Here is a 56,294-nt window from a genome sequence, read left to right on the forward strand (position 1 = left end):
TCTGGCTTGCCAGTTGGTCGGATGCTGCCGTGGCGGCGGCCGATGCCGTCTTTGGCCCCGTCCAGCGCGGATCGTTGGGAGCCAGCGCTGGTATCTCGGCTTCCGCAGCGGCAACCGCCGGGGAAACCGCATCTGCCTTGCCCGTCGTCCGCGGCGCCGCAGCGACCTTGGCAGGCATGATCTTCGTCGTCTTGACCGGGATGGTCGGAACGATCTGCTCAGGACTTGCGGCCGCTTGTCGCTCATTTGCCGGCAATGCCAGCCACAGTGCCACCGCGGCAACGCCGAGCAGTGCGGCCGTGCCAAGCGCGGCGATTACCAGATGCGCGTTCGACCGGACCCCATGCCAGAACGTCGGCCGCATATCGTAACCGAATTGCATCGCAAGGCGCCGTCGTTCCGGCGCGCCGAAACTGAAGGGCTCTTTCACTCTTGCCACCTCCATTTGCGGGCCGATGTTCTTACGACCCCTTGCCGGAGAGCCGGCATTTCGATCGGCATCGGTCCCAAACCAAAAGCGGGCAAGCCCGCAAAATTCCCCGTTCAGCTGCCCACGAGCATCATCTTTCGCCCGCGATTGTGGCATCACTGCGCCCTTGGCGGGAATTCTGCGCCCAGGTTAAGGATTCTGCAACGTCTGGTTAAATCCTGTCCCGCAACGCGTACCAGTTGAGCGCAAGAAAGAGCAGTGGCGCGCGCAAACGCCGGCCGCCGGGGAAGGGTGGAATTTTCAGGTCCTCGATCAGCTTCAGCCGGTCGCGGTTGCCGGTGACCGTCTCCGCATAAAGCTTGCCGAAAAAGTTCGACAGCATGACGCCATGGCCGGAATAACCGCCGATCGAGATCACATTGGGCATCACTTCGCGCACGAACGGCTTTCTCGGCACGGTGATGCCGACATAGCCGCCCCAGCCATGGGTGATCTCGACGTCCTTCAATGAGGGATAGATCTCGGCGATCTGCCGGCGGATGTGGATGTGGATGTCCTTGGGATCGTTGACCGCGTAAATCTCGCGCCCGCCAAACAGCAGCCGCCCATCCTTCGATTTGCGGAAATAGCGCACGACGAAGCGCGAATCGTCGACCGCCTCGCCACCCGGCAACACTTTGGAATCGGCTCCCAGCGGCACCGTTGCACCGATGAAGGAGCCGATCGGCATGATATGCGCGGCACTCACGGGTTCGAGCGTGCCGCCATAGGCGTTGACTCCGATCAGGCATTTAGCGGCGGTGATCGTGCCCTTCGGCGTCACAACATTGACCTTGCCGTCGCCGGAGGTGATGCCGGTCGACGGCGTCTGCTCGAAAAGCTTTGCGCCGGCCTGTGTCGCGACTTTCGCGGTGCCGATCACCAGCTTCAGCGGATGGATGTGGCCGGTGCCGGTATCGCGGGTGCCACCGAAATAATGCGTCGAGCCGAGCCGCTCGGCAGTCTCCGCGGCATCCATGAATGAGATGTGCGGATAACCGAACCGGTTTGCCATGATCTCGGCATGAGCCTTGTAGTCGTCGACATAGCGCTTCTTGTGCGCCACCGACATTTGGCCGGGCATATAGTCGATCTCGATCTGGTTCACCGCGGCGAAGTCGAGCAGATGCGCCTTGGCCTCTTCGGCCAGGTCGAACAGCGCCTTGGCGCGGGAAAAGCCGTATTCCGCTTCCAGCTCCTCTGCCCAGGCCCGCTGTCCGGTGCCGAGCTGGCCACCATTGCGGCCCGATGCGCCATCACCGAAACGATGCGTTTCGATAAGCACGACATCCGCGCCTGTCTTGGCGAGGTGAGCCGCGGCCGACAGGCCGGTAAAGCCGCCGCCGACGATCACCACATCGCATGTCCGGTCGCCGTCGAGCGTCGGATATTCGGGCCTTGGCCCGGCGGTGTCTTCGTACCAGGAGCGGCCGGGGGAGATTGGGGATTGGTAGGGCATGATGCAGCCAAGACTCGGAGATTTTTGCAGAGGCGGAGAGAAATAGTGAGTAATGAGTAGTAGTTGGTGAATAGGAACGGACAGTAACGGTCTTGGTGCGGTCCAGCCCCGTTCACTACTCACTAATGACTACTCACTACTCACACATTCAGCAGTAAATACTCCCTCTCCCACGGGCTGATCACTTCCATGAAGGTCTCGAATTCCGCTCGCTTGATCGCCGCATAGGTCGCTGCGAAGGATTTGCCGAGCAGGGCGCAGAGTTCCTCGTCGGCCTCGAACAGGTCGACGGCTTCGAGCAGGCTGCGCGGCAGGTCGATCTGGTCCTCGTTGGCGGTCGTCAGAACCGGCGGCTCGGCCTGGATCTTGTTGGTCATGCCGATCAGCCCGCAGGCGAGCGATGCCGCCAGCGCCAGATAGGGGTTGGCGTCAGAGGAGGGAATGCGGTTTTCGACGCGCCGCGCCGCCGGGTCGGAGCGGGGCACGCGGAAGGCCGTGGTCCGGTTATCGTAGCCCCATTTGTTGTTGACCGGCGCCGAGGCCGACTGCGTCAGCCGCCGGTAGGAATTGACGTAGGGCGCAAACATCACCAGCGCGTTCGGCACATGTTTCTGCATGCCGCCGATGAAGTGGAAGAAGGCGTCGGTCTCCGAGCCGTCCTCCGCCGAAAAGACGTTCTTGCCGGTCTTCTTGTCGATGATCGACTGATGGATATGCATGGCGGAACCGGGCTGGCCCTGGATCGGCTTGGCCATGAAGGTGGCGTAGATTTCGTGCTTCAGCGCCGCCTCGCGGATTGTGCGCTTGAACATGAACACCTGGTCGGCGAGCTCGATCGGATCGCCGTGACGCAGATTGATTTCGAGCTGGCCGGCGCCCTCCTCGTGGATCAGCGTGTCGATCTCCAGCCCTTGGCTTTCGGAGAAATGATAGATGTCGTCGATCAGTTCGTCGAATTCGTTGACCCCGGCGATCGAATAGCCAGCGCCGCCGCCGATCGGCCGCCCGGAGCGCCCGACAGGCGGGGTGAGCGGGTAGTCCGGATCGGGGTTCTTGCGCACCAGGTAGAACTCGATCTCGGGCGCCACGACCGGTCTCAGCCCGCGTCTGTCATAAGCGGCGAGCACGCGCTTCAGCACGTTGCGCGGCGTGAACTCGACCGAGCGGCCGTCCTGGTGGACGAGGTCGCAGATAACCGCCGCCGTCGGGTCCTCCTCCCACGGCACCACGGTCAGCGTCGAGAGGTCAGGCATCAGCTTGAGGTCGCCATCGTCTTCCGGATAGTGGAAGCCATTGCCGTCCTCCGGATAGCCGCCGGAAATCGTCGTCATGAACACCGCCGAAGGCAGTGCCAGCGAGGTATTGGAGGTGAATTTCTTCGATGGCATCATCTTGCCGCGCGCAACCCCGGCCTGGTCGGGCGTGATGCATTCGATGTCTTCGATGCCGCGCCATTCCAGCCAGGCGCTGACTTCCTTCCAGTTCTTGACGCCACGTTGGTTTTTCACGAAGGCAGGCGTGCGGGCACGTCCTCCGCGGCTCGACGGACGGACTTCCTTTTTTGCAGGCGGCATCAATCACCAGATTTGTTGCAGATTGTGGAGTATAGCTGTTGCCGACGACGGAAGGGAAGGGGAGCCGGCTGGCATGCGCCTCGATAATCGGGGAAACACAACGACTTCCGGATAAAAGCCTCCTGGTCTAGGGTCGGCCTCCCGCAACGCTGCAATTAATGGGCCGCATGCAACACAGCCGCAAACTGACGACGATCGGCTTCGACGCCGATGACACGCTGTGGCAGAATGAACAGTTCTTCCGCATAACCGAGAAGCGCTTTGCCGCACTGCTCGCCGATCACGCCGAGGAGGACCGGATTTCAGCAAGGTTGTTGGAGGCCGAGAAGCGCAACCTCGCGGTCTACGGCTTCGGCATCAAGGGATTTACGCTGTCGATGATCGAGACGGCTATCGAGGTCACCGAGGGCCAGGTGCCGGCCTCAACGATCGCCGAAATTCTCGACGCGGGCCGCGAGATGCTCAGCCATCCGATCGAGCCGCTTCCGTATGCGCGCGAGACCGTGGAAAAGCTGGCCGGCGCCTACCGCCTGGTGCTGATCACCAAGGGCGACCTGTTCGACCAGGAACGCAAGCTGGCGCAATCCGGACTGGGAGCGCTGTTCCATGCGGTCGAAATCGTCAGCGACAAGAGCGCTGCCACCTATAGCCGCATCTTCAGCCGCCACGGCGATGGCCCGGAAAAGGGCATGATGGTCGGCAACTCGCTCAAATCGGACGTCGTGCCGGCCATCGAAGCCGGCAGTTGGGGCATCCACGTGCCGCATGAACTGACCTGGGTGCTGGAGCATGTCGAGCCGCCGGTCTCGGCACCGCGCTTTCGCCAGATAGCCAATCTCGGTGAACTGCCAGGCCTGATCGAGCGTATCGGCGAGATTGATTGATCCAGGTCTGCGGTCGGCGCGTCGCCGTAGAGGTCAGTTGCGGCCGACCCCGACCAGCCGGTCAATCACCGGCTGCAGCCGTTCGGTGGTGATCGGCTTGACGACCACCGCATCGACGACGCTCGACAGGCCCAGGCTCTCCGGAGTGCCGGTCTTGACTGAAAGCAGGATCACCGACGGAAGCGATCTGCCTGACGCCCTTCGCAGTGCATCGATACCCGACAGCAAGGCGTCGCAGTCCCCGTTGTGCGCGCCGCCGTCGAGAACGACAGTCCCCGGTATCAGCGCGTGCAAGGCCTTTGCCGCGGTTTCGGGAGTTTCCGAGATCGGTTTGAGGCCGGACCGCTCCACGATTTTTGAAACCACGACGCGGTTGATCGGTGATTTTCCGACCACCAGCACCCGCGAGAAATCCGGCAGCATCCGCGTCTCCATGTCCCGGCTAACGAAAGGCGGCTGTTTTGCAGGCTCGATATCGCGATTCGCTGGGCACATGGCGGGGCAGGCCGTTGTTCAACATTTCAATGCAGGGTTGAAACTCGGGAGTTAATTGGCGTGAAATCACTGCTCATGTCAAGCTCAAATGGCATATCAGGAGAATATCGCAAGAAACATTAAAATTAAAATTAAGTGCTTTCTTTGCCGCCGCCCGGAGGAGAAGTTGCCACCACAACGGGGCAGACTCCAGTGAACTTTAGCTTTGCAGCGCGAACGCACCAACTCGCAGCCGTAGCCGGGTTGACGAAAAATTGGATGAAGGCGAGGCAGGTCTGTCGCGAGCTTGTCGTATCGTCTCGGCGGACTACCCTTCCTCGTTGGCTAAGCACGTCTCTTTGATCGACGGGAGATGACAATGGAACTCGTGACTCACAAGAAATTCAAAAATGGCCGGTTGATGCCGTGGGGAAAGGGTACGGTCGTTACCGGCGCAAAGGGGTTTGTCTACCTTTCCGGAAACACCGCGACCGTCGAGGACTACGATCCGATCGGCAAAAGCGGCGGCGGCGCCGTCGGCGGTGCGGCCGCGCAGTGGCGCGAAATTCTCACCAACATCAAATCAGACCTGGAAGAGCTTGGCACTGCGCTGGACCATCTCATCAGACTGACCTTCTTTGTTAAGGGGCCATTTCCCGATGGCGGCGTTCTGAGCTCTCCCAATTTTCGCCTGGACGTCCTGGACGAATTCTTTGCCGAGCACTGCCCGAAGCACTGCAGCTACAACAACCCGCCGCCCTCGGAAGTTATCGGCGTTGCAGCACTTGCAGCCTGATCTTGTCATTGAAATCGTTGCACTAGCGGCTCTGCCGGACTAGGCAGAGCCGCGGCGTGCGGGGTGCGATAACATGCGCTCAAAAAAGGCGCGGTGCGGTAGAATTCATCAGTCGTGGCTCCGTTGCGTGACGATGACCGGGATCAGCAGGTCGCCCCAGTTGCCGTCGCCGCCATGGTGCCGTGCCGAGCGCACCAGTTCGACCGAGACGCCGGCCTCGACCGCCTTCATTACCGACTGATTGAGCCTGTGCAGATCGTTCGCCAGCATTCGGATGGTCGCCTGCTGGTCGACATTCATGCTGGTGGCCTGCTCTTCGGCCCGTTCCTTGACGCGGCTTATCGATGCCATTGGTCTTCTCCCTGTGTTGCCATGCCTGTTGTGTTGCCATGCCGTTTGGGCGTTCCTCTGTTTGTCTGCTATTCCGCCGCCGGCCTGAATTGGGCGTGCTCGGTCGATCCATGCATGGCCGTGGTCGAAGACTGGCCACCGGTGATCGCCATCGAGACGGCGTCGAAATAGCCGGTGCCGACCTCACGCTGGTGCTTGGTGGCGGTGTAGCCATTGGCTTCCGCGGCGAATTCCGCCTCCTGCAGTTCCGAATAGGCTGCCATCTGCCGCTCCTTGTAGCCGCGGGCGAGCTCGAACATGCCGAAATTGAGCTGGTGGAAACCGGCCAGCGTAATGAACTGGAACTTGTAACCCATGGCGCCGAGTTCCTTCTGGAACTTCGCAATCGTCGCGTCATCGAGATTCTTCTTCCAGTTGAAAGACGGCGAGCAATTATAGGCAAGCAGCTTGCCTGGATGATGCTTGCGCACGCCCTCGGCAAACGTCCTGGCCTGCCCCAGATCGGGCCTGGAGGTCTCGCACCAGATCAGGTCCGCATAGGGCGCATAGGCGACGGCACGGGCGATGCAGGGCTCGATGCCGTTGCTGACATGGTAGAAGCCCTCCGCCGTACGGCCGGCGCCATAATCGACGAAGGGCCGGTCGCGTTCGTCGATGTCGGAGGTCAGGAGCTTTGCCGCTTCCGCGTCGGTGCGCGCCACGACCAGTGTCGGCGTGCCCATGACGTCGGCGGCAAGGCGCGCCGCGTTGAGATTGCGGATGTGTGCGGCGGTTGGGATCAGCACCTTGCCGCCGAGATGGCCGCATTTCTTCTCCGAAGCCAGCTGGTCCTCGTAATGGACGCCGGCCGCACCCGCCTCGATGAATGCCTTCATGATCTCGAAGGCATTGAGCGGCCCGCCGAAGCCGGCTTCCGCATCGGCGACGATCGGCGCGAACCAGGTGTCGACCGATAGCCCCTTGCCTTCGCAAGTCTCGATCTGGTCGGCGCGCTGCAGGGTGCGGTTGATGCGCTTGACCAGTTCGGGCGCCGCATTGGCGGGATAGAGCGACTGGTCCGGGTACATGGCGGAAGCGGTGTTGGCATCTGCGGCGACCTGCCATCCCGACAGATAGATCGCCTTCAGCCCGGCCCGCACCTGCTGCATCGCCTGGTTGCCGGACATGGCACCCAGCGCGTTGACGAAATCCTCTTCATGGATGAGCCGCCACAGCCGGTTTGCCCCCATTTCGGCGAGGCTCTGCCGGATCTGCACCGAGCCGCGCAGCCGCTTCACTTCCTCCGGCGAATAGGGCCGTTCGATGCCATCAAAGCGGCCTTGCGGCGCCGACGGGACAAGGTTGTAAAAGTCGGTCATTGGTCACTCCAGGCGGGTTTGATGCCGGTTTTCGGATGGCGTCGCAGAGGGAAAAATGTGTGCGCCATGTGTGACATCATTTACACGCCGGCACGACGCAAGCGAGGTAAACCTCCAGATTAGCCAGAAAATAAGGGAAAACCTGTGTTGTGTTTGACTAATGAGAGCTGTAAATCTGTCATGATTGTAAAGGCCGCCATACCATCGGCGGATGTAAATTTCTGTCAAGGGCAGTCGATTGGCCGACCATAAAATCTTCGCCGGGCCGCGCATTCGTCGCATCCGCAACGCCAAGGGGCTAACCCAGACGGCGATGGCCGAAGGGCTCGGCATCTCGCCGTCCTATCTCAATCTCATCGAGCGCAACCAGCGGCCGCTGACGGTGCAACTGATCCTGAGGCTGGCATCCGTCTACAAGGTCGACCCGCACGAACTGCAAGGCGAGGCGCGGGGATCGGTCGCCGATTTGAAGGAAGTGTTTTCAGATCCGTTGCTGGCCGGCGAACTGCCGGGCGACCAGGAACTCATCGAGCTTGCCGAGGCGGCGCCCAACGCGTCCGCCGCTGTGATAAAACTGTTTCGCGCCTATCGCGAGCAGGCCAAGCGATTATCGGATCTCAACGAGCTGCTCGCGCGTGAGGGCAAGGCCACCGCACTCTCCGGTGCCCGGCTGCCGATCGACGAGGTGCATGAGATTTTCGAACGCCGGCCGAATCATTTTGCCGCGCTCGAAGAGGAAGCCGAGGCATTCACGTCGGTGCTCGATCCCGGCGACGATCTGTTCAGTGCGTTGAAGGCTTGGCTGCGGCGTGAATTCGGCATCGTCGTCAAGGTACTGCCGGTCGCCACCATGCCCAACTGGCGCCGTCGCTATGACCGTCACTCGCAACGCCTGTTCCTGTCCGAGCGCCTGTCGCCATTCGATCAGTTGCGCGAGCTGGCTATGGAGGCCTGCCTGATCCGCATGAGCGTCGCTGTCGCCGCCGAGATCCAGGCGCTGAAGCTGACCACGGACGAAGCCCGCCGGCTGGCGCGTTTCGAGCTCGGCCGCTATGCCGCGCACGCTCTGATGATGCCCTATCAGCCTTTTCACGCCGCTGCGGTCCGCACCCGCTACGACATAGACATGTTGCGGTCGCGCTTCGGCGTTTCCTTCGAGCAGGCGGCGAACCGGCTGGCCGCGCTGCAGCGGCCGGGTGCGTCAGGTGTGCCGTTCTTCATGCTCGAGGTCGACAGTGCCGGCAATCGGTTCCGCAAGGCGGGCAGCCACGGCTTTCCGCAAAGCCGCTTCGGCGGCGGCTGTCCGAGGCTGCCGGTCCATGCCGCCTTCGCCCAGCCCGGCCAGATCCTGGTCGAGGCGGTGGAAATGCCGGACGGCGCAGCGTTTCTCTGCATTGCCCGCACGCTCGAGGGGCCGCAGGGCTCGTTTGCCGAGCGGCCGCGCCGCACCGCGCTGCTGCTCGGCTGCGACATCGATTTTAGCGACGAGGTCGTCTATGGAGCGGCGTTGCCGAGGCCAGCTGCCATCGGCAAGACCGGACAGAGCGCCACGCCGACGGCGACGCCGGTCGGCCCTGCCTGCCGGCTGTGCGAGCGCATCGGTTGCCTCGCCCGCGCCGAGCCACCCGTTACACGCCCGCTCGGCCTCGATGAGATGGTGACGGGGCTGTCGGCATTCGATTTTCAGTGATTCGGCTCCAGCAATATTGCGGCTGAATCTTCGACCGAAGAACCTCATCTGTTCCTGCGGCGGCAACCAGTAAGCTGGTTCGCAGCTGCCGGCCAAAATATTGGTTCAGCCAAAATATTGATTCAGCCGAATATTGATTCAGCATTGACAGTACGGTATCAAAAAAAGAACTGCGCAACGGTCGGGGGATCAATGATGGGCAGGACAATTTTTTGGCTTGGCTTGGCGCTCGCGTTTTCGGTGGCCGATCCCGCATTGGCTGAAAAGTCCTCGGATTTCTACAAGTCCTATCAACAGTATAATGATGCCGGCAAGGCGTTCCTGGACAAGATCGATCCGAAGACCGGCGCGATAAATCTTGCCGAAGGCATCCATCTCGATCTCAAGGACAAGTTCTATTTTCTGGACAAGAAGGACACGCTCTCCGTCCTCACCGAAGCCTGGGGCAATCCGCCCGACTCTGGTTCCGATGCCCTCGGCATGATCTTTCCAGTCTCCCATGATCCCATTGCCGATAACAATTTGGGGGATAGAGCTGCGCTGGGAAAAGATTGGTTACGTCGACGACAGTGACGCCGCGTCCATCGATTACAATGAACTGCTGCGCAACATGCAGTCAGACACTCTGTCCGGCAACGATCAGAGGGTAAAGGACGGCTACGCGCCCATTACGCTGATCGGCTGGGCGTCGCCGCCGGTTTATGACGCGGCCCACAAGCGCCTGCACTGGGCCAAGGAGCTGCAATTTGGAAACGATGCCGCCCATACGCTCAACTACGACGTCCGTTTCCTTGGCAGGGAGGGCGTCTTCGTGATGAGCTATATCGCGACGGTGGAACAATTGCCGGAGATAAGGCAAAGCCTGGATGAAGTGCTTGGCCTCGCGGACTTCAATACCGGCAAGACATACGCCGATTTCGTGCCGGGCGTCGATACCGTTGCGGCGATTGGCGTCGGTGGCCTGATTGCCGGAAAGCTGGCGGCGAAAGCAGGTTTTCTGGTCGTGGCGCTGATCGCGCTGAAAAAGTTTGGCCTGCTCCTGCTGGTTCCGCTGGCCGGTCTCTGGCGCTTTATCCGCGGCAACAGGGGCACGTCGTAAAGCGATCGTCGACAGGTCGCCTCGGATCATCGCCGGGCGAGGGCGAGGCGCCCTCATCAGTGCGCCAAACGGAACATTGAACTGGATCACGCCCGGCCTTCTGCTTTGCGTTACCCGAATGAGGCACGTCTCTGTCGTCCATTGCACGTCGTGCTGCTCCGAATTCGCCGACAGTCGCACCCATGACCGATACCGCATCATCTCCGGTTGCCGCCTCGCCGATCGTGTCGCCGCAAGGGGAACGCGTCGGTTTCCTGCTGGTATTCCTGTCGGCGCTGATGTGGAGTTTTGGCGGCACAATTGCGCGCTTCATCGACAACACTGACAGCTGGACGGTAGTGTTCTGGCGCTCGGTCTGGGCCGCTGCCTTCCTGCTCTGCTTCATGGTCTGGCGCGACGGCTGGCGTGGCACGCTGAAGCTGTTTCGTGGCATGGGCCTGGCCGGCCTTGCGGTGGCGTTCTGCTTCGCCACGGCGTCGACCTCTTTCGTCGTCGCGCTTGCCTATACCACCGTCGCCAACATCCTGTTGATGCAGGCCGGCGTGCCGCTTCTGGCGGCGCTGTTTGCCTGGGCGCTGTTTCGCGAACGGGTGGCGGTGGCGACCTGGTTGGCGATTGCCGCCGTCATTGCCGGCGTCGCCATCATGGTGTCGGAATCGCTCGATGGCGCGGTATCGCCGATCGGTGACGGGCTGGCGCTGCTCATCGCCGTCATGTTCTCGGTCGCCACCGTCATCACGCGCCGCTTTGCCCATGTGCGCATGACCCCGGCGACTTGCCTCGGCACGATGCTGGCGGCCGCCTTTGCGGCATCGCAAGCGTCGGCCCTCGGCGTCTCGAGCCACGATATGGGCTTTCTCTTTGTCTTTGGCGTGATCAATCTGGGACTCGGCCTCGCCTTCTTCGCCACCGGCGCCCGGCTTGTTCCGGCCGCCGTCGCGGCGCTGCTCGGCACGTTCGAACCGATCCTTGGCCCGATCTGGGTCTGGCTCATCCATTCCGAGGTGCCGTCGGCGCGCACCATCGTCGGCGGTGCGGTCGTCGTCACCGCGCTGCTCGTCCATATCGGGCTCGAATTCAAGCGTCAGACGCGGCCCGCGCGAGCGGGCGTCACCGGTGTGCCGTCGCCTAATTGATGCAGCGCACGCGTCAAAGCGAGATGAACCATTGACAATGTCGCGGCCGCGCGGGCAGGCTGCGATCACGGCAACAACAAGACAGGCGTATCTTGCCAAGTCTCCATGCCGGCCGCATCGAGGCCGGACAACATCGTCGTCTTCCTGCCCGCGCCGTAGCGAAAGCTTCCGACGGCGCCGGAACACCAGCAACGCCACGCCAAGTCTTCGCTGTCGCCTCGTCGCCGAACCATAATGGCGCCGGCAATTCGCGCTTGTCGCCTGCCTGCAAGCCCAATACCCTGAAGCAAATGCCCAGCCGCGCGGACGCCGCGACGAGCTGGCGACGGAACACTCATCAAAGGAGAATAGCATGACCCGCAAAGCGCTCTGGCTTTCGGCGACTTCGGCGTTTCTGGCAGTTTTCACCTTGGGCGCGCATGCCGAGGATCGCGTCGTCAACGTGTTCAACTGGTCGGACTATATCGACAGTTCGATCATCGACGACTTCACCAAGGAAACCGGCATCAAGGTCGTCTACGACACTTTCGATTCCAACGAGATCCTGGAAACGAAGCTGCTCGCCGGCGGCAGCGGCTACGATGTCGTCGTGCCGAGCGGCAATTTCCTTGCACGCCAGATCCAGGCGGGTGTGTTCCAGAAGCTCGACAAGTCGAAACTGCCGAACATTTCCAATATGTGGGACACGGTCATGGAACGGACCGCCAAATATGATCCCGGCAACGAATATTCGATCAACTACATGTGGGGTACTGTCGGCATCGGCTACAACATCAAGAAGGTGCAGGCAGCGCTCGGCACCGACAAGATCGACAGCTGGGATGTGTTCTTCAATCCCGAAAGCCTGGCCAAATTGAAGGACTGCGGCGTCTATGTGCTGGATTCGCCGGCCGACATCATACCGGCGGCATTGAAATATCTGGGCCTCGACCCGAACAGCACATCGCCCGATGAGATCGCCAAGGCCGAAGAAACATTGCTGAAGGTCCGGCCCTATATCCGCAAGTTCCACTCGTCCGAATACATCAACGCTCTTGCCAATGGCGACATCTGCCTGGCGGTTGGCTGGTCGGGTGACGTCTTCCAGGCCCGCAACCGCGCCGACGAAGCCAAGCAGGGCGTCGAGATCGGCTACTCCGTGCCGAAGGAAGGTGCGCAGATGTGGTTCGACCAGATGGCGATCCCGGCCGACGCGCAGCATGTCGCCGAAGCGCATGAGTTCCTGAACTACATGATGAAGCCCGAAGTGATCGCCAAATCGTCGAACTATGTGCTCTACGCCAACGGCAACAAGGCTTCGCAGCAGTTCATCGACAAGGCGATCCTGGAAGATCCGGCGATCTATCCAGACGCCGCCACCTTGCAGAAGCTCTACACCGTCTCGCCTTACGATCCCAAGACCCAGCGCATCATCACCCGCACCTGGACCAAGATCGTCACTGGCCAATAACAATCTGATCAGGTCCCGGCAGCCGGCTGCCGGGGCCGCTTTCTCATGGGGCAAGCAGCAGGACGGAGTGGGACATGAAATCGCTTGGCAGCATCCGCAGGGATTTCGCGCCATGGAACGATCCGAACGCCAAGCCATACATCCAGTTCGACAACGTCACCAAGAAATTCGGTGAGTTCACGGCGGTCAACAACCTGTCGCTGACCATCTTCGAACGCGAATTCTTTGCCTTGCTCGGCGCCTCAGGCTGCGGGAAATCGACGCTGCTCAGGATGCTTGCCGGCTTCGAGGAGCCGACCGCCGGCCGCATCCTGCTCGATGGCCAGGATCTGCGCGGCATTCCGCCCTACCGGCGGCCGGTCAACATGATGTTCCAGTCCTACGCCTTGTTTCCGCATATGACGGTCGAGAACAACATCGCGTTCGGCCTCAAGCAGGAAGGCATGGTCAAGGCCGATATCGAAAAGCGCGTCGCCGAGATGCTGAAGCTGGTCAAGCTCGAGCAGTTCGCCAAGCGCAAGCCGCACCAATTGTCGGGCGGCCAGCGCCAGCGCGTCGCGCTCGCGCGCTCGGTGGCAAAGCGCCCGAAAGTCTTGCTGCTCGACGAGCCGCTTGGCGCGCTGGACAAGAAGCTGCGCGAGGAAACCCAGTTTGAGCTGATGGACCTGCAGCAGAATCTCGGCCTCACCTTCGTCGTCGTCACCCATGACCAGGAAGAGGCGATGACGATGGCCGACCGCATCGCCATCATCGACAAGGGCGAGGTGATGCAGGTGGCGACACCGGCCGAGGTCTACGAAGCGCCGGGCTCGCGCTTCGTCGCCGGCTTCGTCGGCAACGTGAATATGTTCGACGGCAGGATCGCGGCTGGCGTGGCCGGCAGCGCAAGCATCGATGCCGGCAACGGCATCACCATCCGAACCGAAAACGCCGGCAGTGCCGCCGCCGGGACATCCGTCACCTTCGCCATCAGGCCGGAGAAGATCAAGGTGTCCTCGACGAAACCCGCCGGTGCCGTCAATGCCATCCAGGGCGAGGTCTACGATATCGCCTATCTCGGTGACATGACCGTCTATCACGTCAGGCTGGACGATGGTCAGGTGGTGCGGGCAAGCACCATGAACGCGGCACGCCTCACCGAGGATCCGCTGAGCTGGAACGACCGCGCCTGGATTTCCTTCCGCCCTGACGCCGGCCTCGTGCTGACACGGTAGGGATTGATCATGTCCGCTGTCACTGCCGCAACAAGCTCTCCGGCAAACGCTGCCGGCAAATCCGCCCCGGCCAGGCTGAGCGCGGCTTTCGTCGGCCGTCTCGTCATTATCGTCCCCTATCTCTGGCTGCTGTTCTTCTTTCTTGTCCCCTTCATCATCGTCTTCAAGATTTCGCTGTCGCAGACGGCGATCGCCATGCCGCCCTATACTCCGGTGCTCGATTTCCGCGGCGGCATTTCCGGGTTCATCTCGGGGCTTGGTGCGCTCAATTTCGACAACTACATCTTGCTGACGAAGGATGCGCTCTACTTCAACGCCTATGTGACGAGCGTCGTCGTCGCCGCCATCTCGACGGTCCTGACATTGCTTGTCGGCTATCCCATAGCCTATGGCATGGCGCGCGCTCCGGCGACGATCCGCCCGACCTTGCTTATGCTGGTGATCCTGCCGTTCTGGACCTCGTTCCTGATCCGTGTCTACGCCTGGATCGGCATCCTCAAGCCCGAGGGCCTGCTCAATGAGCTCCTGCTCGCCACCGGCATCGTCAGCCAGCCGCTGATCATCCTCAACACCTACACGGCGATCTTCATCGGTATCGTCTACTCCTATCTGCCGTTCATGGTGCTGCCGCTCTATTCGTCGTTGGAGAAGATGGACCATACGCTGATCGAGGCGGCGAAGGATCTCGGGTGCCCGCCGATCAGCGCCTTCTGGAAGATCACCTTTCCGTTGTCGCTGCCCGGCGTCATCGCCGGCTGCCTCCTGGTGTTCATTCCCGCCGTCGGTGAGTTCGTCATTCCCGACCTGCTCGGCGGCTCGCAGACGCTGATGATCGGCAGGACGCTGTGGAACGAGTTCTTCGCCAACCGTGACTGGCCGGTGTCGTCTGCCGTTGCCGTCATCCTGCTGCTGCTGCTGATCGTGCCGATCATGATTTTCCAGCGGGCCCAGGCGCGTGCTCAGGAGCAGGACCAATGAACGCCACCTGGAGCCGCTTCAACGTCATTTCGATCGTGCTCGGCTTTGCCTTTCTTTACCTGCCGATCGTCCTGCTCGTCGTGTTCTCTTTCAACGAGTCGAAGCTGGTCACCGTCTGGGGCGGCTTCTCGACGAAATGGTACGTCTCGCTGTTCCACAACCGGGGTCTGATGGACGCCACCTGGGTGACGGCCCGGGTCGGCGTCATCTCGGCAACCGTGGCGACCGTGCTCGGCACGCTGGCGGCGCTCACCTTGACACGCTACACGCGCTTTCGCGGCCGGCTTCTGTTTTCGGGCATGGTGTTTGCGCCGCTGGTCATGCCCGAAGTCATCACCGGACTGTCGCTGCTGCTGCTCTTCGTCGCCGTCGGCCTCGACCGCGGCTTTCTGACGGTGACGCTTGCCCACACCACGCTGACCATGTGCTTCGTCGCGGTGGTGGTGCAGTCGCGCCTGATCACCTTCGATCGTTCACTGGAAGAAGCCGCGATGGACCTCGGTGCACCGCCGGTAAGGACCTTCTTCCAGATCACGCTGCCGGTCATCATGCCGGCGATCGTCTCCGGCTGGATGCTGGCCTTCACGCTCTCGCTCGACGACCTGGTTATTGCCAGCTTCACCTCGGGTCCCGGCGCCACGACACTGCCGATGAAGATCTACAGCCAAGTTCGCCTCGGCGTGACGCCGGAAATCAACGCCGCCTGCACCATCCTGATCGCCGTTGTCGCCGTCGGTGTGATCATCGCTTCGCTTGTCAACAAGAGCCGCGAAGTGCAGCGCCAGCGCGACGAGCAGGCCGCGCAGCGCGGTTGAAGCTGCTGCTGCTTACTCTCCCGAAACGCCGCGGCTTATCGGCGAGATGAACGGCGTGCTCCACGTGCCGCCGACGAAGAACGACGACTGATTGGGTCCCTGGCCGTTCGTCTGCGTGGCAGCCTGGCTCGGCCGGACGATGCCGCCGGACAGTGCCAGCCCGCGTCCGGCATAGGATGCAATGCCGGAAAGCCAGATCTTGTATTGCGCGGAATTCACCTCGGCCTTGTCGATGCGCGCGACGCCGTTCGAAATGCTCGCCTTGAGCTCGGCCCCGTCAATCGGCAGCGTTCCGTCCGAGACGTCGTCCAGCGCGAAGAATCCGCCCTGTTCGGTGTGCTTGAGGAACGCCGGCAGGTTAAGCCGGCTCAGCGCACCCGCGCCGAACGTCGCGGACAGCGAGCCATTGGCGTTTTCGAAAATCGAGTCCCAGGTTCTGCCAGGCCCCTTGAGGATGACCGAAACGGTTCCAGTGCCGATCGGCACCAGCCGCTTCATCCCGGCCGCGGTGCCGAAAGCGCCGCCGTCGATATCGGAAGCAAGCAGCCGGATCTCGACTTCCGTGCCTGCGGGCTTGCGGTCGAAACGGACGCTGCTCTGGACGTTGCCGCCGAAGGCGGATGCATCCGATATGTCGAAGACGGCAAGGCCGTTCTTGACCTGGGCGGTGGCGGCGACGTCGGCAAGCTGGATGGCGCCGGCCGTGGCATGCGCCGCCGACAGCCTGAGATCGAGATTGATCCGGTCGGCGAAGCTCGTATCGATTTCGCCCGGATCGGTGCCGCCGGCGGATGGCACCGGGGCAAAGGCGGAGAGAAATGATCTGAGGTCGAGCGTATCGAAGGCAAGTGTGCCGGAGATCACCGGCAATGCCTCGCCGTAGGTGAAGTCCAGCGCGCCCATTCCGGGGTTGTTGTCGAGGGTCAGGGCGGTGTTTTCGAATTTGACGCGCCCGGCCGTCGCCGTGATCTTGCTTGAAACCGAGATCGAGCCGATTGCCGCACCGGGCGCGATGCCGGCCTGCGACCATTCGAGCACACGTCGGAGCGAAGGTGCAGCGAATTTTGCCTGGCCGTCGAAATAGCCGTTTTCCGACATGCTGGCGCGGCCGTCGAATGAAAAACTGGCCGGCGCCGCCTTGAAGGAAAACGTGACCGGTGCTGTGCCGCCACCAAACAACACAAGCGGGTTCGGCGATGCGGCGTCGATGGCAACACTTTCGCCGCGCCATATCCCGGTCGCCGACAGCGTCGCATTGCTGTTCATCGCGGCCCAGTTCGCCTGGCCGCTCAGGCTGCTCAATATCTCCTGGTCCTTGCCGCCGATGGCAGCCACCACGCGGCCGTCCCTGAACTCGACTGTGCCGAACGGATCTGTCGGCAGCTTGCCGAGATCCGGCTTGGCGGGATTTGTGTTGATCACCGCGCGGGCAGCATCGATCGAACGCGTAATGCGCCCGCCGCTGGGAATCGCAGGCAGGAAAAACCCGCTCGCGGTACGCTGAACCCGGATCGTCGGTCGTACCAGCCGCGCCGTCGAAAACACCACGTCGCCACGCAGCGCCGCCATCGCCGAAAGGTCGACCTCGACCCGTTCGGCTTCGACCACGGGCGGCGCATCCGTCTCTGTCCATTGCGACAGCGTCACGTCGCTCAGGATCGCCCGGAAATTCGGCCAGACCTCGATGCGCGGCGCGCCGTCGATGTTGACCCGGAAACCGCTCCAGGCGCTCATTTCCCACGCGATGCGGTCGCGCACGATGCGGGTCGAGGCGATCAGCGGCAAGGCTGCGACGACCAGCGCGATGACGATGACGGCTGCGCCGATCGCCCATATTCCGCGTCGGATCAAAGGTGATGGCATATCGCCCTGTATGCTTCCATTCCGACAAAATCGCCCGACGGGTGTAACCGACGGCTGACGCATTTCAAGTCTTTATGGCCCGGCGATGGCATTTGCGCACACCCTGACCGGCGCGGTCCAACAAAATCTTGCTCTGCTGCATCGCGATATTGCATAAGCGATGCAGCCTGCGGAGGAACAATGATGGCTGACGACGCACCGCTCTGGATCCCGACGCAAGAGCAGATCGACGCGGCGCCGATGACCGCCTTCATGAACGCCGCGGCGAGCATGGCCGGCGAGTCTTTCTCCTCCTATGCCGACCTGCATCGCTGGTCGATCGATGACCGCGAGACCTTCTGGAGCTTGGTCTGGGACTTTTGTGGCATCGTCGGCGACAAGGGCGAACGCGTGCTGATCGATGGCGACAAGATGCCCGGCGCGACCTTCTTCCCTGATGCGAAGCTGAACTTCGCCGAGAATCTCCTCAAGAAAACCGGGCTTGGCGACGCAATCGTTTTTCGCGGCGAGGACAAGGTCGAGCGGCGGCTGTCCTGGAACGAGCTGCATGCGCTGACCTCGCGCCTGCAGCAGCTTTTCCTGTCGCTCAAGGTGAAGAAGGGCGACCGCATCGCCGCGATGATGCCCAACATGCCGGAGACCGTTGCTGCGATGCTGGCGGCCGCCTCGATCGGCGCCGTCTGGTCGTCCTGCTCCCCAGATTTTGGTGAGCAGGGCGTTCTCGACCGGTTCGGCCAGATCGAGCCGGTCATATTCATCGCGCCGGACGGCTACTGGTACAATGGCAAGGCGATCGAAGTCGCCGACAAGGTCGCGGCCGTGGCGGGCAAGCTCGCCACCGTCCGCAAGGTCCTCATTGTCGACTATCTCGGCACCTCGCTCGACGTCGCGGCGACCATCGGCAAGGCGGCCGCGCTGGAAGAGGCGCTGTCACCCTTTGCCGCCAGGTCTGTCAGCTGCGAGAGGTTGCCGTTTTCGCATCCGCTGTACATCCTGTTTTCGTCGGGCACGACCGGCATCCCCAAATGCATTGTCCATTCGGCCGGCGGAACGCTGATCCAGCACGTCAAGGAAGAACGGCTGCACGCCGGCCTGCTCGACGGCGACCGCTTCTTCTACTTCACCACCTGCGGCTGGATGATGTGGAACTGGCTGGTGTCCGGCTTGGCGTCGGGTGCCACCTTGCTGCTCTACGACGGCTCGCCCTTCTACCCGGACGGCAATACGCTGTTCGACTTCGCCGATGCCGAGAAGATGACGTATTTCGGCACCTCGGCCAAATTCATAGATTCCGTGCGCAAGGCTGGCCTCAAGCCGGCCCGCACGCATGATCTTTCCAGCGTGCGCACCATCTCCTCGACCGGCTCGCCGCTATCGCCGGAAGATTTCCGCTTCGTCTACGAAGGCATCAAGAAGGACGTGCATCTGGCTTCGATTTCCGGCGGCACCGATATCGTCTCCTGCTTCGTGCTCGGCGTGCCGATCGAACCGGTATGGACCGGCGAGATCCAGGGGCCCGGGCTCGGTCTTGCCGTCGATGTCTGGGACGATGACGGCCGGCCGCTCCGCCAGGAGAAGGGCGAGCTCGTCTGCACCAAGGCGTTTCCGGCGATGCCGCTCGGCTTCTGGAACGACCCTGACGGCAGGAAATACCGAGCCGCCTATTTCGAACGGTTCGACAATGTCTGGTGCCACGGCGATTTCGCCGAATGGACCGCCCATGGCGGCCTGATCATCCATGGCCGTTCCGACGCCACGCTCAATCCGGGCGGTGTCAGGATCGGCACGGCGGAGATCTACAATCAGGTCGAGCAAATGCCGGAAATCCTCGAAGCACTATGCATCGGCCAGGATTTCGAGAATGATGTTCGCGTCGTGCTGTTCGTGCGGCTGGCGGCAGGCGTCGATCTCGATGCCGAGCTGGAAAAACGCATCCGCGCGAAAATCCGCATCGGGGCGAGCCCGCGCCACGTGCCGGCCAAGATCGTCGCCGTCAGCGATATTCCGCGCACCAAATCGGGCAAGATCACCGAGCTCGCGGTACGCGACATGGTGCATGGCCGCGCCATCAAGAACAAGGAAGCGCTCGCCAATCCCGAAGCGCTCGAGCTGTTCCGCAACCTGCCGCAGCTTGCCGACTGACCCGGGATCCAAGGCGGGAGCCGTTTTGAGGTCTCAGGTATCGTTAACAAATTATCTCTTCGGAATTTACCTAGATTTCATGAGTGGTACACATTGGTAAATTTTCCGGCGTGCCGGTAAGGATTTGTTAAGGCCCGGCATCGATAGTCGTGCGTAACTTGAGGGAGAAATCCCGTTCCTCTTAGCCCCGAGAGGATCTGATTCGCTCAAGCCCCGTTGTGACAGCAATCCTATCATTCAAGGCGTCCTGTTGGACGCCTTTTTTCTTTGCGCAACCATAGCTAACCGGCGAGCACACGGGTCGAGGGAAAGGCGACTTCGACCAGGGTTCCCTCGCCGGGCGTCGAGTTGATGGTGAACCGGGCCCGGTTCGCTTCGACCATCGCCTTGGTCAGCGGCAGCCCAAGACCGGTGCCGTCGCCGCGGCCGCGCTTCAGCGCATTGATCTGCTTGAACGGCTTCAGCGCCTGCTCTATCTCGGACGGGCTCATGCCGATGCCGGTATCGCGCACGCGCATGACGACATCGCCGGAGAGTTCGTAGGCCGTCGACACGATAACCTGGCCGCCGGCCTGCGTGTAGCGGACGGCGTTCGACAGGATGTTGAGCGCGATCTGCCGAACGCTGCGCAGATCGGCCACCACTTCCGGCAGTCGTGAGGCGAAGCTGGAGCGGATGATGACGCGTTCCCGGTTGGCTTGCGGCTGCATCATCGCCACGGTTTCGGCCAGCGTGTCGTTAAGCGACACCGCCTCATAGGCCATCTCCTGCTGGCCGGCCTCGATTTTCGAAATATCGAGCAGGTCGTTGACCAGATCGAGCACGTGGTTGCCCGAACGGTTGATGTCGCGCAGATAGTCGCGATAGCGGTCATTGGCCACCGGTCCGAATTTCTCGTCGACCATCAGCTCGGAAAAGCCGATGACGGCGTTGAGCGGCGTGCGGATCTCGTGGCTGATGCGGGCCAGAAAATCGGTCTTCTGCGACGAGGCGCGTTCGGCGACCGCGCGCGCCTGGGTCAGGTCCTCTTCGGCCCGCTTCCACTGGGTGATGTCGCGCACCACTGCGCAGAAGCCGCTGTCGTTGGGCAGCCTGCCGATGGTCATGAACAGCGGAATGAAGCGCCCCTGCGCCTCGCGTCCGATCACCTCGCGGCCATCGTTCATCACGCTTGCAACGCCGGGCTCCGACAAACCCTCGAGATAGTCACGCGCCGCGCGCTGGCTTTCGATCGCAAACAGCGAGACGAACGGCTTGCCGGTCACCTCGTCGCTGTCGAAGCCGAACAGCGCTTCCGCCGGACGGCTAATTGAACGGATCGTTCCGTTACGGCCGATCAGCACAACGCCGTCGGTGGCGGTGTCGATGATGGTGCGCATTTCGGCAATGCGCGCCTTGAGCTCGGAAACATCCGGCTGCGTTTGGTCGTCGGCAGCGCCATGCGGAATGGCTGCTGCTTCGTCGTCGCCGGAACGGCGTACGACCAGCATCAGTGCCTTGCCGTTTGCCCAGGGGACGGAACGCAAAATTGCGTCGATCGGAAACTCCTGACCGTCGCGCGTCTTCAGCCGCAATGCGCGGTCGCCGCCCTCCGAACTGCCGTCGTCGGCATAAGGGTCGGCAAACAGCGCGCCGAGCCCGCCCGCCTCGTCCAGGGCGTTGAGCGTCGCATAGCCGGTCAAGCCGAGGAATTCGTCGTTCGCGTAGTGCAGTTGATCGCCGGAATGGATAAGCAACGGCACCGGCAGCTTGCCGAGGATCGAGGTATCCGGCCCCTTGTTGTCCGCTCCGGCAAACGCCGACGGCACGAAGCCGCCGAGTTTGAGCGGTGGTGCCTGCGGCCGCTCGACGGGCGGCACCTGGCCGGCAGCGTCGGCTGCGCTGTCCTCGGACCAATCCTCGCTGTCCTCGGCGTCACGGAAATCTTCGGCCGTCATGCTATCATCGTCGCCATCCCGCGGCGCTTCGGCGACGATCGTTCGACCGTCCGTGCTGGGCTCGTCGCCTTCCTGCGCTTCATCGCTGGGTTCGCGGTCGGCATAGTCGAGCAGCGATCCGGAAACAGGGCGTGTGACGGGTTCGCCGGCTTGCGCCTCTGCTACCGCCTCATCCGGCTGCTCGCTGTCGAGCCGGGCGAGGTCCTTCTGGTCCTCGGCATCGGCCTCGGGTGGTTCGGCGGCAGCCGCCTCGCTTTCCGGACCTGGTTCCGGCATCTCACCCTTGTCCGTCGGGCCGGCTCCTTTCAGCTTTGGCTCGTCGGCATTGCCGGCTGCCTCGACTTTCTCAACCGGCTTCTGCTTTCCGGCGCTGGGCTGTTCTTCGGCCGGGGTGCTGTCCTTCTTGAGACGCTCGCCAATCTCGCGAAACGCGCTGCGTTCCAGCGTCGACAGGCCCTTGTCGTTGGCCGGCTGCCGGTGCTCGGCCAGCCGGATCACCTTGTCGGCAAAGCGCCGCTCGGGCTTTGGCACGATGGTCAACGCCGGCACTTCGCCCCTGAACGGATCGGCGGGTTTCGGTGTCGCTGGGGCAGGTTCGACGGCTTCCGGCCCAACGCTCGCGGCGGGCTTCTCCTCGGCGACAAGGGCCATGCCGACGGCATCCGGATCGACCACCGCATCGCCGCTCCTGGCGACGCCAAAACCGCGAAAACCTTCGAAAACCCGGCTGCGGCTGTAAACCGGGAGCGCCGCCAGATCGACGGGTATCTTCAGATCGGTGCCGGCGACCGGCCACAGCACGGAGCGGCCGGACCAGGTGTCGCGCCGTTCGAGCAGGCCGGCAATCTCGCCAGAAGCATCGAGGCCATAGGCGGCCGAAACATCCTCGAAGCGGCGGCCGATCACGTCGGCGGCAGGCCTGCCGACAAGCTCGGCAAATTCCGGCGACAGGGCGCTGAACCGGCCCTCCGCGTCGGTACGCCAGACGAAACGCATGGGCGCGGCGGTGCGATCGATCGCCGAAGCGCGGCGTTCGGCCGGGGAGGCGGCTTTGGTGGCTTTTGCGGCGCTTTCCGGCGAAGTATCCGCGCCGGCCTGCGAAGCGTCCGGGCTGTTCTCGGCTTTGCCGGACGCAGCTGCCCCGGGCGGGACCTGCGCGTCGTCGCCGGCATTGAAGTACCAATGATCATGCTGCGTCGGCGTTTCGCCAACCGTGTGTTGATTGTCAGCCGCGTCGACAGCTTCGTGCTCCGCCGATGCTGAGGTGCCTTCCATCGCTGCAAGGTTGATCTCCGCCGCGCCCATCCTGGCGATTGGCGGCTCGTTGTCTTGGCCCGTCGGCTGGGGAAGATCGCCACCGCTCGGTGCCGCTGCTGCTTCGCTGCCGGTTTCCCCCCCGGCGCGCTCGCCATCAGGGGCCCCGCCGTCGAGCCGGTCCTCGTCGATCACCACCAGCAGATGCCGCTCGTCCGTCAGCCGGGCAAGGCCCGCCGGATAGGAGCTGGATCCACCCGGGACCAGGCGCTTGACGATGCGGTCGCTCTCGTTCGCCACGTCGGCGACAAGCGCGGCCAGCGTCTCAGGCCGGATGCCGAGTGCCGAAAAGCCGTCCGATGCGGCGTCGATATTGCCCTTGGCGTCGACAAAGGCGATGTAGTGGCCGTCTTCCGTAAAACCACCGATGGCGCGATCGGCGATCTCGGCCGCACTGCGCGAGCCGGTCTGCGCCGCCGGCAGCGCCAGCATGATTGCTTCCTCTCCATCGGGCATGGTCACTGCGCTGGCCAGGAAGCCGACCGCGCGGCTGGTCAGGCCGGTCGCCAGCCGAACCGTGATGGCACGGTCGCGGCCGATCTGCGGAAAACCGCTGGTTGCCATGATCTGGCGCCTGGCGATCAGCGGCAAACCTGCCGAGGCGCCGATGATCGCGCCGATGTCGGGATAGCCGAATACCGCTGCGCCGGGGCCGTTGGCCCAGATCACCTGCTCGAGATCTGCCGACAGAATAGCGATCGCGTCGCCTGCGGCGAAGCGCAGGCGGACCGCGTCGAGCACGGCGACATCGAGGAAGGAGTAGTTTTCAGCCGGCATGCGTTTGGCGACCCTCACAGAGCGGGCAATTTGCGGTTAACGCTTTGTTAATAAAAGCCGACGGCGCGAAGGTCCACAAGTCATAGCGTGCAACCAATGGAATCTCTAGGCGCGTGGTTAACGCCACGAACAAATAATATATGGTGCGATGCAACAAACATGTTGCAATGCACAAAAATTGCCTTTATATTGCCATGATACATGAACGAGACGGCTTTTCGTCAAAGCCGCTGCCGCTGAAAAGGATGGAAAATGTCCAGGACCAAGACCGCTGAAACGATCGAAAACGTTGAATTCCCGAGCTTCGACGCTTCCAAGGCCACTGACCAGATCCGCGCTTTCGCCGAAAAGGGCGTCGAGCAGTCGAAAGAGGCCTATGCCAAGCTGAAGACCGGGGCCGAGGAGACCCAGAAGGCTCTGGAGTCGACCTACGAGACCGCCAAGTCCGTTTCCAGCGACCTGTCGCTCAAGACCATCGCCGCCCTGCGCGCCAATGCCGAAGCCGGCTTCTCGCATTTCGAAGCGCTGATCGGCGCCAAGTCGCTGTCGGAAGTCGTCGAGTTGCAGACCGCTTTCCTGCGCAAGCGCGTCGAAATGACCGTCGAGCAGGCCAAGGACTTCCAGGCGGTTGCTGCCAAGGCGGCCGAGGACGTATCCAAGCCGATCAAGACCGCCTTCGAGAAGGCCATGAAAGAAATCAAGATCGCCTAATATTTGCACATAGTCTAACGATGCATCAAAAGGTCGCATTTCGTCAGACAAATAGATGTGCGATATAGTCGTTCAAACGAATACCCGGCGAGTGGAACCTCCTCCCTCTGCTCACCGGGGTAACCAGCCAGCACCTCCTCCCGCTGGCTCGTAACAGGAAAAGGCCGGCACCTCCTCCCGCCGGCCTTTTCTTTGTCCGGCGGAAAATGACGCGATGCCGGAGCGAGCTTTTGCCTTGCCAAAAGCCTTGAATTAAACTCCGATAGCCCGTATGGACGCATCGCCGAACGAAAGAGCGGGTCCCGAACGTTTCATCTCGATCCCGCTCTGGCAAACGTGCCGTTGTAGCTCAGATGGTTAGAGCGCCGGATTGTGGATCCGGAGGTCGCTGGTTCGATCCCAGCCAACGGTACCATCACCTTTCAGCCACACTTCTGACCGGCAAAATACTGCCAAAGCGGTCTTATGACCGGTCGCCTCACCGACGGGCCCGCGCCTGACGCGCGCCGCGCAGGTGGTCCACGAGGGCTCTCAGCTTCGGCGCGACATTCCGTCGGCTGGGGAAATAGAGATAGAAACCAGCAAACGGCGGGAAATAGCCGTCGAGGATTGGTACAAGCTCGCCGCGGTCGATCCAGGGGCGGAATGTATCCGCCATGCCGAACGTGATCCCGGCGCCTGCAACGGCCAGCCGGATCATCAGCCACATGTCGTTGGTCGTGATCTCGGGCGCAACCGCCACGTCGAATTCGCGCCCGTCCTCGCCAAACTCCCACCGATAGGGCGAAACTCCCGGCGCCGGCCGCCAGCCGATACAGCGATGAGCCACAAGCTCGCGCGGATGGGCGGGTGCTCCGAACTTTTCGAGATAGCGCGGGGCGCAGACGGCCATCTGCCGCTGATCGCCCGATACCGGCACGGCGATCATGTCCTGCTCAATCACTTCGCCGAGCCTGACTCCGGCATCATAGCCTTCGGCAACGATGTCGAATTCCTCGTCTGTCACCACGATGTCCAGATGCACCTCGGGAAACGTTTCTGCAAAGGACGCCAGCAACGGTCCTGACAGAAAGGTCTCTGCGATAGACGAAACCGCGATCCGCAGGCGGCCGCGCGGGCGGTCCAGAAACTCCGTGGTGGCTTCGACTGCCGCGTTCACGTCGGCGATCGCCGGTGCGACGCTCGCCAACAGGCGCTCGCCCGCTTCGGTCAGGTTGACGCTGCGTGTCGTGCGCTGCAGCAATGCGATCCCCAGACGCTGTTCAAGCCTGAGGATGCTTTGGCTGACCGCCGAGCGCGTCACGCCCAACCGGTCCGCCGCAGCGCGAAAATTGCGTTCCTCGGCCACCGTGACGAAGACGGCAATTGCATTGAGATCGATGTCCATTGGTTAGCAAGACTTATCTTAGAGGTTAACAATGGGCGGCTTATCGCGACAATGCCATGGCTCTATCTCTGTCGCAACGGCAAGAAGGCTTGATCCTCCCGATCCAAGCCGAAGCCGACCGACAAGGAGATATTCCATGACATCACTCCCTTCCTCCTGGGACCTGGATGGAAAAGTCGCCCTCGTGACCGGCGCGGCACGCGGCATCGGTCGCTGCACGGCGGAGCTGCTGCGTGCGCGGGGTGCCCGGATCGTGGCAAGCGATCTCAGCGACACCGTACGCGAATTGGAAGCCGAGGACGTGGCAACCCTGGTCGGCGACGTCGCCGACGAGGATCTGGCCCGACGCTCGGTCGAGCTCGCGGCGAAGCGCTTCGGACGCCTTGACATCGTCGTGAACAATGCCGGTCGCACGCTCAACAAACGTCTGACGGAGACCTCGGTCGACGACTACGACCGCATTCTGCAGATCAACGCGCGCGGCAGCTTCGTCACCGCCCGTGCCGCTGTGGAACTGATGGCCGCCGGTGGTGGCGGCGCGATCGTCAATGTCTCATCAATCTCGGCCGTCGCGGCCTTCGAGACGCAGGCGGCCTATGCCTCCTCCAAGGCGGCTGTCGCACAGCTGACCAAGGTAATCGCGATCGAATATGGGCGTATGGGCATTCGCTGCAACGCCGTTGCCCCTGGCGTGATCGAAACCGACATCATGGAAGGTGTGGTGGAGAATGGCCGGGAGATGCTGCGCAGCTTCGGCAATGCGCATCCGATCGGCCGGATCGGCCAGCCGCAAGAAGTTGCCGAGGCCATCGCCTTTCTTGCCTCGCCGGCATCCAGCTTCATCACCGGGGCGTTGCTTCTGGTCGATGGCGGCTACACCGCCCAGTGATCCCCTATAAAGCCGGCGCGCCGCGGGAGCTCATCCGCACGCCATCCCTTCACATCGTGAAATAAAAACCAAAAGGATCATCTACGATGACCATGAACAAAGTTGTTCTGATCACCGGTGCCTCCAGCGGCATCGGTGCTGGCATCGCCCGCGAACTTGGCGCGGCAGGTGCAAAGCTGATGCTCGGCGCGCGGCGCACCGACCGCCTTGAAGCGCTTGCGGCAGAAATCGAGGCGGCTGGTGGAACGGTTCGCGTGCGAGCGCTCGACGTCACCAGGAGGGCGGACGTCGCAGCATTCGCCGATGCCGCCCGGGCCGAATGGGGCCAGGTAGATGTCATCGTCAACAATGCGGGCATCATGCCGCTGTCGGCCATGTCAGCCATCAAGGTCGACGAGTGGGAGCTGATGGTGGACGTCAACATCAAGGGTGTTCTGTACGGCATCGCGGCGGTGCTGCCTGAGATGACGGCACGTGGCTCCGGGCATATTATCAATATCGGTTCCATTGGCGCACTGGCCGTCTCGCCCATGGCTGCCGTCTATTGCGCAACGAAATACGCTGTCCGCGCGATTTCCGATGGGCTCCGCCAGGAGAGTGACGATATCCGGGTAACCTGCATTCATCCCGGCGTGGTGGAAAGCGAGCTGGCGAACACGATCTCCGACGAAGCCGCTGCCGCCGCCATGAAAACCTGGCGTGCTATTGCCCTGCAACCCGATGCCATCGCCAAGGCAGTGCGCTACGCAATCGAACAGCCCGACGATGTCGACGTCAACGAGATCGTCGTGCGTCCGACGAAGGCGGCGCATTGATGCCATCCACTTTGAGCGCAGTGCTTACGGGGATTGCCCTTGCTGTAGCTCCAACCGGCCTGACCCTTCCTTCAACTCCAATCCTTGCAGAGGAACCAATGACGCAGCAAGATCATCCTTACGTCGGACTTTGGGTCACCGGGGATCGCCATATCAGGCACGAACTCCTGCCGAACGGCCGTTATGACGAAGGGCGTGGTGACCGCGAGAGCGCCTATCAGGGACGCTACGAAGTGCAGGGCAACCACATAGAATACTGGGACGATACGGGCTTCACCGCGGATGGTGAGTTCGTCGAAGGCGTCCTCTATCATGCCGGCATGATCCTTTACCGCCAGCGGTAGAGAGCCACCCTGAGACAAGCACTTCAGGGCTCCACAAGACGCTATTGCATGCCTTGCATAACGCGTTCGGCAGCTTGCACTGCAAGGCCGGTCACACCACATCTCTCCCAGCAAGCGCGGCGGAAAGAAGCAGGACCGCGAGCAGAGTCGACATTGCAAATGGTTGTCACTATATAGCGGCGGCTTTGACGGCTCGCCTTTTACGTGGTGCCAGCGAGAGCGCGGTAAATGTGCTAGCTATTGTGACATCTATTGTGATCTAAAACGGCTTGAAAACCGAAAAAAAGCAAATAGAAACAATAGCGCGGGTCGAACGAGTTTCCTCGAGAGAATCAGTCCTCAAGAACTAGAACGTGCTCCTTGAACCCTCCATTCCCTTTAGCTCTGTGGACCTCGGACAAGTTCGGCTTGCCGGGCGAAGCCGACTCGGCTCGAATGGCAGCACGCATCTTTTCGAAGATGCCGACGTTTATGATTACCAATCGGCATAGCCGCTAGGGAAACAGCAGTATGAGTGAACACGCGATCGAGTTCTTGCGCGGGTGGATTGGCGAAAAAGTCCACTGCCAGCCCTCGCCAGCCAGAATCGAGAAGCAGGCGGAGACCCTCGCCAGGGAATGCGCGGCCAAGGCTGCCGAAGCCGGCATACCCCTGGAGGATATTCAGGAAGAGGTCGGCGACATTCAGGAGCTCATTGCTTCGAGGCTCGAAGAGGCGGCCGAGGCCGAGCAGGACGAGCAGAATTCCAATAAGTCTGCCGGCTGACGGACCGCCTCCGGCAAAACCTGCCGGGCGAACATTGCCTGTCTGATGCGGTTGCGCGGTCTCATCGCCGCGCAGCTTTGCCAAATCTCTCCTTAAGCCACCCTTGCGGCAATGCCGGCACGAAATTGCCGTCGCGCCCGGTCATGTCTTCATTGGCGACCAAAGCATTGAGGATTGCTTCCTCCACGCTCTGGATGACGGCGTCGAAGAACGGGTTGATGTCGGCATCCGGTATGTAACCCGCGCTGGCCAATTTGCCGGCCGCGCCGCGCGCCGCGTCAGCATTGGCCGTGCTGAACGCCAGAAAGATATCGCCGGACGAATTGTATCCATAGCCGCCGGTCAGCGCGACGCCGAGCGGCACGCGTTTCGCCAGCCGTTTCAACTGGTGCGGCATGAATGGCGCATCGGTAGCGACGATCGCGATGATCGAGCTCTTTTCGGCTCGCGGCGTGTTGTCCCGGATCGCCGGTTCGGCGAGTTCCGCTCCGGCCCTGATGCCACGGATGACGAGGTTTCGCCTTGCACCGAAATTCGACTGGACGAAGCAGCCGATCGTGAAACGCTCTCCGTTCCAGTCGACGCTGCGCGAGGATGTGCCGGACCCTGCCTTGAAGCCGAAGGTGATCATGCCTGTGCCGCCGCCGACGCTGCCCTCTTCGATCGACCCGCTTTCAGCCGTATCGAGCGCGGAAAACACATGCTCGAAGCTCAAATGATGGCCGTTGATGTCGTTGAGAAAGCCGTCATAAGTCTCGCCCGCCACCGGCAGCGCCCAGGCGCTGTCGAGCGCGTGCGGCAGCACCGTCTGCATCCAGCGCAACGTTGCGTCGCGGCTGACGCCGCAGGAATGCGTGTTGGTGATGGTGATGGGAAGATTGAACGCTCCGAGCTCCTCTATCAGATGTGAGCCGGTCAGTTCGCCATTGCCATTGGCGCTGAACACGCCGGCGAACGCCGGGACGGCCAACTCGTCTCTGGGCCTTGGCAGGATCGCGGTCACGCCGGTGCGTACCGGACCCTTGCCGACAACGAGCGGCCCGTCCCCTGAGATCAGCGTCGTATAGCCGACCGTCACGCCGGGCACATCGGTGATGGCATTGAAGCGGCCTGGGGTGCCTTCGAATGGGATATCGACGGCGCGTGCACGCAGTTTGCCCGAGGGCGTCGTAAGATGTGGATCGGTCATTTCTTCCTCAGAAAAGCGCCTTGGTCTTCCTCAGAAAAGCGAGCCTTGGCCGCCCGGCGCCTTGAGCTTGGCTGCCGACTTGGCAATCGCCTTCGGCCGCGCCGTGCCACTGATGGCGACGGCATCGGCGGTGCCGTCGGCGAACTCCAGCGAAAGCGCCATTCCCGACACGACCTCCGCCGAACGCTTGACCACCGCGCCGTCCGCATCCTTGACCAGTGCGAAGCCTCGCGCCAGCACGGCCTTGTGCGACAGCGTCGCCAGCAATCGATCGGCCTGCGTCAGTTTTCCACGCAGACGGTCCAGCCGCCGCGAAATCGCCTGGTCCTGCCGCCATGCCAGTGCCAGCAGGGCATCGCCTCGCAGTTTCTGCCGTCTGGCGATCGGCGCCGGTGACAGTCTGGCGGCCGTGCGCGAAAACCGTGCCCGACGCTCGCGCACGATGGCGAAGAACGCCGCTTGCGCTCGGGCGAGGTCGCGGCGGGTCAGTGTGCGGGCTTCGTTCATGCGCCGCGACAAGGTCGCCGGTGTCAGACGCTGGCCCAGAAGCCTGGCCCGCTTGCGCTCGACGCTGACCGACAGCGCCCGGCCGAGCCGGCTCGTCGCCTCGTCGAAGCGCCGCCGGGGCAGCGCCAGCAACTGGTCGGGCGAGGGCAGCGCCCGGGCGGCTGCGCGCGCCGCCTGCCGCTTGCGTTCGAAATTGCGCGACAGTGCGGTCTTCAACCGCGCGCCAAGGCCGGCAAGCGTCGCTTCGAGATCGACTTTGACCGGTACGGCGATCTCGGCGGCGCCTGTTGGCGTCGGCGCCCGCACATCCGCTGCCAGATCGATCAGCGTCCAGTCGGTCTCGTGGCCGACCGCGGAAATCACGGGAATACCCGAAGCGGCGACGGCCCGGGCGAGCGCTTCGTCGTTGAAGCCCCACAGATCCTCCAGGCTGCCGCCGCCGCGCGCCACGATCAACAGATCGGGCCGCGCGATGGCGCCGTCCCAAGGTAGTGCATTGAAGCCGTTGACGGCAGCGGTCACTTCCGCGCCCGCCGTCTCGCCCTGCACCCGCACCGGCCAGACGAGCACATGCAGCGGGAACCGGTCCTTGATGCGGTGGATAATATCGCGGATCACCGAACCTGTTGGCGAGGTGACCACGCCGATGACGCGCGGCATGAACGGCAGACGCCGCTTGCGGGCCGCGTCGAACAGCCCTTCGGCCTGCAGCCGGCGCTTGCGCTCGTCCAGCAGCGCCATCAGCGCACCGGCACCGGCCGGCTCGAGATTGTCGATGACGATCTGGTAGTTGGATTTTCCGGGATAGGTGGTGAGCCTGCCGGTGGCGATCACCTCCATGCCTTCCTCGGGACGGAATTTCAGCCGGGTCATCGTGGTCTTCCACACCACGGCATCGAGCCGCGCTCGATCGTCCTTCAGGCAGAAATAGGCATGGCCGGAGGAATGCGGTCCGCGATAGCCGGAAATCTCGCCGCGCACTCGTACATTGCCGAAGACGTCCTCGACCGTGCGCTTCAGCGCGCCGGAAATCTCGCTCACCGTATACTCGGTGGCGTTGGTGCGTGATTCGGGTGCTGCGTCGCTCATCGGCCGATTGGGGAACGGTTGTTGGCCGCCGTCAAGGCGGCCGTGTTCGATGTCGGCCCCAATCGCGCGATCACCAGCCCGGCAGGATCTGGTTCGGCTTGGTCCGCTTCATCTTGGCGAAGGCGAGGGCGGCGAAATCGAACGTGCCGGTCTCCTCGCCGAGTGGCACGGAAATATTGTCGAGGCTCTCCGAAATGTGGCGCGCAAGCGCGTCGACGATCTCCGGCCGCGAGGTCTGGCCGCGCATGATGCCGATGCGGCAATCAGGCAGGGCGCCGAAACCGTCGGCCTCGCCCAGCACCCGCATGCCGGGCCGCAGCGCGCATTCCGGCAGCACCGAGATCGCCAGGCCGGAAAGCACCGCCGCGGCGATGACGGTGGCAGAGAAGCTGGTGAATAGGATGCGGTAGTCGCGGTTCTGCTGGTCGAGCACGTCGGCGGCCGCCCGCCGCCAGATGCAGTTCGGCCGGCCGAAGGCCATCGGCAGGATCGGCTGCTCATGCGTCGCGTGGTTGGCCGAGGTAACCCACAGCAGCGGTTCGCGCCGCACCACTTCCGACTGGCCGCGCGCGTCATTGTGCGTCACCAGCGCCAGGTCGAGATTGCCGCGCTTGATGTGTTCGACCAGTCCCGGCGTCGGTTCGCAGATAACGGTCAGTTCGACATGCGGGTTGGAGCGGGCAAACCGCGCCATGATCTCTGGCAGGAAGCGATCGGCATAGTCATCCGGCGTGCCGATGCGGATGGTGCCTTCGAGCCGGCGGTCGTCGAAGGCGGCCAGTGTTTCCTTGTTGAGATAGAGCAGCCGCCTTGCGTAGGAGAGCAGTCTATCGCCTTCCTCGGTCAGCCTGTTGGTGCGGCCGTCTTTTTCGAACAGCGGCTTGCCGATCCGTTCCTCCAGCCGCCGCATCTGCATCGACACCGCCGACTGGGTGCGATGCACCGCTTCCGCCGCGCGGGTAAAGCTGCCGGTGTCGACAATCGAGATGAAGGTCTGCAACTGATCGAGATCGAGCGGCGCTTTCATTGGCCTAATCCATCATTGATGCTGATGCTAAAGATTAGAAACATTCGTTGGATTAATCAATCGGGCCATGGCAAATTCCGATTTGTCCACATGAACGCATGTGAATCGAAGCCGGAACGGCCGCTGTTGCCAGCGCCCGATCGACCGGTTTCGCCCGTTCGAATGTGAAGGAGACCGACATGGCTACGTTTGATTTCGCTACCGAGACCTCGCGCATCACCTCGCGTCCGGCCGTTGCGACGCGCGTGGCCAATGCCGCTGCCAATGTTTACCGCGCCTGGAAAAACCGCCGCGCCTTTTATCGCCTCGGCGAGATGTCGGATGCCGAGCTCGCCGACATCGGCCTGACCCGCGCCGACCTGCACGTCGCTGTCGGTGTACCCTTTGGCCGAGATCCGACAGAAAGGCTTCGCGTCATCGCCATCGAGCGCGCCGAAACGATCGAGGATCTTGCCCGCAAGGTGGTGTGATCGCACAAATTCGCGATTTTGGTCGCATTGAACCTCTTGAGGCACGACGCCACCAAGTTACGCAGGCTCCCCACTCCCTGCCGGATCCCCCCGGCCAGCCTGCGCGCTGCCCGGTCCTCCCAGGACCGGGCTTTCTTTTTTGGGCGGCACTGATGATTGCTTGCCGGTGTCTGGTCTAGCGCCGGCCCATGCCTTGCTTGAACTGGTCGAAGATCGACTCCATGCCTTTCTGGTAGTCGTCGCGCTGCTGGGCGCCTGTCTCGAACATTTTGCCGAACAGGTCGTCGAACGGATTTCTCGGCCTGCCGCTCGGATTGGCCTGCGGCTGCGGCGCCTGGGGTTGCTGCGGCGCCTGACGCGGCTGAGACTGTTGTGCGCCACCGCCGAACATGTCCTGCAGTACTTTGCCGAGCGGATTGTCACCATAAGGGTTCTGTGTCTGCTGGGGTTGGTTCTGCGGCTGCTGTGGCTGTGGTGCACCGCCGCCGAACATATCCTGCAGCACCTTGCCGAGCGGATTGTCACCATAAGGGTTCTGTGTCTGCTGCGGCTGGCTTTGGGGCTGCTGCCCGCCGCCGAACATGTCCTGCAACACCTTGCCCAGCGGGTTGTCGCCGTAAGGGCTCTGCGTCTGTTGCGGCTGCTGCCCGCCGAACATATCCTGCAGCACCTTGCCGAGCGGGTTATCCGTGGGGGCCGCAGGCTGAGGGGCCGGTGCCTGGCTGCCGCCGCCCGCCTGCCGCATCATCTGCTCGATGAGTTCGCCGAGCGGATTGCCGCCACTGCCTGCCGCATGCATCTGTCCGCCTAGCTGGTTGGTGGTCTGCTTGAACAGCCCGCCCATCATCATCGAGGCGATTGCCGGCAGCATCTGCTGCAGCACCTGCTGGCTGACGCCACTCGCCTGCGCGGCCTGGTTGGCAACGGCCCGCGACAGGTCCTTCGAGCCGAACAGATGGCCGAGAATGCCGTTGCCCTCATCGAGGCCCTGCGGCGAGAAAGCCCGGCTTGCATCCTCGAAATATTTGGCGTGCTGGCCGCTGGCCATCGCCGTCATGAAGGAGCCGAGCCCGTAAGGGTCCGCCGTGTTGCGCTTGAGCCCCTGCGAAAAGGCCGGCAGCAGCGCCGCGACCGCCGCCTGCGTCTGCTGCTGCGACAGCCCGAACTGCTGGGCCAGCGCCTGCATGCCGTTGCCGTTCTGGGCCTGTGCCAGAATATCGAACAAGGAAGGCATTGTTTTCTCCTCCGGGAAAATCCTCGTTGGAGAAGCCTAGTTCGTTTCCATCACTGATTGAAGCGAATTTGCCGGACCGTGGCTCATGCGGACAGGGAAGCGTTAATACGCGTATTCCATGAATACCGGCTCGATCGAGCCGCCCCAGCGTGTGTGGTAGGCGGAGAGCATCTCCTCGGCGCTGGTCGTGCCGCGCGCGACGACCTCGTCCAGCGTGTTGAGGAACGAGGTCTCGTCGTAGCCGTCGCGGTTCTTGCGGCCACGGTTCTTCAGTCCCATGCGCGAGATGACGAGCACGTCGCGGGCGATCTCGCGCAACGTCGTGTTGCGGAAGGGCGCCGAAATGCCCTGTTGCGGCACCGCGTTGCGCATCGCCAGCACTTCGTCATAGCTCCAGCTCGAGGTCAGCGCCTCGGCCGCGTCGAGCGCTGCCGCGTCGTAGAGCAGCCCGACCCAGAAGGCCGGCAGCGCGCAGATGCGCCGCCACGGCCCGCCATCGGCGCCGCGCATTTCGAGAAAGCGCTTCAGCCGCACGTCCGGGAACAGGGTCGACAGATGGTTCGCCCAGTCGCCCATCGTCGGCAGCCCGTCCGGCAGTTCGTTACGGGCAGCGCCCGCCATGAACTGGCGGAAGGTGATGTGAGTCATGTCATGGTACTGGCCGTCGCGGATGACGAAATACATCGGCACGTCGAGCGCCCATTCGACATAATCGGCAAAGCCGAAATCGGGCGAGAAGCAGAATTCGAGGAGGCCGGAGCGCTGATTGTCGGTGTTGCGCCAGATCTCGCCGCGCCAGCTCTGCAAGCCGTTCGGCCGGCTTTCGGTGAAGGGCGAGTTGGCAAACAGCGCCGTCGACAGTGGCTGCAATTTCAGCGACACCTGCATCTTGCGGCGCATGTCGGCTTCGCTCTCGAAGTCGAGGTTCACCTGGATCGTGCAGGTCCGGTACATCATGTCGAGGCCCTTGGTGCCGACCTTGGGCATGTAGCGCGTCATGATCTCGTAGCGCGATTTCGGCATTTTCGGCGTCTCGGCCAGCGACCATTTCGGGCTGCCGCCAAGGCCGAGAAAACGAATGCCCATCGGTTCAGCGATCTCGCGCACCTGCGCCAGATGCGCATTGCCTTCGCGGCAGGTCTGGTGGATCGTCTCCAGCGGCGCGCCGGACAGCTCGAACTGGCCGCCTGGCTCCAGCGAGATCGCGCCCTGACCGGTCGGCTCGACCAGTCCGATGATGCGGCCGGCATCCATGATCGGGTCCCAGCCGAGTTTGTCCTGCATGCCTTCGAGGATGGCGCGGATGCCGCGCTCGCCGCCATAGGGCACCGGGGCATTGCCGTCGACATAGAACGGGAATTTCTCGTGCTCGGTGCCGATGCGCCATTTGTCGCGCGGCTTGTTGCCTTCGGCCAGGTGCTCGACGAGTTCGTCGACGCCTTCGATCGGCCGAAAATCGGTGGTATCGCGCGCCATAATAGCCCTCCGCACATGACCCCGAAAACCGGCTTCGATTTTCTGAAGGGATCAGGTGCCCAATCAAATGCTACAGCGTCCTTTGCGCGTCCGAAAGGACACGCGGCCACTGCCGGCGCTAGATGGACGAAATGTCAGTAGCCGATCAAGCGAAAAATCCTGAGCCAGAGGGTAACGGGAATTGATCACCAATCGCCGATTGTCGCCTGGATCAGCGCCAGTGCCGCCACCGCCGCCGTATCCGCTCGCAGGATGCGCGGGCCGAGCGGAATGGCGGTAACGAAGGGCAGCGCTCTCAGCATCCTGCGTTCCTCGTCGGAAAAGCCGCCCTCAGGCCCGACCAGCAGACCGAGCTTTCTCTCCCGCACCGCCTGCAATGCCGGCAGGGGATTGTTGGTTGATGCATCCTCGTCGCAGAAGATCAGCCGCCGCTCGCGGTCCCAACCCGCCAGCAGGCGCTCGAATTTTTCCGCTTCGCGCAGCTCCGGCACCGCCAATATGCCGCATTGCTCGGCCGCCTCGACGACATTGGCGCGCAGGCGCTCGATACCGGGTTTTGCCACTTGCGTGTGCTGGGTGATGACCGGCTGCAGGATGCCGGCGCCCATCTCCACCGCCTTTTGCACGAGGTAGTCGAGCCGCCCTTGCTTCAGCGGCGCGAAGCAATAGACGAGATCGGGCAGCGGCGGCTGCGGCCGCTGCAGCTTCATCACCTTCAGGCGCAACGCCTTCTTCGACTTCGCGGCGATCGCCGCCGACCATTCGCCGTCGCGCCCGTTGAAGACCAGAATTTCGGCGCCTTCGCCGAGCCGCAGCACATGCGAGAGATAATGGCTCTGCTGCTGGCCGACGTCGAACTCGATATCCGGTCCAAGTTCGTCCGGCACGAATAGCCGCTGCATCTTGTAATTGGCGCGCATCGCCGAGGAATGGGCGAGGCCGTCGCCGGCGTCAAGCCTCCGCGCTGGCGTGCCAGACAGGTCTGTAGCCACGCTTCAGCACGGAAACAGTTGTCGCCGGCGTGAGCATGCCGATTGGACCGTCGGCAAAATCGCCGAATCCCACCGGATCGCCATAGCCGCCGAAACTCCAGGGCAGCGCGGCGCCGTCAAACAGGGCGTACGCCCTGTTTCCTGACGAGATCATCGTGCCGTCCGGCAAGTCCGCAAGCGCCTCCGGTTTCAGTCGCGGCGCCCGCCCGCCCGATGCCAGGCGCTCCTTGTGCAGGCGCTTGTCGAGCTGCGGAGCGCGTGGCTCGGCAAGGCCGAAGGCATCGCCGAAGCGCTGGACAAAATCCCTGGCCCGCTCGCGCCGGCAGAAGAAGCAGGGCCGGTGCCCGGCGGCAAGTGCCGTCACCTCGTCGAGGAAAAACAGCTCGGTCCAGCCGGCCTTGCCGCCTAATTGGTCGTCGCTTTGCCGGTTGCGCCCCATCGGCTGGCGCCGCACGTCAACGTATTCGCAGACACAGATGATCCAGGCTTGCAGCGCCCAGCGCTTCTTCAACAGCGTTCTCGTCTCGGGGTCGTGAATGATGCCGCGATTGCCCATGAACAGGCCGCGCTCCGGCACGGCATGGATGGCGCCGAACGGGTCGACCCGGTTTTGCAGTGGCATAGGCGTTCCCTGTTGGCTGCAATGCTGACGCCATGATATCGCTCGCTGCATCAATTTCATGTCAGCAGGTTTCGATGCGGGTCTTGGTCGTCCAGAACTTCGACAATGAGGGCCTTGGCCAGATCGGCGCGGCGCTTGTCGAGGCGGGCGCCGATATCGACCTGCGCCGGCCGTATCGCGGCGACGCGCTGCCGCAAGATAGCGGCTGGCATGACGCCATGGTGGTGCTCGGCGGCGCCCAGAATGCGCTGGACGACGAGCTCTGCCCGTATTTCCCGGGCCTGCTCGATCTGACGCGCAACTTTGCCGACAGGGATCGCGCGGTGCTCGGCATCTGCCTTGGCAGCCAGTTGGTCGCGCGCGCCTTTGGCGGCGAGAACCAGATAGGCGGTGCCTCGGAGTTCGGCTGGCACGAGGTCGCGCTTACCTCGGCGGCGCAGGCCGATCCGGTGCTCGCCGCCTTGCCCGAAAAATTCCCGATCTTCCAATGGCACGACGACACCTTTGCCTTGCCCGAGACTGCCGTGCGGCTGGCCGGCAATGCCGTCGCCGAGAACCAGGCGTTCCGCATCGGCCGCGCCGTCTACGGCTTCCAGTTCCATTTCGAGGCCGACAGTCCGATGGTGCGCGACTGGAGCACCTCCTTCGCACCGCTGATCGCCGAGCGGCATCCTGAATGGGCGGGCCGGCTCGACGATGAAATGGCCCGCAACGGACCGCAAGCCGATGCCGCCGGCCTCGCCATCGCCCGCGCCTGGGTGGCGACGATCTGACGGCTCATACAGCCAACGTATTTGGCGACGTTGCATATTTGGCACGCGGCGGCAAATCCGCCGGGGATAACGCGTTTCATCCTTGGCCTGTGTCAGTCCGCCAGCCTAAAAGGCGCCCGCTCTGCATCTTGCGTGCAACCGCGATGAACCTTTCCTGTGACCCGCGCGACACACCGCCGATACAGAACATGCCTAGAAGCGCGAAACCGTCAGACATTTGCGACGTATTTCGCGTTTCAACGCATTGGTAACCCGCTCGTGCATAGATGCAGAAAGCTCAACAAGAGATGACGTCCGTGAAAGCAGCCTTTTTGTCCTTTGCCATGTTGTCGGCCATCGTCTTGTGCGGCCTCGGCATTTATTCCGCCGACGCGGCCAACAACCACAATGCCGTCGACGGCTACGGCGTCACCGCCGCGCTTCGCTAGACCCTCTGCACATAACCTCGCGCCTTACCTACGCCCGCTCACCCGTCACCGTCAGGATCCGTTTCTCCGCGCCGTCCACGACGAGCGCGGTGAGGTTTCCCGAGTGCCAGGCGAGGGTGTCGACATTGACGCGGTTGCCGGTGATCTCGGGCTTGGCTACCGGCGTATGGCCGTGCACCACGATCTTGGGATGGAGGCCGGTGTGGTCGTGGAAGACCTCGCGGATCCAGATCAGGTCCTGCGGGCTCTGGCTTTCCAGCGCAATGCCGGGCCGGATGCCGGCATGACAGAAGAAGAAGTCGCCGAATGTCACTGAAAAGGCCAGAGAGCGCAGGAACTCGACATGGTTCTGCGGCACCGCCTCGACCAGCGCGGCGTGCCCTTGCCGCAATGCCGCATCGGCGCGGCCAAACCAGGCGCTGCTGCCACCGAGCGACACTCCATAGGATAGCGCCGTCTGGATGCCGCCATAGCGCATGAACAGGCCGTCCGGGTCGGGGACATCGAGAAAATCGAGGAAGCCGAGATCATGATTTCCGGCCAGCATCAGGTGACGTGGATCGCGTTTTTGCGCGTCGATCAGGAAATCGATGACGCCTTTGGAGTCCGGACCCCGGTCGACATAGTCGCCGAGATGGATCACGCGCCAATCGGCAATGGGCTTCCTCTCCAACTCGCTCTCGATCCGGCGGTGCATGGCGGTCAGCAGGTCAAGCCGACCGTGCACATCGCCGATCGCATAGAGGCGCATACCTTCCGGTCCGCGCGCTTCGAAAAAATTGATGCCGGGCTCCGTCAATGCCTGCGTCGCCTCCGTGGTCATGCCGTCACGGGACTTTAGCGCCGGAGCTGATCCTTGCCCATGTCGGTGACCAGACGCTTTCCGCACAGTGCCAGCGTTATGTCCATCTCCTTGCGGATGATTTCCAGCGCCTTGGTAACCCCTTCCTTGCCGAGTGCGCCGAGGCCGTACAGGAAAGGCCGTCCGATATAGGTGCCCTTGGCGCCGAGGCACAATGCTTTGAGCACGTCCTGGCCGGAACGGATGCCGCCGTCCATGTGCACCTCGATCGTGTCGCCGACGGCGTCGGCGATCTCTTCCAGCGCCATGATCGACGACGAGGCGCCGTCGAGCTGGCGGCCGCCATGGTTGGAAACGATGATCGCGTCGGCGCCCGTCCTGGCCGCCATCAGCGCGTCTTCCTTGTCGAGTATGCCTTTCAGGATCAGCTTGCCGCCCCAGCGCTCCTTGATCCAGGCGACGTCCTTCCACGACAGATGCGGATCGAACTGCTCCTTCGTCCACGACGACAGCGAGGCGAGGTCGCCGACGCCCTTGGCATGGCCGACGATGTTGCGGAAGCTCCGGCGCTTGGTGCCGGCCATGCCGACGCACCAGCGCGGCCTTGTCGCCATCTGCCAGATGTGCTTCGGCGTCATCCGCGGCGGCGCCGAAAGCCCGTTGCGGATATCCTTGTGGCGCTGACCAAGGATCTGCAGGTCGAGCGTCAGCACCAGTGCCGAACATTTCGCCGCTTTTGCGCGGTCGATCAAATCGAAGACGAAGTCCTTGTCGCGCAGCACATAGAGCTGGAACCAGAACGGCTTCCTGGTCACCGACGCGACATCCTCGATCGAGCAGATGCTCATTGTCGACAGCGTGAACGGCACACCGAATTCCTCCGCCGCCTGCGCGGCCAGCATCTCGCCGTCCGGGTGCTGCATGCCGGTCATGCCGGTCGGCGCCAGCGCCACCGGCATCGTCACTTTCTCGCCGATCATGGTCGATTCCAGCGAGCGGTTGTCCATGTCGACAAGCACGCGCTGGCGGAACTTGATCTTCTGGAAATCCTCTTCGTTGGCGCGGTAGGTGCTTTCGGTCCAGGCGCCGGAATCGGCGTAGTCGAAGAACATCTTCGGCACGCGGCGGCGCGCCAGGTCCTTGAGGTCGGCGATGGTGAGAATGCTGCTCATGGATCTTTTCCGCTGGTTCTTCGCTGGTTCGTCGTCGTTGGATTTTCTGGGCGGGGCCTACGGCTGTTTTCTTGCCGCCTCACCGGCACCGGGCTCGGAACGTTGCCTGAGCCTCAGCCGCGACACGCGCTGCCAGTCGCCGCTGCGCTCGGCCTCGGCCATCGATCGTTCGACGTAGGAGATGTGGTCCATCGCCGCCTGCCGCGCCGCAGCCGGATCGCCGGCCTTGACCGCCGCATAGATTGCCCGGTGCTGCGAAAGCAGTGCCTCGCGCGCGCCCGGCACGTTGAACACCAGCCGCCGGTTCTGGAACACGCCTTCCGACAGCAGCCGATAACAGGAGCGCAGCGTGTGCAGCAGGATGATGTTGTGCGCGCATTCGCAGATCGCGTGATGGAACTCGATGTCGATTTCCGCCTCGTCGTCGAAATTGGCGGTCCGGTGCGCCTCGTCCATGCGCGCCATGATGCGGTCGAGCAGCGCCAGATCGTCAGATGTGGCACGCCGCGCCGCATATTCCGCAGCCACCGCCTCGATCTCGCGGCGGTACTCCAGATAGTCGGTCACCGCCTTGCGATGCATCGAGATCAGGTCGGTCACCGGCTTGGTGAACAGCTGGCCGATGACATCGGCGACATGGGTGCCGCCGCTTGGCCGTGTCGTCAACAGCCCGCGCCCTTCCAACGCTTTCAAGGCATCGCGCAGGATCGGCCGCGACACCTCGAACTGGCGCGCCAGCTCGCGCTCGCCCGGCAGCCGGTCGCCGGTGCGCAGCACGCCTTCGAGGATCAGGCTCTCGATCTGCTGCACCACCTCGTCGGCGGTGCGCGAATGCTCGATCCGGGAGAAAATGTCGCTCAAACGGGGTGCCTGGAGGTTGAACCGATGTGGCGCAAGATAAAGCCAGCGTCGCCAACTGGTCAAATTATTTATCCAATTCGCCGGGGCCGGGCCCGTTCACTGCCGCGGCTTCATATCAGCGTAAGCTAAACTGGCCGTTTGCGTCCTCTGGTGATTGCCTCTAGAGCAATTCCAGGAAAAGTGTGAAACGGTTTTTCGTCCGGAATTGCGCAGAATCAAAGAGATAGAGCGGTTCGGCGTTTCCGTGAACAAGAGAGACATCATTGCCAAAAAGGGCTCAGAGAAGCCCGGGGGACCAGCCGTGCCAGACGCCGACCCGTCCAACCTCGAATTCCAGCTGCGCGCCAAAGCCGTGGGCGGCAGCGTCATGGGCTTTCCGGCGCATGAAGGTCGGCCGGGCGCGCTCGGCGAGGTCCACGCCCGGCCGCATCCGCTGGTCGAAAAGCCGCGCGTGCTGGTGCAGCTTTCCTTCATGACCGAAGCTGGATCCGGCGTCGATCAGGCCGTGCTTTCCGAATTGTCGCGACGCCTCGGCATCGCCGCGCCCGACCCCCACGCCCGCCATCACGCGATGAAATGGGGCAAGGGCTCGCTGCGCTGGGAACGGCACACGGAGTTCTCGACCTACCTCTGGGAAGGACCGCTCGCCGAAAACGGCAGAGGGCAAGAAGACACACCCTTCGGCAACGGGTTTTCACCGCCGGGCACGGTGATTTCCGGCATCAGGCTGGAAATCCGCAAATGGACGCCCGCGAACGAGAGGCTGATCGCCGGCTTCGACCCGACCAGCCTGTGCTACTCGCTGGTCGAGCGCGGGAACGCGGCCATCGTCACCGATTTCCGCCAGGATGGCGACGGCTTGACCCGCATGCTGGTGCTCGACCGCGGCCTGACCCCGGCGCGCACCGGGGCACTTTCACAGCGGCTGATCGACATCGAGACCTACCGCACCCTGGCCATGCTTGGGTTGCCGCTGGCGCTGACGCTGTCCGGTCGCGCCCGCCGCATCGAAGACAGGCTGGCTCAGACCACCTTGGAAATGAAGGTCGCCGAGACCCGCGACAGCCAGACGCTACTTGCCGACTTGACCGAACTGGCCGCCGAGCTGGAGGCCGATGCCGCCTCCAGCCTCTACCGCTTCGGCGCCAGCCGCGCCTATGACGGCATCGTTCGCGAACGGCTGGAAGCGCTCGATGAAGAGGCGGTGCCCGGCTACGACACCTGGGGCGGTTTTCTGCAGCGCCGCGTGGCGCCGGCGATGCGTACCTGCCGTTCGGTCGAGGAGCGTCAGGCCAACCTGTCGACGAAGCTCACCCGTGCCACCACGCTGCTGCGCACCTGGGTCGACGTCGAGGTCGAAAAGCAGAACCGCGATCTTTTGGCTTCAATGAACAATCGTGCCCGCCTGCAATTGCGGCTGCAGCAGACGGTGGAGGGGCTCTCGGTCGCCGCCGTCTCCTACTATGTCGTCGGCCTCATCGGCTACGTCGCCAAGGGCGCCTCGGTCTTCGGCCACGTCTTTGCGCCGGAAATGGTCACCGCCGCCTCGGTGCCGCTCGCCGTCGTGCTCGTCTGGTGGGGCGTGCGCCGCGTCCGCCGCATGCACTCCGAACCAGGCAAGCAGCCCGGCGAGTAGCGAAGGGTGGAGCGGCAGATTGCCGCTGCGGAAGGCTGTCCCGGCCCATAGGCCTCCCAACCCGGCCAAAGCGGCATTTGCAAGCGACCACCGTCGCTGGTAAAAGATTTTTACCAGTCGATCGAAGGAGGCTGTCGATGTCCGGCCTTGCCATGCCGAAACCAGACGACGCCACGATGCGCCGGCGCGACGAGATCGTCGCCGATATGCGCATCATCGTGCCGGGCGAGGGCGTCGTCGACGCCGCCAATGCCATGCGCGCCTTCGAGAGCGACGGGCTCACCGCCTACCGGCAATTGCCGCTCGTCGTGGTGCTGCCGCAGACCGTGGCGCAGGTGTCGCGCGTATTGAAATATTGCAGCGATCGCAACGTCCGCGTCGTGCCGCGCGGTTCCGGCACCTCGCTGTCCGGCGGCGCGCTGCCGCTCCAGGACGCGGTGTTGCTGGTCATGAGCCGCTTCAACCGCATCCTCGAGATCGATTTTCAGAACCGCGTCGTCGTCGCCCAGCCCGGCGTCACCAATCTCGGTATCACCACTGCCGTCGAGCAGGAGGGCTTTTACTACGCCCCCGATCCGTCCTCCCAGATCGCCTGCTCGATCGGCGGCAATGTCGCGGAAAATTCCGGCGGCGTGCACTGCCTGAAATACGGTCTCACCGCCAACAATGTGCTCGGCATCGAGATGGTGCTGATGAATGGCGAGGTGGTGCGCCTCGGCGGCAGCCAGCTCGACGCGGAAGGCTATGACCTGCTCGGCGTTATGACCGGCTCCGAAGGACTGCTCGGCGTCGTCACCGAGGTCACCGTGCGTATCCTGAAGAAGCCGGAGACGGCGCGTGCCCTGCTGATCGGCTTCCCGACCAGCGAGCAGGCCGGCCAATGCGTCGCCGACATCATCGGCGCCGGCATCATCCCGGGCGGCATGGAGATGATGGACCGTCCGGCCATCCACGCCGCCGAGGATTTCGTCCAGGCCGGCTATCCCCTGGATGTCGAGGCGCTGCTGATCGTCGAACTGGACGGGCCAGGTGTCGAGGTCGATCACCTGATCGGCCTGGTCGAAGCCATCGCCTATAGGAACGGCTCGACCACATGCCGCATTTCGCAGTCGGAGCAGGAGCGGCTGAGTTTCTGGGCCGGCCGCAAGGCCGCCTTCCCGGCGGTCGGCCGCATCTCGCCCGACTATTACTGCATGGACGGCACCATACCGCGCAAGGAACTGCCGCGCGTGCTCGCCGGCATGCGCGAACTGTCGGAGAAATACGGGCTCGGCGTCGCCAATGTCTTCCACGCAGGCGACGGCAATCTGCACCCGCTCATCCTCTACGACGCCAACGTGCCGGGCGAACTCGAGAAGGCGGAGAGTTTCGGCGCCGACATATTGCGGCTCTGCGTCAAGGTCGGCGGCGTGCTGACCGGCGAGCACGGGGTCGGCGTCGAGAAGCGCGACCTGATGCCGGAAATGTTCAACCAGATCGACCTCGACCAGCAGATGCGCGTCAAATGCGCGTTCGACCCCAACCATCTGCTCAACCCGGGCAAGGTGTTTCCGCAGCTGAGGCGATGCGCCGAACTCGGGCGGATGCACGTGCATCGCGGGCAGCTGGCGTTTCCGGACATTCCGAGGTTTTGAGGGGTATGTTGGCGCTTGGACACCCCCCTCTGTCCTGCCGGACATCTCCCCCGCAAGGGGGGAGATTGGCTGCTTCAACGTCCTGCTCGCCTTCAAGCGTTGATGGTTGGCGAAAGCCTAAGCGACATCCGATCTCCCCCCTTGCGGGGGAGATGTCCGGCAGGACAGAGGGGGGTGGGAAGGATCGCGGCTTCTCGTCATTTACGACTGGCGGTTCTGCCGCATGACCACCTTCACCCCGACCACATCAGCGGAAACCCTCTCCACCGTCGCTTGGGCAGCCGCCGAAGACTCGCCGCTCGAAATCATCGGCCATGGTTCCAAGCGCGGCATCGGCCGGCCGCAGCAGAGCGAGCATACGCTCGACCTTTCCAAACTCTCCGGCGTCATGCTCTACGAGCCGGCCGAGCTGGTGCTGTCGGCGAAGGCCGGGACGCCGCTGGCCGAGATCGAAAGCCTGCTTGCCGAAAACGGCCAGCAACTGGCCTTCGAACCGATGGATTACGGCCCGCTGCTCGGCGGCGAGCCAGGACGAGGCACCATCGGCGGCGTGCTTGCTGCGAACCTTTCCGGGCCGCGCCGGCTGAAGGCCGGTGCTGCGCGCGACCACATTCTCGGCATATCTGCCGTTTCCGGGCGCGGCGAGGCCTTCAAGTCCGGCGGCCGCGTGGTCAAGAACGTCACCGGCTATGATCTGTCCAAGCTGATGGCCAACAGCTGGGGCACGCTGGCGGTGTTCACCGACGTCACCTTCAAGGTGCTGCCTGCCGCCGAGACCGAAGTCACGCTCGCCATTCGCGGCCTGCTCGACGATCACGCCGCCGCCGCCATGGCGCTGGCGCTCGGTTCCAGCGCGGAGGTGTCGAGCGCTGCCCATCTTCCCGAACGGGTCGCAGCTAGGGTCGCTGACGGCAGTCTCGGCAGCGATGCGGCGACGCTGCTGCGCATCGAGGGCTTCGGCCCGTCGGTCGATTACCGCATTGCCGCGCTGAAAGACCTGCTGAAAGACGCTGGTCCGCTGCAGGAGATTTCCGGTTCGGTCTCGTATTCGGTCTGGCGCGACATCCGCGACTGCGCGCCCTTCGCCGATGGCGGCGAAAGGCCTGTGTGGCGCGTCTCGATGGCGCCGTCACAGGGCCACCAGATGGTGCTGGCGCTGCGCATGCAGGCCGCGGTCGATGCCTTCTACGATTGGCAGGGCGGGCTGATCTGGCTGCGCATGCAGCAGGACGATCCCGAGGCCGGCCTGTTGCGCGGCCTCATCAGAAGACATGGTGGCGGCCATGCGACGCTGGTGCGCGCAACCCCCTCGCACCGCGCTGCCGTTCCCGTGTTCGAACCGCAAGCGCCGCAACTGGCAGCACTGTCGGCGCGGCTGAAGGCCGAATTCGACCCGAAGAATATCCTCAATCCCGGCCGTATGGCGCCGGGCGCAGGCTCTGCTACTCTCGCCCCGGCAACCGAGGGAGGAGCCCAATGAGCGATCCAGGCCAAAACGGTACCTCACGCCAGACCGACCGCTGGCTGGAGCCCGGTCCGACCAATGCGCTGGTCATCTACATCCTCTATCTCGCCGGCCTTGTCATCGGCGTCAGCGGCATTGTCGGTATCGTCCTGGCCTATATCAACCGCGGCAAGGCCGGCGGCTTCGTCGAGAGCCATTACACATTCCTGATCCGCACCTTCTGGATCGGCCTGCTCTATGCGCTGATCTCGGCGCTGCTGATGATCGTGGTCATCGGTGTCGTGCTGATTTTCGCCGTCGCCGTCTGGTTCATCGCCCGCTGCATTCTCGGCCTGCAGGCGCTGCAGCGCGGCGAAGCGGTCAAGAACCCGGAAAGCTGGTTTCTGGGATTATGAGCGTGATCCCCAAAAGTGGGTACCGGTTTTGGGAAAAGATCATGCTCAAACGGTAAGGATTTGTTTACGTGCAGACCAATTTCTCAGCTGCCCAGCTCGCCGATCCGCATGTCGCGGAATCGGAGAAGATCCTGCGCAAATGCGTGCATTGCGGCTTCTGCACGGCCACCTGCCCGACCTATGTGACACTCGGCAACGAGCTGGATTCGCCGCGCGGCCGGATTTACCTGATCAAGGACATGCTGGAAAACGGACGTCCGGCCGACAAGGAGATCGTCACCCATATCGACCGCTGCCTGTCCTGCCTCGCCTGCATGACCACCTGCCCGTCGGGCGTCAACTACATGCATCTGGTCGACCACGCCCGCGCCCACATCGAGGAGACCTACAAGCGTCCTCTGGCCGATCGTCTGACCCGCGCCATGCTGGCCTTCGTGCTGCCTTATCCCTCGCGTTTCCGCGCGGCGCTCAAGCTGGCGAAGCTCGGCCAGCCATTCGCCGGTCTGTTTGAGAAAATCCAGGCCTTGAGGCCTCTGGGCGCCATGCTCAAGCTCGCACCGACGTCGGTCCCGGCAGTCTCGCCGATGGCCTCGCCGGGCGTCCATGCAGGGCAGGGCCCGAAGAAAAATGGCCGCGTCGCCATCCTCACCGGCTGCGCGCAATCCGTGCTCGATCCCGGCATCAACGACGCGACGATCTCGCTGCTGACCCGGCTTGGCGTCGAGGTCGTCGTGCCCGAGGGCGAGGGCTGCTGCGGCGCATTGGTGCATCACATGGGACGCGAGGACGCTGCCCTGGCGTCGGCCCGACGGAACGTCGACGCCTGGACGCGCGCCATCGAGCAGGGTGGGCTCGACGCCATCGTCATCACCGCATCCGGCTGCGGCACCACCATCAAGGATTATGGCTTCATGCTGCGCCTCGATCCTGCCTACGCCGACAAGGCGGCGCGCGTCTCGGCGCTGGCCAGGGACATCACCGAATATCTGGCAAGCCTCGACCTGCCCGAGCCGATGCGCAAGCCGGGCACCATTGTCGCCTATCACTCGGCCTGCTCGATGCAGCATGGCCAGAAGATCACCCACCAGCCGAAGGAGCTTCTGGCCAAAGCCGGGTTCGTCGTGCGCGAGCCGCGCGAAGGGCATCTCTGCTGCGGTTCTGCCGGCACCTACAACATCCTGCAGCCCGGGATTTCGGCGACGCTGCGCGACCGCAAGGTCAGGAATATCGAGGCGACCGGCGCTGAAATCGTCGCCACCGGCAACATCGGCTGCATCACCCAGATCGCCTCCGCCGCGACGCTGCCGGTGGTCCATACGATAAAGCTGCTCGACTGGGCCTATGGCGGGCCGAAGCCCGAAGGCGTTCGCGAAGAGAGGGCGGCTATCGCGGCCGAGTGATCCGCCAGTCGTCTACTCGGCCGCCAGCCTGTCCGCCGTGCCGTAGGTTGCCTGGTAGCGTGCGCGCTGGCGGCTGAGCGCTACCATGGTGTTGCGCAGCAGGATCGCCACGGTGATCGGGCCGACGCCGCCCGGCACCGGCGTGATCCACGACGCGACATGCCTGACGCTCTCGGCATCGACGTCGCCGACGATGCGGCTCTCGCCGTCCGGCCCGATCTCCGAATTGATGCCGATATCGATGACGGCCGCACCCGGCTTGACCATGTCGGCCTTGATCAGCCGCGGCTTGCCGACGGCGACGAACAGCGCGTCGGCGCGGCGTGCGTGTGCCGCCACCGAGCGCGTCATGTGATGGCAGACCGTCACCGTCGCGCCTTCGCTCATCAAAAGGAAAGCGATCGGCTTGCCGACGATCTCGGAATGGCCGACGACCACCACTTCGAGCCCCTTCAGGTCGAGGCCGGTTTCCTTGAGCAGTTCGACCGAGGCAGCCGCCGTGCAGGGCGCCAGATCGAGCTGGTTGTAGACGATGTTGCCGATCGAGGCCGGATGCATGCCCTCGACGTCCTTGAGCTGATGCACCGCCGCCTGCAGCGTCTTGATCGGGATGTGCACCGGCACCGGTCGCTGGATGATGATGCCGGTGACGCGCGGGTCGGCGTTGAGGCCGTGGATCGCCGCTTCGAGTTCGCCGGCGGTGATGTCGGCGCGAAAGCGCCTTTCCTCGAAGCCGATGCCGGCAAGCCCCGCCTTGGCGCGCTGGTTGCGGACATAGACGTCGACCGCCGCCGTGTCGCCGACGGTGATCGACACCAGCTTGGGCGGAAAGCCTTCGGCGGTGGCGATCGCCGCGTCCTCGCGCACGCCGGCGATGATGCGTTGGGCAACCGGGCCGCCTCGGAGATAGCGGCTGTCGTCGGAGAGGGTCATCGAGATAGGGCCTTTGTCTGGAACTTTAGCCGCCACATAGCAAAGCAACCGCGAACAGGCAGTGCGAAAAACGAACCGCCATGCCCGTCGCGCGACGTGCCGGCGAAATCTTCCCGTCAATTCTTGCTGGCGCTGGCGGAAACAAAAAGGGCAGCACGGCTTGCCGCGCTGCCCTTTCGTGACTGGCCGCATCCCCACACGGCCCGTCCCCCGTTATTCAATACTCCCGAGGCTTCTGAGCAGAATCATCGGTGAGGTCAACCGCAGATTACATCACTACAACCGTCGTGCCAACATTGACCCGCTCGTAAAGGTCGACCACGTCCTCGTTGCGCATGCGGATGCAGCCCGACGACACCGCGCCGCCGATCGTCCAGGGTTGGTTGGTGCCGTGGATACGGTACTCGGTCGAGCCGAGATAGAGCGCGCGTGCGCCGAGCGGGTTTTCCATGCCGCCGGCGAGATAGGTCGGCAGATAACGGCCCTTGGCGGCTTCGCGGGCGATCATCACCGCCGGCGGCCGCCAGTCCGGCCAGACGCGCTTGTTGGTGATCTTGTGGGTGCCGGACCATTCGAAGCCCGGCTTGCCGGTGCCGACGCCATAACGCCGCGCCTTGCCGTTCTTCTCGACCAGATAGAGGAAATTCTCTCGCGTATCGATGACGATCGTGCCCGGCTTCTGCGGGCCGTCATAGGCGACTTCCTGCGGCAGATAGATCGGGTCGATTTGCGGCCGCATGATCATGCGCTTGGCCGGTGCCTGCACCGCTGCGGTGCGCAGCTGATCGGGTTCGGCCTGGCGCCGATAGCGCCGTTGCGGCTGCGCCTCTTGCCGGCTCTGCCGCACGATGCCCGGCGCATGGCCGAGCTGCAGCACCCAGGGCGCCGAAAGGTCGGGACTGACCACCACCGGCGGCCTCTCGGCATAGCGGTCGTTGGCATTGGCGGCACCGGCGGCAAGCACGGCGGCGGCGCCGAACAGTGGGAACAAGAATGTCTTCATCGCAACGCACCTTGATCGTCGAACATGCCGGGGTGCAAAGCCTCCCCGATTTCGCCGACAATGAGCGCGAAGCGGCCACCGAAACATGAATCGGAATGCGTAAAATGCCGATCTGTCAGTAAAGCTTTTGGTGTGGTTACCGCCCGGTTCAGGAATCTGGTAAAGCCACGGTAAAGGCCGCGTCAAAACGCGTTAACGCCAGGACAAGAACGGAATTCCGCCATGGACGAAAAGACAGGTCTGCTTGCCGGTCCCGACGGCGTCGCCCGCTGCTTCTGGCACGGCAACCTGCCGGATTATCTGCACTACCACGACCACGAATGGGGCCGGCCGGTCGCCGACGATCGCCGCCTGTTCGAGAAGATCTGCCTCGAGGGTTTCCAGTCGGGCCTGTCCTGGCTGACCATATTGCGCAAGCGCGACAATTTTCGCGAGGCCTTCGCCGGCTTCGATGTCGACAAGATCGCCGCCTTCACCGACGCCGATGTCGAGCGCCTGCTCGGCAATGCCGGCATCATCCGCCATCGCGGCAAGATCGTGTCGACCATCAACAACGCCAAACGCGCCCGCGAGCTCATCGACGAGGCCGGCTCGCTGGCGGCATGGTTCTGGAAGTTCGAGCCAGGACCGGACGAGCGGCCCGAGATCGTCGATCTCGCGCATCTGCGCGCCAATCCGACGACGGCCGTCTCGGTCCGCATTTCGAAAGAACTGAAGAAGCGCGGCTGGAGCTTTGTCGGCCCGACCACCGTCTACGCCTTCATGCAGGCGATGGGGCTAGTCAACGACCATCTCGAGGGCTGCGTCTGCCGCGAGCCGGTCGAGGCGGAGCGGAAAGCCTTCAAGCGGCCGAAATAGCGGCTCAGGCGCCGCCGGCGCCGGCGAGGAAAAACCCGGCGAGGATGGCCGCCAGCGCGGCGAACACCGGATAGATCACCAGCAGGCCGGTTATCAGCACGTCGCGCATGGTCGGCCCGTTGCGCTGTTGCGCCGCGATCTCGAACGGTCCCGCGAATTGCTTCGTCGTCTTCGGCGCATGATTGTCGGCCGGCCGCAGCCGGACCGAGGCGTCGCGTGCGCCGCTATCGATGATGTCGAACTTTTGTAGCGTGGCCATGGCCCCGAACCCGTTGTTTCGGCGCGCTTATCGGCCGGGATTGTGTCGGCACGATGCCGCGCGCGTGGCGCAATTGTTTCAGCTTCTTTTTCTTGCCTTCTCCCACAAGGGGGAAGGAGAAGCGCAAACCCTTGCCGCTCCCGGCTGCATCGGTTAGGACACCGGCGCCGTGGAAATCGGTTATTTAGCCGATCCCCGGAACGCCACGAAACACCGAGTACCCATCCCATGGCCGACAAATCCGAAAAGATGAAAGCGCGGCTGCCGCGCGGCTTTGTCGACCGCGGCGCCGACGACCTGCGCGCCGTCGAGAAGATGATGGCGACGATCCGCTCGGTCTTCGAGCTCTACGGTTTCGAGCCGGTCGACCAGCCGCTCATCGAATACACCGATGCGCTTGGAAAGTTCCTGCCCGACCAGGACCGGCCGAACGAGGGCGTGTTTTCGTTCCAGGACGACGACGACCAGTGGCTGTCGCTGCGCTACGACCTGACCGCGCCGATGGCGCGCTTCGTCGCCGAGAATTACGAGCGCCTGCCGAAACCCTATCGCAGCTACCGCTCCGGCTGGGTGTTCCGCAACGAAAAGCCCGGCCCCGGCCGCTTCCGCCAATTCATGCAGTTCGACGCCGACACGGTCGGCACGCCGGGCGTCGCCGCCGACGCCGAGATGGCGATGATGATGGCGGACGTGATGGAGGCGCTAGGCATCAAGCGCGGCGACTACGTCATCCGTGTCAACAACCGAAAAGTGCTCGACGGCGTGCTGGAGGCGATCGGCCTCGGCGGCGACGAGAACGCCGGGCGCCGGTTGACGGTGCTAAGGGCCATCGACAAGCTGGACAAGCTCGGCGTCGAGGGCGTGCGCCTGCTTTTGGGCGCCGGGCGCAAGGACGAGAGCGGTGATTTCACCAAGGGCGCCGGGCTGGACAATACGCAAATCGACGTTGTCATCAGCTATTTCACAGTCATGGCGCAGCATGATCCCGAAAAAATTGTCCAGACACTGGGATCCATCAACCCCGGTGTCAGCAATCTTTTCGAGGAAAGGAAACTCGAACATCTGGGCATCACGAACGCCTCGTTTGTTGAGGGTCTTGCAGAGTTGGAGCAGATAAGAACCATGGTCGCACAAAGCGGCTACGGTGAGGATCGCATTCGCATCGACCCCTCCGTCGTGCGTGGCCTCGAATATTACACCGGCCCGGTCTACGAGGCCGAGCTGCTGGCCGAGATCCCCAATGAGGACGGCCAGATCGTGCGCTTCGGTTCGGTTGGCGGCGGCGGCCGTTATGACGGTCTCGTCTCGCGCTTCCGTGGCGAGCCGGTGCCGGCGACAGGTTTTTCCATCGGCGTCTCACGGCTGATGACGGCGCTGAAGAACCTGGGCAAGCTCGATACTTCCGATGTCATCGCGCCGGTCGTCGTGCTGACCATGGACAAGGATACGGAAAGCCTCGGCCGCTACCAGAAGATGGTGGCCGAGCTGCGCGCCGCCGGCATCCGCTCGGAAATGTATCTCGGCGGCGCCGGCATGAAGGCGCAGCTGAAATACGCCGACCGCCGCGGCAGCCCCGTCGCTGTCATCCAGGGCGGCGACGAGCGCGCCAAGGGCGAGGTGCAGATCAAGGACCTGATCGAGGGCGCACGGATGTCGGCCGAGATCGCCGATAACGCCGAATGGCGCGCCGCACGGCCGGCGCAGGTGACGGTGGCGGAGAGTGAGCTGGTTGCCGAAGTGAAGAAGATACTTGCGGCGCAGGCCGAGGAGCGGGCGCGTGGCAAGTAGGGCGCCACTCCCTTCTCCCCTTGTGGGAGAAGGTGGCCGAGCGAAGCTCGGTCGGATGAGGGGTGTTCCAGGGAACGCCGACGCCTCATTTCTTCCGGCACCCCTCATCCGTCTTGGCGCTTCGCGCCAATCCACCTTCTCCCACAAGGGGAGAAGGGAAGGGCGCCTGCGATGACCTCGCGCCCCGCCATCGCATCCGACATCGCGACGCTCTTCGCCGCGCGCAACACCCATGCGGTCGAAGTCGCCGTGCTGCAGCCGGCCGACCCGTTCCTCGACATGGCCGGCGAGGATTTGCGCCGCCGCATCTTTCTCACCGAAAGCGAGACCGGGCAGACGCTTTGCCTGCGGCCGGAATTCACCATTCCGGTCTGCCTCGACCACATTGCCAGCCAGGCCGGCACGCCGCGCCGCTATTCCTATCTCGGCGAGGTGTTTCGCCAGCGCCGCGAGGGCGGCAACGAATTCTTCCAGGCCGGTATCGAGGACCTCGGCGACCGCGACACGGCCGCCGCCGACGCCCGTTCGCTGGCCGATGCGCATGCGCTGCTCTCGTTGGTGCTGCCCGGCCGCGAGCTGGTGGTCACGCTCGGCGACCAGACCATTTTCGAGGCGGTGCTGGCAGCACTTGGCCTGCCGCGCGGCTGGCGCATGCGGCTGGCGCGCGCCTTCGGCTCGGCGGCGATGCTGGAGGCAGCCCTTGCCGACCTCGCCAATCCGCCGCGCAACAGCCAGCTCGCCGGCGCGGTCGCCGCCCTTGTCCTTGATGGCGATCTGGACGCTCTCTCGGCGCATATCGCCGGCGGCATGGAAGAGGCCGGCCTGTCGGCAACGGCCGGGCGTTCGCCCTCCGAAATCGCGCGGCGCCTGGTCGAGAAGGCCGAATTGCGCAGCGTGCGGCTGTCGAACGAGGCATTTGCGGCGCTGAAGGGGTTTCTGGCGATCGACGTGCCGCTCGATAGCGCCGCCGGGGCGCTCGAAAGCTTTGCCACCGATGCCGGCCTTTCGCTGGGCGCCGCGCTGGAGAATTTTGCCGCCCGCGCGGCGGCCATCGCAAGCCTCGGCCTGCCGATGTCTGAAATCCGCTACGACGCTGCCTTCGGCCGCCCGCTCGATTACTACACCGGCCTGGTCTTCGAGATCGCGGCGCGAGACGGCGACCGGCCGCTCGCCGGTGGTGGCCGCTACGACCGGCTGCTGACGCTGCTCGGCGCAAAAACGCCGATCCCCGGCGTCGGTTTTTCCGTCTGGCTCGACCGCATCGAGGCGCTGCGGGAGAAGGCGCCATGATCACGCTGGCGCTGCCGTCGAAGGGCCGGCTCAAGGAGCAGGCGCTGGAGGTGCTGGCCAAGGCCGGGCTTGCCGTCAGCCTGCCCGGCGACGAGCGCAAATACCGCGCCCGTATCGATGGCATGGACGGCGTCGAAATCGCGTTCCTGTCCGCCTCAGAGATATCAAGCGAAATCGGCCAGGGCTCGGTCGATCTCGGCATCACCGGCGAGGATCTACTGCGCGAAAACCTTGCCGATTGCGAGGCGCGCGCCGAAATCATCGCCCGCCTCGGTTTCGGCAATGCCGATGTCGTCGTCGCCGTGCCCGACATCTGGCTCGATGTCGACACGATGGCCGATCTCGACGACGTCGCCGCCGACTTCCGCCAGCGCCATGGCCGGCGGCTCAGGATCGCCACCAAATACTGGCGCCTGACCCAGCAGTTCTTTTCGCAAAAGCACGGCATCCAGGTCTATCGCATCGTCGAAAGCCTGGGCGCCACCGAAGGCGCGCCGGCGGCCGGATTGGCCGATATCGTCGTCGACATCACCACGTCAGGCTCGACACTGCGCGCCAACCATCTCAAAGTGCTGGCCGATGGCGTGATCCTGCGCTCGCAGGCCTGTCTCGTGGCGTCGAGGAAGGCGCGGGCGGCGGCGGACGAGGCCGTGCTGCGCGATATTGCGGGCAGGATGGCGGCGGTGGAGACAGGCTGACGCCGCCGATCTCCCCCCTTGAGGGGGAGATGTCGCCGAAGGCGACAGAGGGGGTCGGTACCTCTTGACGCGACTCTCCTGACCGACAGAACAGGCTGGAGCTCCACGCGCGGCGACCCCCTCTGGCCTGCCGGCCATCTCCCCCTCGAGGGGGGAGATAAGCAGCTGCGCCGACCCGAAGCAATTTCCTGACATAAACCAATTTTGTTCTTGCTTTGTGCCGGCAGCTATGCTACTAATCTCGCTATGGTGCCAATTGGCCCAGAAGACCCGCCCGCCGAGGCGGGTTTTTTGTTTTTGGCCTGACAGGCGAGTTCCAGCGCAAGCCCCACCATCAACGGGATTTCCACCACCCCGCCGGGCTGATAGGCTCGGCTGGTCTGCGGAGGACACGGCGATGCCGATCAATCTCGACGAGTTGAAGAATGCCACCAGCCTGCGCGGCAAGCGCGATGGCGGCTCGTTCATTGCGCCGGTCGACGGCACGGCGCATGTCTCGGGCGAGCGCAGCGTGCCGCTGCTCAACCTGACCATCCCGGCGCTGTTTGCCGATACGGTCAGCAAATACGGCACGCTCGATGCCGCTGTCTTCGTCGAGCAGGACAAGCGCTTTACCTGGGAGGAACTCTTGGAGACCGTCGATGCGCTCGCCGCCGGCTTCCTGGCGCTCGGCCTCGAGAAAGGCGACCGCGTCGGCATCTGGTCGCCGAACCGCTGGGAATGGCTGGTGACGCAATTCGCCACCGCCCGCATCGGCCTGATCCTGGTCAACATCAACCCGGCCTACCGGCTGGTCGAACTGGAATATGCCTTGAACAAGGTCGCTTGCCGAGCGCTCGTCACCGCCGCCAAGTTCAGGAGCTCCGACTATCTCGGCATGATCGAGACGCTGGCGCCGGAGATCGCCAAGGCCACCCCCGGCAAGCTCGACGCCAACAGACTGCCGGCGCTGAAGACCGTCATTCGCATGGACGAGGAGAGTTCGCCAGGCATGTTCAATTTCGCCGATGTGCTGGCGATGGCCGGGCGCGACGAGCATGACAAGCTCGACCGCATCTCCGACGGGCTGAAACCGGACGACGCCATCAACATCCAGTTCACCAGCGGCACGACCGGCGCGCCGAAGGGCGCGACGCTGACCCACAACAACATCGTCAACAACGGCAATTTCGTCACCGCGGCGATCCGGCTTACCGTCGACGACCTGCTGTGCATCCCGGTGCCGCTCTACCACTGCTTCGGCATGTCGATGGGCACGATGGGCTGCGTCACCAAGGGCGCGACCATGGTTTTCCCGAGCGAGGGGTTCGATGCCGGCGCCACGCTGAAGGCGGTGGCAACGGAACGCTGCACCGCGCTTTACGGGGTGCCGACAATGTTCGTCGGCCTGCTCGACCACCCGGAGTTCGCCTCCTTCGATCTCACCAGCCTGCGCACCGGCATCATGGCCGGCTCGCCATGCCCGATCGAGGTGATGAAGAAGGTGGTGTCGCTGATGCACATGGCCGAGGTGACCATTGCCTACGGCATGACCGAGACCAGCCCGGTGTCGTTCCAAAGCAGCGTCGACGACCCCTTGGAAAAGCGCGTCTCGACCGTCGG

General features: G+C 63.4%; 51 protein-coding genes and 1 tRNA gene (2 of these 52 only partly in view). 30 read left to right on the forward strand and 22 right to left on the reverse strand.

Annotated features, from left to right (window positions below; translation table 11 throughout):
* From NKH98_RS01345 to NKH98_RS01355, 3 genes are all read right to left on the reverse strand, one after another.
* On the reverse strand, positions 1-430 hold the 5' portion of the coding sequence (locus NKH98_RS01345; RefSeq protein WP_352896077.1) for an SH3 domain-containing protein. 422 nt of this gene lie to the left of the window's left edge; only the first 430 of its 852 coding nucleotides appear in the window; it begins with the start codon at positions 428-430; the stop codon falls past the left edge of the window.
* Positions 431-641: 211 nt separating this feature from the next.
* Positions 642-1,928 (reverse strand): NAD(P)/FAD-dependent oxidoreductase, encoded by a 1,287-nt coding sequence (locus NKH98_RS01350; RefSeq protein ID WP_352896081.1) that lies wholly within the window; start codon positions 1,926-1,928, stop codon positions 642-644.
* Between the two features lie 140 nt (positions 1,929-2,068).
* Positions 2,069-3,502 (reverse strand): glutamine synthetase family protein, encoded by a 1,434-nt coding sequence (locus NKH98_RS01355; protein WP_352475854.1) that lies wholly within the window; start codon positions 3,500-3,502, stop codon positions 2,069-2,071.
* Positions 3,503-3,669: 167 nt separating this feature from the next.
* On the opposite strand from NKH98_RS01355, the gene NKH98_RS01360 reads away from it, so the two are divergent.
* Positions 3,670-4,386 carry an HAD family hydrolase gene (locus NKH98_RS01360; RefSeq protein WP_352896327.1) on the forward strand — a complete coding sequence of 239 codons (717 nt, stop codon included), beginning with the start codon at positions 3,670-3,672 and terminating at the stop codon, positions 4,384-4,386.
* A gap of 33 nt (positions 4,387-4,419) precedes the next feature.
* On the opposite strand, the gene NKH98_RS01365 is transcribed toward NKH98_RS01360, so the two are convergent.
* Positions 4,420-4,809, reverse strand: coding sequence for an ANTAR domain-containing protein (locus NKH98_RS01365; protein WP_352896083.1), 390 nt, complete (start codon positions 4,807-4,809; stop codon positions 4,420-4,422).
* A gap of 430 nt (positions 4,810-5,239) precedes the next feature.
* Here NKH98_RS01365 and NKH98_RS01370 point away from each other — a divergent pair, with 430 nt between their 5' ends.
* Positions 5,240-5,656: a RidA family protein gene (locus tag NKH98_RS01370; protein WP_352896086.1), complete on the forward strand. Its 417-nt coding sequence runs from the start codon at positions 5,240-5,242 to the stop codon at positions 5,654-5,656.
* A gap of 108 nt (positions 5,657-5,764) precedes the next feature.
* Here NKH98_RS01370 and NKH98_RS01375 read toward each other — a convergent pair whose 3' ends face one another.
* Complete coding sequence (locus NKH98_RS01375; RefSeq protein WP_023719402.1) at positions 5,765-6,007, reverse strand: SMc00767 family acetate metabolism repressor; 243 nt, start codon at positions 6,005-6,007, stop codon at positions 5,765-5,767.
* A 68-nt stretch (positions 6,008-6,075) separates the two neighbouring features.
* Positions 6,076-7,365, reverse strand: a complete 1,290-nt coding sequence (gene aceA / locus NKH98_RS01380) for an isocitrate lyase (RefSeq protein ID WP_352751539.1) — start codon at positions 7,363-7,365, stop codon at positions 6,076-6,078.
* Positions 7,366-7,603: 238 nt separating this feature from the next.
* Between aceA and NKH98_RS01385 the strand changes: the two genes are divergently transcribed.
* The 8 genes from NKH98_RS01385 to NKH98_RS01420 all read left to right on the forward strand — a co-directional run bounded on the left by NKH98_RS01385 (position 7,604) and on the right by NKH98_RS01420 (position 15,747).
* Positions 7,604-9,055 carry a helix-turn-helix domain-containing protein gene (locus NKH98_RS01385; protein WP_352896088.1) on the forward strand — a complete coding sequence of 484 codons (1,452 nt, stop codon included), beginning with the start codon at positions 7,604-7,606 and terminating at the stop codon, positions 9,053-9,055.
* A 192-nt stretch (positions 9,056-9,247) separates the two neighbouring features.
* Positions 9,248-9,628, forward strand: a complete 381-nt coding sequence (locus tag NKH98_RS01390; protein WP_352896090.1) for a DUF2167 domain-containing protein — start codon at positions 9,248-9,250, stop codon at positions 9,626-9,628.
* Positions 9,555-10,154: a DUF2167 domain-containing protein gene (locus NKH98_RS01395; RefSeq protein WP_352896093.1), complete on the forward strand. Its 600-nt coding sequence runs from the start codon at positions 9,555-9,557 to the stop codon at positions 10,152-10,154. Before NKH98_RS01390 ends, NKH98_RS01395 begins: the two co-directional genes overlap by 74 nt.
* Positions 10,155-10,336: 182 nt before the next feature.
* The gene (locus NKH98_RS01400; RefSeq protein ID WP_352804073.1) at positions 10,337-11,290 is read left to right on the forward strand and encodes a DMT family transporter; all 954 of its coding nucleotides are present in this window, start codon (positions 10,337-10,339) and stop codon (positions 11,288-11,290) included.
* A 352-nt stretch (positions 11,291-11,642) separates the two neighbouring features.
* On the forward strand, positions 11,643-12,740 hold the full coding sequence (locus tag NKH98_RS01405) for a polyamine ABC transporter substrate-binding protein (RefSeq protein ID WP_254819291.1): 1,098 nt from the start codon (positions 11,643-11,645) through the stop codon (positions 12,738-12,740).
* Between the two features lie 74 nt (positions 12,741-12,814).
* On the forward strand, positions 12,815-13,954 hold the full coding sequence (locus NKH98_RS01410; protein WP_352896096.1) for an ABC transporter ATP-binding protein: 1,140 nt from the start codon (positions 12,815-12,817) through the stop codon (positions 13,952-13,954).
* Positions 13,955-13,957: 3 nt separating this feature from the next.
* A complete protein-coding gene (locus NKH98_RS01415; protein WP_502894182.1) occupies positions 13,958-14,932 on the forward strand; it encodes an ABC transporter permease subunit in 975 nt (324 codons plus the stop codon).
* Positions 14,929-15,747, forward strand: coding sequence for an ABC transporter permease (locus tag NKH98_RS01420; RefSeq protein WP_254819294.1), 819 nt, complete (start codon positions 14,929-14,931; stop codon positions 15,745-15,747). The genes NKH98_RS01415 and NKH98_RS01420 overlap by 4 nt, the downstream gene beginning before the upstream one ends.
* A gap of 12 nt (positions 15,748-15,759) precedes the next feature.
* On the opposite strand, the gene NKH98_RS01425 is transcribed toward NKH98_RS01420, so the two are convergent.
* Entirely contained in the window at positions 15,760-17,610 is a 1,851-nt protein-coding gene (locus tag NKH98_RS01425) for an AsmA family protein (RefSeq protein ID WP_352896100.1), read from the reverse strand.
* Between the two features lie 183 nt (positions 17,611-17,793).
* On the opposite strand from NKH98_RS01425, the gene NKH98_RS01430 reads away from it, so the two are divergent.
* Positions 17,794-19,752, forward strand: a complete 1,959-nt coding sequence (locus NKH98_RS01430) for an acetoacetate--CoA ligase (protein ID WP_352896328.1) — start codon at positions 17,794-17,796, stop codon at positions 19,750-19,752.
* 281 nt (positions 19,753-20,033) lie between these two features.
* Here NKH98_RS01430 and NKH98_RS01435 read toward each other — a convergent pair whose 3' ends face one another.
* Entirely contained in the window at positions 20,034-23,780 is a 3,747-nt protein-coding gene (locus tag NKH98_RS01435; RefSeq protein ID WP_352896102.1) for a PAS domain S-box protein, read from the reverse strand.
* 252 nt (positions 23,781-24,032) lie between these two features.
* Here NKH98_RS01435 and NKH98_RS01440 point away from each other — a divergent pair, with 252 nt between their 5' ends.
* Together NKH98_RS01440 and NKH98_RS01445 are read left to right on the forward strand one after the other, a co-directional pair.
* Complete coding sequence (locus NKH98_RS01440; protein WP_352644192.1) at positions 24,033-24,491, forward strand: phasin; 459 nt, start codon at positions 24,033-24,035, stop codon at positions 24,489-24,491.
* 338 nt (positions 24,492-24,829) lie between these two features.
* A tRNA-His gene (locus NKH98_RS01445) sits at positions 24,830-24,906 on the forward strand.
* 63 nt (positions 24,907-24,969) lie between these two features.
* On the opposite strand, the gene NKH98_RS01450 is transcribed toward NKH98_RS01445, so the two are convergent.
* Entirely contained in the window at positions 24,970-25,878 is a 909-nt protein-coding gene (locus tag NKH98_RS01450) for a LysR family transcriptional regulator (RefSeq protein ID WP_352644190.1), read from the reverse strand.
* Between the two features lie 136 nt (positions 25,879-26,014).
* Here NKH98_RS01450 and NKH98_RS01455 point away from each other — a divergent pair, with 136 nt between their 5' ends.
* From NKH98_RS01455 to NKH98_RS01470, 4 genes are all read left to right on the forward strand, one after another.
* Positions 26,015-26,767 carry an SDR family NAD(P)-dependent oxidoreductase gene (locus tag NKH98_RS01455; RefSeq protein ID WP_352475841.1) on the forward strand — a complete coding sequence of 251 codons (753 nt, stop codon included), beginning with the start codon at positions 26,015-26,017 and terminating at the stop codon, positions 26,765-26,767.
* Between the two features lie 86 nt (positions 26,768-26,853).
* Positions 26,854-27,582: an SDR family oxidoreductase gene (locus NKH98_RS01460; RefSeq protein ID WP_352896106.1), complete on the forward strand. Its 729-nt coding sequence runs from the start codon at positions 26,854-26,856 to the stop codon at positions 27,580-27,582.
* Positions 27,582-27,926, forward strand: a complete 345-nt coding sequence (locus NKH98_RS01465; protein WP_352896109.1) for an Atu4866 domain-containing protein — start codon at positions 27,582-27,584, stop codon at positions 27,924-27,926. Before NKH98_RS01460 ends, NKH98_RS01465 begins: the two co-directional genes overlap by 1 nt.
* A gap of 510 nt (positions 27,927-28,436) precedes the next feature.
* Positions 28,437-28,691: a hypothetical protein gene (locus NKH98_RS01470; protein WP_352644184.1), complete on the forward strand. Its 255-nt coding sequence runs from the start codon at positions 28,437-28,439 to the stop codon at positions 28,689-28,691.
* Positions 28,692-28,752: 61 nt separating this feature from the next.
* On the opposite strand, the gene NKH98_RS01475 is transcribed toward NKH98_RS01470, so the two are convergent.
* The 3 genes from NKH98_RS01475 to NKH98_RS01485 all read right to left on the reverse strand — a co-directional run bounded on the left by NKH98_RS01475 (position 28,753) and on the right by NKH98_RS01485 (position 32,503).
* On the reverse strand, positions 28,753-29,880 hold the full coding sequence (locus NKH98_RS01475; protein WP_352896111.1) for a DmpA family aminopeptidase: 1,128 nt from the start codon (positions 29,878-29,880) through the stop codon (positions 28,753-28,755).
* A 30-nt stretch (positions 29,881-29,910) separates the two neighbouring features.
* Complete coding sequence (gene xseA, locus NKH98_RS01480; RefSeq protein ID WP_352896114.1) at positions 29,911-31,476, reverse strand: exodeoxyribonuclease VII large subunit; 1,566 nt, start codon at positions 31,474-31,476, stop codon at positions 29,911-29,913.
* Between the two features lie 70 nt (positions 31,477-31,546).
* Entirely contained in the window at positions 31,547-32,503 is a 957-nt protein-coding gene (locus NKH98_RS01485; RefSeq protein ID WP_023716458.1) for a LysR substrate-binding domain-containing protein, read from the reverse strand.
* Between the two features lie 179 nt (positions 32,504-32,682).
* On the opposite strand from NKH98_RS01485, the gene NKH98_RS01490 reads away from it, so the two are divergent.
* Positions 32,683-32,973: a DUF1127 domain-containing protein gene (locus NKH98_RS01490; RefSeq protein ID WP_352475835.1), complete on the forward strand. Its 291-nt coding sequence runs from the start codon at positions 32,683-32,685 to the stop codon at positions 32,971-32,973.
* A 175-nt stretch (positions 32,974-33,148) separates the two neighbouring features.
* On the opposite strand, the gene NKH98_RS01495 is transcribed toward NKH98_RS01490, so the two are convergent.
* From NKH98_RS01495 to NKH98_RS01510, 4 genes are all read right to left on the reverse strand, one after another.
* Positions 33,149-34,207 (reverse strand): DUF937 domain-containing protein, encoded by a 1,059-nt coding sequence (locus NKH98_RS01495; protein WP_352896117.1) that lies wholly within the window; start codon positions 34,205-34,207, stop codon positions 33,149-33,151.
* A gap of 102 nt (positions 34,208-34,309) precedes the next feature.
* Positions 34,310-35,683, reverse strand: a complete 1,374-nt coding sequence (locus NKH98_RS01500) for a glutamate--cysteine ligase (protein WP_352644176.1) — start codon at positions 35,681-35,683, stop codon at positions 34,310-34,312.
* Positions 35,684-35,868: 185 nt separating this feature from the next.
* Positions 35,869-36,603, reverse strand: coding sequence for a 16S rRNA (uracil(1498)-N(3))-methyltransferase (locus NKH98_RS01505; protein WP_352506914.1), 735 nt, complete (start codon positions 36,601-36,603; stop codon positions 35,869-35,871).
* 31 nt (positions 36,604-36,634) lie between these two features.
* Positions 36,635-37,297 carry a hypothetical protein gene (locus NKH98_RS01510; protein ID WP_352896120.1) on the reverse strand — a complete coding sequence of 221 codons (663 nt, stop codon included), beginning with the start codon at positions 37,295-37,297 and terminating at the stop codon, positions 36,635-36,637.
* Between the two features lie 74 nt (positions 37,298-37,371).
* Here NKH98_RS01510 and NKH98_RS01515 point away from each other — a divergent pair, with 74 nt between their 5' ends.
* Positions 37,372-38,070, forward strand: coding sequence for a type 1 glutamine amidotransferase (locus tag NKH98_RS01515; protein ID WP_352896123.1), 699 nt, complete (start codon positions 37,372-37,374; stop codon positions 38,068-38,070).
* 296 nt (positions 38,071-38,366) lie between these two features.
* Positions 38,367-38,498, forward strand: a complete 132-nt coding sequence (locus NKH98_RS01520; protein WP_280952144.1) for a hypothetical protein — start codon at positions 38,367-38,369, stop codon at positions 38,496-38,498.
* A 28-nt stretch (positions 38,499-38,526) separates the two neighbouring features.
* Here NKH98_RS01520 and NKH98_RS01525 read toward each other — a convergent pair whose 3' ends face one another.
* The 3 genes from NKH98_RS01525 to NKH98_RS01535 are packed head-to-tail and all read right to left on the reverse strand — an operon-like array spanning position 38,527 to position 41,333.
* A complete protein-coding gene (locus NKH98_RS01525; RefSeq protein ID WP_352806232.1) occupies positions 38,527-39,297 on the reverse strand; it encodes a metallophosphoesterase in 771 nt (256 codons plus the stop codon).
* A gap of 38 nt (positions 39,298-39,335) precedes the next feature.
* The gene (locus NKH98_RS01530) at positions 39,336-40,472 is read right to left on the reverse strand and encodes an alpha-hydroxy acid oxidase (protein WP_254819311.1); all 1,137 of its coding nucleotides are present in this window, start codon (positions 40,470-40,472) and stop codon (positions 39,336-39,338) included.
* Between the two features lie 57 nt (positions 40,473-40,529).
* A complete protein-coding gene (locus NKH98_RS01535; RefSeq protein ID WP_352896126.1) occupies positions 40,530-41,333 on the reverse strand; it encodes a FadR/GntR family transcriptional regulator in 804 nt (267 codons plus the stop codon).
* A gap of 301 nt (positions 41,334-41,634) precedes the next feature.
* Between NKH98_RS01535 and NKH98_RS01540 the strand changes: the two genes are divergently transcribed.
* From NKH98_RS01540 to glcF, 5 genes are all read left to right on the forward strand, one after another.
* Complete coding sequence (locus NKH98_RS01540; protein ID WP_352896128.1) at positions 41,635-42,969, forward strand: DUF3422 family protein; 1,335 nt, start codon at positions 41,635-41,637, stop codon at positions 42,967-42,969.
* Between the two features lie 137 nt (positions 42,970-43,106).
* Entirely contained in the window at positions 43,107-44,603 is a 1,497-nt protein-coding gene (locus NKH98_RS01545) for an FAD-linked oxidase C-terminal domain-containing protein (RefSeq protein ID WP_352896131.1), read from the forward strand.
* 223 nt (positions 44,604-44,826) lie between these two features.
* Positions 44,827-46,083, forward strand: coding sequence for an FAD-binding protein (locus tag NKH98_RS01550; protein ID WP_352896134.1), 1,257 nt, complete (start codon positions 44,827-44,829; stop codon positions 46,081-46,083).
* Positions 46,080-46,463, forward strand: coding sequence for a DUF4870 family protein (locus tag NKH98_RS01555; RefSeq protein WP_352806154.1), 384 nt, complete (start codon positions 46,080-46,082; stop codon positions 46,461-46,463). The genes NKH98_RS01550 and NKH98_RS01555 overlap by 4 nt, the downstream gene beginning before the upstream one ends.
* 68 nt (positions 46,464-46,531) lie before the next feature.
* Positions 46,532-47,863: a glycolate oxidase subunit GlcF gene (glcF, locus tag NKH98_RS01560; protein ID WP_352896138.1), complete on the forward strand. Its 1,332-nt coding sequence runs from the start codon at positions 46,532-46,534 to the stop codon at positions 47,861-47,863.
* A gap of 12 nt (positions 47,864-47,875) precedes the next feature.
* Here the strand turns inward: glcF and NKH98_RS01565 are convergent, their stop codons facing one another.
* On the reverse strand, positions 47,876-48,796 hold the full coding sequence (locus tag NKH98_RS01565; protein ID WP_352475823.1) for a bifunctional 5,10-methylenetetrahydrofolate dehydrogenase/5,10-methenyltetrahydrofolate cyclohydrolase: 921 nt from the start codon (positions 48,794-48,796) through the stop codon (positions 47,876-47,878).
* 268 nt (positions 48,797-49,064) lie between these two features.
* Positions 49,065-49,799, reverse strand: coding sequence for a L,D-transpeptidase (locus tag NKH98_RS01570; protein WP_254819319.1), 735 nt, complete (start codon positions 49,797-49,799; stop codon positions 49,065-49,067).
* Between the two features lie 222 nt (positions 49,800-50,021).
* On the opposite strand from NKH98_RS01570, the gene NKH98_RS01575 reads away from it, so the two are divergent.
* Positions 50,022-50,657 (forward strand): DNA-3-methyladenine glycosylase I, encoded by a 636-nt coding sequence (locus NKH98_RS01575; RefSeq protein ID WP_352506891.1) that lies wholly within the window; start codon positions 50,022-50,024, stop codon positions 50,655-50,657.
* A gap of 4 nt (positions 50,658-50,661) precedes the next feature.
* Here the strand turns inward: NKH98_RS01575 and NKH98_RS01580 are convergent, their stop codons facing one another.
* Positions 50,662-50,916 carry a hypothetical protein gene (locus tag NKH98_RS01580; protein WP_352896141.1) on the reverse strand — a complete coding sequence of 85 codons (255 nt, stop codon included), beginning with the start codon at positions 50,914-50,916 and terminating at the stop codon, positions 50,662-50,664.
* Between the two features lie 228 nt (positions 50,917-51,144).
* On the opposite strand from NKH98_RS01580, the gene hisS reads away from it, so the two are divergent.
* The 4 genes from hisS to NKH98_RS01600 all read left to right on the forward strand — a co-directional run.
* A complete protein-coding gene (gene hisS / locus NKH98_RS01585) occupies positions 51,145-52,704 on the forward strand; it encodes a histidine--tRNA ligase (protein WP_352896144.1) in 1,560 nt (519 codons plus the stop codon).
* A gap of 171 nt (positions 52,705-52,875) precedes the next feature.
* A complete protein-coding gene (locus tag NKH98_RS01590; RefSeq protein ID WP_352896147.1) occupies positions 52,876-53,994 on the forward strand; it encodes an ATP phosphoribosyltransferase regulatory subunit in 1,119 nt (372 codons plus the stop codon).
* Positions 53,991-54,692: an ATP phosphoribosyltransferase gene (gene hisG, locus NKH98_RS01595; protein ID WP_352896149.1), complete on the forward strand. Its 702-nt coding sequence runs from the start codon at positions 53,991-53,993 to the stop codon at positions 54,690-54,692. Before NKH98_RS01590 ends, hisG begins: the two co-directional genes overlap by 4 nt.
* Positions 54,693-55,089: 397 nt before the next feature.
* A protein-coding gene (locus NKH98_RS01600) for an AMP-binding protein (protein WP_352896151.1) crosses the window boundary here: on the forward strand, positions 55,090-56,294 show its 5' portion. Its footprint extends 562 nt past the window's final position; the window shows 1,205 of its 1,767 coding nt (coding positions 1-1,205); it begins with the start codon at positions 55,090-55,092; its stop codon lies beyond the right edge, outside the window.

Source organism: Mesorhizobium sp. M0833 (genome assembly GCF_040319905.1).
In the GTDB taxonomy this organism is placed as follows: Bacteria; Pseudomonadota; Alphaproteobacteria; order Rhizobiales; family Rhizobiaceae; genus Mesorhizobium.

What these genes read in the sequence shown, in the direction of transcription:
- NKH98_RS01505 (WP_352506914.1), bottom strand. Translation starts at nt 36,603, where the DNA reads ATGCGCGCCAATTACAAGATGCAGCGGCTATTCGTGCCGGACGAACTT.
- NKH98_RS01350 (WP_352896081.1), bottom strand. Translation starts at nt 1,928, where the DNA reads ATGCCCTACCAATCCCCAATCTCCCCCGGCCGCTCCTGGTACGAAGAC.
- hisS (WP_352896144.1), top strand. Translation starts at nt 51,145, where the DNA reads ATGGCCGACAAATCCGAAAAGATGAAAGCGCGGCTGCCGCGCGGCTTT.
- NKH98_RS01550 (WP_352896134.1), top strand. Translation starts at nt 44,827, where the DNA reads ATGACCACCTTCACCCCGACCACATCAGCGGAAACCCTCTCCACCGTC.
- hisG (WP_352896149.1), top strand. Translation starts at nt 53,991, where the DNA reads ATGATCACGCTGGCGCTGCCGTCGAAGGGCCGGCTCAAGGAGCAGGCG.
- NKH98_RS01475 (WP_352896111.1), bottom strand. Translation starts at nt 29,880, where the DNA reads ATGACCGATCCACATCTTACGACGCCCTCGGGCAAACTGCGTGCACGC.
- NKH98_RS01355 (WP_352475854.1), bottom strand. Translation starts at nt 3,502, where the DNA reads ATGCCGCCTGCAAAAAAGGAAGTCCGTCCGTCGAGCCGCGGAGGACGT.
- NKH98_RS01545 (WP_352896131.1), top strand. Translation starts at nt 43,107, where the DNA reads ATGTCCGGCCTTGCCATGCCGAAACCAGACGACGCCACGATGCGCCGG.
- NKH98_RS01490 (WP_352475835.1), top strand. Translation starts at nt 32,683, where the DNA reads ATGGCTACGTTTGATTTCGCTACCGAGACCTCGCGCATCACCTCGCGT.
- NKH98_RS01390 (WP_352896090.1), top strand. Translation starts at nt 9,248, where the DNA reads ATGATGGGCAGGACAATTTTTTGGCTTGGCTTGGCGCTCGCGTTTTCG.
- NKH98_RS01405 (WP_254819291.1), top strand. Translation starts at nt 11,643, where the DNA reads ATGACCCGCAAAGCGCTCTGGCTTTCGGCGACTTCGGCGTTTCTGGCA.
- NKH98_RS01555 (WP_352806154.1), top strand. Translation starts at nt 46,080, where the DNA reads ATGAGCGATCCAGGCCAAAACGGTACCTCACGCCAGACCGACCGCTGG.
- NKH98_RS01500 (WP_352644176.1), bottom strand. Translation starts at nt 35,683, where the DNA reads ATGGCGCGCGATACCACCGATTTTCGGCCGATCGAAGGCGTCGACGAA.
- NKH98_RS01360 (WP_352896327.1), top strand. Translation starts at nt 3,670, where the DNA reads ATGCAACACAGCCGCAAACTGACGACGATCGGCTTCGACGCCGATGAC.
- NKH98_RS01460 (WP_352896106.1), top strand. Translation starts at nt 26,854, where the DNA reads ATGACCATGAACAAAGTTGTTCTGATCACCGGTGCCTCCAGCGGCATC.
- NKH98_RS01425 (WP_352896100.1), bottom strand. Translation starts at nt 17,610, where the DNA reads ATGCCATCACCTTTGATCCGACGCGGAATATGGGCGATCGGCGCAGCC.
- NKH98_RS01395 (WP_352896093.1), top strand. Translation starts at nt 9,555, where the DNA reads ATGATCCCATTGCCGATAACAATTTGGGGGATAGAGCTGCGCTGGGAA.
- NKH98_RS01410 (WP_352896096.1), top strand. Translation starts at nt 12,815, where the DNA reads ATGAAATCGCTTGGCAGCATCCGCAGGGATTTCGCGCCATGGAACGAT.
- NKH98_RS01485 (WP_023716458.1), bottom strand. Translation starts at nt 32,503, where the DNA reads ATGAAAGCGCCGCTCGATCTCGATCAGTTGCAGACCTTCATCTCGATT.
- NKH98_RS01470 (WP_352644184.1), top strand. Translation starts at nt 28,437, where the DNA reads ATGAGTGAACACGCGATCGAGTTCTTGCGCGGGTGGATTGGCGAAAAA.
- NKH98_RS01465 (WP_352896109.1), top strand. Translation starts at nt 27,582, where the DNA reads ATGCCATCCACTTTGAGCGCAGTGCTTACGGGGATTGCCCTTGCTGTA.
- NKH98_RS01510 (WP_352896120.1), bottom strand. Translation starts at nt 37,297, where the DNA reads ATGCCACTGCAAAACCGGGTCGACCCGTTCGGCGCCATCCATGCCGTG.
- NKH98_RS01590 (WP_352896147.1), top strand. Translation starts at nt 52,876, where the DNA reads ATGACCTCGCGCCCCGCCATCGCATCCGACATCGCGACGCTCTTCGCC.
- NKH98_RS01455 (WP_352475841.1), top strand. Translation starts at nt 26,015, where the DNA reads ATGACATCACTCCCTTCCTCCTGGGACCTGGATGGAAAAGTCGCCCTC.
- NKH98_RS01575 (WP_352506891.1), top strand. Translation starts at nt 50,022, where the DNA reads ATGGACGAAAAGACAGGTCTGCTTGCCGGTCCCGACGGCGTCGCCCGC.
- NKH98_RS01495 (WP_352896117.1), bottom strand. Translation starts at nt 34,207, where the DNA reads ATGCCTTCCTTGTTCGATATTCTGGCACAGGCCCAGAACGGCAACGGC.
- NKH98_RS01530 (WP_254819311.1), bottom strand. Translation starts at nt 40,472, where the DNA reads ATGAGCAGCATTCTCACCATCGCCGACCTCAAGGACCTGGCGCGCCGC.
- NKH98_RS01570 (WP_254819319.1), bottom strand. Translation starts at nt 49,799, where the DNA reads ATGAAGACATTCTTGTTCCCACTGTTCGGCGCCGCCGCCGTGCTTGCC.
- NKH98_RS01450 (WP_352644190.1), bottom strand. Translation starts at nt 25,878, where the DNA reads ATGGACATCGATCTCAATGCAATTGCCGTCTTCGTCACGGTGGCCGAG.
- NKH98_RS01515 (WP_352896123.1), top strand. Translation starts at nt 37,372, where the DNA reads ATGCGGGTCTTGGTCGTCCAGAACTTCGACAATGAGGGCCTTGGCCAG.
- NKH98_RS01400 (WP_352804073.1), top strand. Translation starts at nt 10,337, where the DNA reads ATGACCGATACCGCATCATCTCCGGTTGCCGCCTCGCCGATCGTGTCG.
- NKH98_RS01580 (WP_352896141.1), bottom strand. Translation starts at nt 50,916, where the DNA reads ATGGCCACGCTACAAAAGTTCGACATCATCGATAGCGGCGCACGCGAC.
- xseA (WP_352896114.1), bottom strand. Translation starts at nt 31,476, where the DNA reads ATGAGCGACGCAGCACCCGAATCACGCACCAACGCCACCGAGTATACG.
- aceA (WP_352751539.1), bottom strand. Translation starts at nt 7,365, where the DNA reads ATGACCGACTTTTACAACCTTGTCCCGTCGGCGCCGCAAGGCCGCTTT.
- NKH98_RS01430 (WP_352896328.1), top strand. Translation starts at nt 17,794, where the DNA reads ATGGCTGACGACGCACCGCTCTGGATCCCGACGCAAGAGCAGATCGAC.
- NKH98_RS01435 (WP_352896102.1), bottom strand. Translation starts at nt 23,780, where the DNA reads ATGCCGGCTGAAAACTACTCCTTCCTCGATGTCGCCGTGCTCGACGCG.
- NKH98_RS01375 (WP_023719402.1), bottom strand. Translation starts at nt 6,007, where the DNA reads ATGGCATCGATAAGCCGCGTCAAGGAACGGGCCGAAGAGCAGGCCACC.
- NKH98_RS01565 (WP_352475823.1), bottom strand. Translation starts at nt 48,796, where the DNA reads ATGACCCTCTCCGACGACAGCCGCTATCTCCGAGGCGGCCCGGTTGCC.
- NKH98_RS01370 (WP_352896086.1), top strand. Translation starts at nt 5,240, where the DNA reads ATGGAACTCGTGACTCACAAGAAATTCAAAAATGGCCGGTTGATGCCG.
- NKH98_RS01420 (WP_254819294.1), top strand. Translation starts at nt 14,929, where the DNA reads ATGAACGCCACCTGGAGCCGCTTCAACGTCATTTCGATCGTGCTCGGC.
- NKH98_RS01440 (WP_352644192.1), top strand. Translation starts at nt 24,033, where the DNA reads ATGTCCAGGACCAAGACCGCTGAAACGATCGAAAACGTTGAATTCCCG.
- NKH98_RS01365 (WP_352896083.1), bottom strand. Translation starts at nt 4,809, where the DNA reads ATGCTGCCGGATTTCTCGCGGGTGCTGGTGGTCGGAAAATCACCGATC.